Origin of the sequence: Mesorhizobium sp. WSM3873 (assembly GCF_001672445.1) — a bacterium.
In the GTDB taxonomy this organism is placed as follows: Bacteria; Pseudomonadota; Alphaproteobacteria; order Rhizobiales; family Rhizobiaceae; genus Mesorhizobium.
In genome coordinates this window covers 1-41,389 of sequence record NZ_LYTM01000030.1, presented here as the reverse complement: position 1 = coordinate 41,389, position 41,389 = coordinate 1, and the positions used below count along the sequence as shown (strand labels likewise).

50 protein-coding genes and 1 tRNA gene are annotated in these 41,389 nt (G+C 64.0%); 20 read left to right on the top strand and 31 right to left on the bottom strand.

Annotated features, from left to right (window positions below; genetic code table 11):
- Positions 1–136: 136 nt before the first annotated feature.
- Entirely contained in the window at positions 137–1,441 is a 1,305-nt protein-coding gene (gene pncB, locus A9K71_RS19120; protein WP_066999205.1) for a nicotinate phosphoribosyltransferase, read from the bottom strand.
- Between pncB and A9K71_RS31635 the strand changes: the two genes are divergently transcribed.
- A complete protein-coding gene (locus A9K71_RS31635) occupies positions 1,435–1,713 on the top strand; it encodes a hypothetical protein (RefSeq protein ID WP_156752711.1) in 279 nt (92 codons plus the stop codon). The two genes, pncB and A9K71_RS31635, sit on opposite strands and share 7 nt — an antisense overlap.
- Before the next feature lie 25 nt (positions 1,714–1,738).
- Here A9K71_RS31635 and gcvA (A9K71_RS19115) read toward each other — a convergent pair whose 3' ends face one another.
- Positions 1,739–2,722, bottom strand: a complete 984-nt coding sequence (gene gcvA, locus A9K71_RS19115; protein WP_066999203.1) for a transcriptional regulator GcvA — start codon at positions 2,720–2,722, stop codon at positions 1,739–1,741.
- Between the two features lie 216 nt (positions 2,723–2,938).
- Here gcvA (A9K71_RS19115) and speB point away from each other — a divergent pair, with 216 nt between their 5' ends.
- The 4 genes from speB (at position 2,939) to A9K71_RS19095 (ending at position 6,382) form a co-directional block, all read left to right on the top strand.
- Positions 2,939–3,994, top strand: coding sequence for an agmatinase (speB, locus tag A9K71_RS19110; protein ID WP_066999201.1), 1,056 nt, complete (start codon positions 2,939–2,941; stop codon positions 3,992–3,994).
- 189 nt (positions 3,995–4,183) lie between these two features.
- Positions 4,184–4,984 carry a transporter substrate-binding domain-containing protein gene (locus A9K71_RS19105; RefSeq protein ID WP_066999199.1) on the top strand — a complete coding sequence of 267 codons (801 nt, stop codon included), beginning with the start codon at positions 4,184–4,186 and terminating at the stop codon, positions 4,982–4,984.
- A gap of 88 nt (positions 4,985–5,072) precedes the next feature.
- On the top strand, positions 5,073–5,741 hold the full coding sequence (locus A9K71_RS19100; protein ID WP_066999196.1) for an amino acid ABC transporter permease: 669 nt from the start codon (positions 5,073–5,075) through the stop codon (positions 5,739–5,741).
- Positions 5,738–6,382, top strand: a complete 645-nt coding sequence (locus A9K71_RS19095; RefSeq protein ID WP_066999193.1) for an amino acid ABC transporter permease — start codon at positions 5,738–5,740, stop codon at positions 6,380–6,382. The genes A9K71_RS19100 and A9K71_RS19095 overlap by 4 nt, the downstream gene beginning before the upstream one ends.
- A 40-nt stretch (positions 6,383–6,422) precedes the next feature.
- Here A9K71_RS19095 and A9K71_RS19090 read toward each other — a convergent pair whose 3' ends face one another.
- The 10 genes from A9K71_RS19090 to gcvA (A9K71_RS19045) form a co-directional block, all read right to left on the bottom strand.
- Positions 6,423–7,826, bottom strand: a complete 1,404-nt coding sequence (locus A9K71_RS19090; RefSeq protein WP_066999190.1) for an MATE family efflux transporter — start codon at positions 7,824–7,826, stop codon at positions 6,423–6,425.
- Between the two features lie 165 nt (positions 7,827–7,991).
- Positions 7,992–9,578 (bottom strand): FGGY-family carbohydrate kinase, encoded by a 1,587-nt coding sequence (locus A9K71_RS19085; RefSeq protein ID WP_082980595.1) that lies wholly within the window; start codon positions 9,576–9,578, stop codon positions 7,992–7,994.
- Positions 9,572–10,255 carry an HAD family hydrolase gene (locus tag A9K71_RS19080; protein ID WP_066999184.1) on the bottom strand — a complete coding sequence of 228 codons (684 nt, stop codon included), beginning with the start codon at positions 10,253–10,255 and terminating at the stop codon, positions 9,572–9,574. Before A9K71_RS19080 ends, A9K71_RS19085 begins: the two co-directional genes overlap by 7 nt.
- A 21-nt stretch (positions 10,256–10,276) precedes the next feature.
- Positions 10,277–11,755, bottom strand: a complete 1,479-nt coding sequence (locus A9K71_RS19075; RefSeq protein WP_066999181.1) for a mannitol dehydrogenase family protein — start codon at positions 11,753–11,755, stop codon at positions 10,277–10,279.
- A gap of 155 nt (positions 11,756–11,910) precedes the next feature.
- Positions 11,911–12,681: an L-iditol 2-dehydrogenase gene (locus tag A9K71_RS19070; protein WP_066999178.1), complete on the bottom strand. Its 771-nt coding sequence runs from the start codon at positions 12,679–12,681 to the stop codon at positions 11,911–11,913.
- Positions 12,678–13,682, bottom strand: coding sequence for an ABC transporter ATP-binding protein (locus tag A9K71_RS19065; RefSeq protein ID WP_066999175.1), 1,005 nt, complete (start codon positions 13,680–13,682; stop codon positions 12,678–12,680). Before A9K71_RS19065 ends, A9K71_RS19070 begins: the two co-directional genes overlap by 4 nt.
- A gap of 34 nt (positions 13,683–13,716) precedes the next feature.
- Complete coding sequence (locus tag A9K71_RS19060; RefSeq protein WP_066999172.1) at positions 13,717–14,541, bottom strand: carbohydrate ABC transporter permease; 825 nt, start codon at positions 14,539–14,541, stop codon at positions 13,717–13,719.
- Positions 14,542–14,552: 11 nt separating this feature from the next.
- Positions 14,553–15,425 carry a sugar ABC transporter permease gene (locus tag A9K71_RS19055; RefSeq protein ID WP_066999170.1) on the bottom strand — a complete coding sequence of 291 codons (873 nt, stop codon included), beginning with the start codon at positions 15,423–15,425 and terminating at the stop codon, positions 14,553–14,555.
- A 136-nt stretch (positions 15,426–15,561) separates the two neighbouring features.
- Entirely contained in the window at positions 15,562–16,872 is a 1,311-nt protein-coding gene (locus tag A9K71_RS19050) for a sugar ABC transporter substrate-binding protein (RefSeq protein WP_066999167.1), read from the bottom strand.
- A gap of 162 nt (positions 16,873–17,034) precedes the next feature.
- Positions 17,035–17,943 carry a transcriptional regulator GcvA gene (gcvA, locus tag A9K71_RS19045; RefSeq protein ID WP_066999164.1) on the bottom strand — a complete coding sequence of 303 codons (909 nt, stop codon included), beginning with the start codon at positions 17,941–17,943 and terminating at the stop codon, positions 17,035–17,037.
- A gap of 109 nt (positions 17,944–18,052) precedes the next feature.
- Here gcvA (A9K71_RS19045) and A9K71_RS19040 point away from each other — a divergent pair, with 109 nt between their 5' ends.
- Positions 18,053–18,238 carry a hypothetical protein gene (locus A9K71_RS19040; protein ID WP_066999161.1) on the top strand — a complete coding sequence of 62 codons (186 nt, stop codon included), beginning with the start codon at positions 18,053–18,055 and terminating at the stop codon, positions 18,236–18,238.
- Between the two features lie 63 nt (positions 18,239–18,301).
- Here the strand turns inward: A9K71_RS19040 and A9K71_RS19035 are convergent, their stop codons facing one another.
- Positions 18,302–19,261: a sugar-binding transcriptional regulator gene (locus A9K71_RS19035; protein ID WP_066999158.1), complete on the bottom strand. Its 960-nt coding sequence runs from the start codon at positions 19,259–19,261 to the stop codon at positions 18,302–18,304.
- 201 nt (positions 19,262–19,462) lie between these two features.
- Here A9K71_RS19035 and A9K71_RS19030 point away from each other — a divergent pair, with 201 nt between their 5' ends.
- A complete protein-coding gene (locus tag A9K71_RS19030; protein ID WP_066999155.1) occupies positions 19,463–20,095 on the top strand; it encodes an HAD family phosphatase in 633 nt (210 codons plus the stop codon).
- Between the two features lie 201 nt (positions 20,096–20,296).
- Here A9K71_RS19030 and A9K71_RS19025 read toward each other — a convergent pair whose 3' ends face one another.
- From A9K71_RS19025 to ureC, 7 genes are all read right to left on the bottom strand, one after another.
- On the bottom strand, positions 20,297–21,064 hold the full coding sequence (locus A9K71_RS19025) for a class II aldolase and adducin N-terminal domain-containing protein (protein WP_066999213.1): 768 nt from the start codon (positions 21,062–21,064) through the stop codon (positions 20,297–20,299).
- Between the two features lie 66 nt (positions 21,065–21,130).
- Complete coding sequence (ureG, locus tag A9K71_RS19020; RefSeq protein ID WP_066999151.1) at positions 21,131–21,763, bottom strand: urease accessory protein UreG; 633 nt, start codon at positions 21,761–21,763, stop codon at positions 21,131–21,133.
- Positions 21,760–22,200, bottom strand: a complete 441-nt coding sequence (locus A9K71_RS19015) for a DUF3995 domain-containing protein (RefSeq protein WP_066999149.1) — start codon at positions 22,198–22,200, stop codon at positions 21,760–21,762. The genes ureG and A9K71_RS19015 overlap by 4 nt, the downstream gene beginning before the upstream one ends.
- On the bottom strand, positions 22,197–22,868 hold the full coding sequence (locus A9K71_RS19010; protein WP_066999211.1) for an urease accessory protein UreF: 672 nt from the start codon (positions 22,866–22,868) through the stop codon (positions 22,197–22,199). Before A9K71_RS19010 ends, A9K71_RS19015 begins: the two co-directional genes overlap by 4 nt.
- Positions 22,861–23,439, bottom strand: coding sequence for an urease accessory protein UreE (locus A9K71_RS19005; protein ID WP_066999146.1), 579 nt, complete (start codon positions 23,437–23,439; stop codon positions 22,861–22,863). Before A9K71_RS19005 ends, A9K71_RS19010 begins: the two co-directional genes overlap by 8 nt.
- Entirely contained in the window at positions 23,436–24,041 is a 606-nt protein-coding gene (locus A9K71_RS19000; RefSeq protein WP_066999144.1) for a glutathione S-transferase family protein, read from the bottom strand. The genes A9K71_RS19005 and A9K71_RS19000 overlap by 4 nt, the downstream gene beginning before the upstream one ends.
- A 107-nt stretch (positions 24,042–24,148) precedes the next feature.
- Entirely contained in the window at positions 24,149–25,864 is a 1,716-nt protein-coding gene (gene ureC / locus A9K71_RS18995; protein WP_197504252.1) for an urease subunit alpha, read from the bottom strand.
- A gap of 164 nt (positions 25,865–26,028) precedes the next feature.
- Between ureC and A9K71_RS18990 the strand changes: the two genes are divergently transcribed.
- Both A9K71_RS18990 and A9K71_RS18985 read left to right on the top strand, forming a co-directional pair.
- A complete protein-coding gene (locus A9K71_RS18990; RefSeq protein ID WP_066999139.1) occupies positions 26,029–26,400 on the top strand; it encodes a hypothetical protein in 372 nt (123 codons plus the stop codon).
- A 117-nt stretch (positions 26,401–26,517) separates the two neighbouring features.
- Complete coding sequence (locus A9K71_RS18985; RefSeq protein WP_245299678.1) at positions 26,518–27,036, top strand: hypothetical protein; 519 nt, start codon at positions 26,518–26,520, stop codon at positions 27,034–27,036.
- A gap of 20 nt (positions 27,037–27,056) precedes the next feature.
- On the opposite strand, the gene A9K71_RS18980 is transcribed toward A9K71_RS18985, so the two are convergent.
- The 5 genes from A9K71_RS18980 to A9K71_RS18960 are packed head-to-tail and all read right to left on the bottom strand — an operon-like array spanning position 27,057 to position 29,437.
- Positions 27,057–27,362 (bottom strand): urease subunit beta, encoded by a 306-nt coding sequence (locus tag A9K71_RS18980; protein WP_066999133.1) that lies wholly within the window; start codon positions 27,360–27,362, stop codon positions 27,057–27,059.
- Between the two features lie 7 nt (positions 27,363–27,369).
- The gene (locus A9K71_RS18975) at positions 27,370–27,963 is read right to left on the bottom strand and encodes a HupE/UreJ family protein (RefSeq protein ID WP_066999130.1); all 594 of its coding nucleotides are present in this window, start codon (positions 27,961–27,963) and stop codon (positions 27,370–27,372) included.
- 26 nt (positions 27,964–27,989) lie between these two features.
- On the bottom strand, positions 27,990–28,244 hold the full coding sequence (locus A9K71_RS18970) for a DUF1272 domain-containing protein (RefSeq protein ID WP_066999128.1): 255 nt from the start codon (positions 28,242–28,244) through the stop codon (positions 27,990–27,992).
- A gap of 10 nt (positions 28,245–28,254) precedes the next feature.
- Positions 28,255–28,557 (bottom strand): urease subunit gamma, encoded by a 303-nt coding sequence (locus tag A9K71_RS18965; protein WP_066999125.1) that lies wholly within the window; start codon positions 28,555–28,557, stop codon positions 28,255–28,257.
- A gap of 37 nt (positions 28,558–28,594) precedes the next feature.
- Entirely contained in the window at positions 28,595–29,437 is an 843-nt protein-coding gene (locus A9K71_RS18960) for an urease accessory protein UreD (protein WP_066999209.1), read from the bottom strand.
- A 197-nt stretch (positions 29,438–29,634) separates the two neighbouring features.
- Here A9K71_RS18960 and A9K71_RS18955 point away from each other — a divergent pair, with 197 nt between their 5' ends.
- From A9K71_RS18955 to A9K71_RS18945, 3 genes are all read left to right on the top strand, one after another.
- Positions 29,635–29,889: an acyl carrier protein gene (locus A9K71_RS18955; protein WP_040975089.1), complete on the top strand. Its 255-nt coding sequence runs from the start codon at positions 29,635–29,637 to the stop codon at positions 29,887–29,889.
- A 4-nt stretch (positions 29,890–29,893) separates the two neighbouring features.
- Positions 29,894–31,102, top strand: coding sequence for a beta-ketoacyl-[acyl-carrier-protein] synthase family protein (locus A9K71_RS18950; RefSeq protein ID WP_066999123.1), 1,209 nt, complete (start codon positions 29,894–29,896; stop codon positions 31,100–31,102).
- Positions 31,103–31,300: 198 nt separating this feature from the next.
- A complete protein-coding gene (locus tag A9K71_RS18945) occupies positions 31,301–32,005 on the top strand; it encodes a glutathione S-transferase N-terminal domain-containing protein (RefSeq protein WP_066999120.1) in 705 nt (234 codons plus the stop codon).
- Between the two features lie 6 nt (positions 32,006–32,011).
- Here A9K71_RS18945 and A9K71_RS18940 read toward each other — a convergent pair whose 3' ends face one another.
- From A9K71_RS18940 to A9K71_RS18930, 3 genes are all read right to left on the bottom strand, one after another.
- The gene (locus A9K71_RS18940) at positions 32,012–32,320 is read right to left on the bottom strand and encodes a hypothetical protein (RefSeq protein ID WP_066999117.1); all 309 of its coding nucleotides are present in this window, start codon (positions 32,318–32,320) and stop codon (positions 32,012–32,014) included.
- 146 nt (positions 32,321–32,466) lie between these two features.
- The gene (locus A9K71_RS18935; protein WP_066999115.1) at positions 32,467–33,078 is read right to left on the bottom strand and encodes a nucleoside triphosphate hydrolase; all 612 of its coding nucleotides are present in this window, start codon (positions 33,076–33,078) and stop codon (positions 32,467–32,469) included.
- A gap of 123 nt (positions 33,079–33,201) precedes the next feature.
- Complete coding sequence (locus A9K71_RS18930) at positions 33,202–34,308, bottom strand: hypothetical protein (protein ID WP_066999112.1); 1,107 nt, start codon at positions 34,306–34,308, stop codon at positions 33,202–33,204.
- Between the two features lie 459 nt (positions 34,309–34,767).
- Here A9K71_RS18930 and A9K71_RS18925 point away from each other — a divergent pair, with 459 nt between their 5' ends.
- From A9K71_RS18925 to A9K71_RS18900, 7 genes are all read left to right on the top strand, one after another.
- Positions 34,768–35,691 (top strand): D-alanyl-D-alanine carboxypeptidase family protein, encoded by a 924-nt coding sequence (locus A9K71_RS18925; RefSeq protein ID WP_066999110.1) that lies wholly within the window; start codon positions 34,768–34,770, stop codon positions 35,689–35,691.
- Positions 35,692–36,213: 522 nt separating this feature from the next.
- Positions 36,214–37,140 carry a DUF1003 domain-containing protein gene (locus A9K71_RS18920; protein ID WP_066999107.1) on the top strand — a complete coding sequence of 309 codons (927 nt, stop codon included), beginning with the start codon at positions 36,214–36,216 and terminating at the stop codon, positions 37,138–37,140.
- A 256-nt stretch (positions 37,141–37,396) separates the two neighbouring features.
- A tRNA-Arg gene (locus tag A9K71_RS18915) sits at positions 37,397–37,473 on the top strand.
- Entirely contained in the window at positions 37,466–37,834 is a 369-nt protein-coding gene (locus A9K71_RS32915) for a DUF1488 domain-containing protein (protein WP_197504251.1), read from the top strand. Before A9K71_RS18915 ends, A9K71_RS32915 begins: the two co-directional genes overlap by 8 nt.
- Positions 37,835–37,916: 82 nt before the next feature.
- Complete coding sequence (locus A9K71_RS18905) at positions 37,917–38,120, top strand: DUF982 domain-containing protein (RefSeq protein WP_066999101.1); 204 nt, start codon at positions 37,917–37,919, stop codon at positions 38,118–38,120.
- Positions 38,121–38,176: 56 nt separating this feature from the next.
- Complete coding sequence (locus tag A9K71_RS32120) at positions 38,177–38,332, top strand: hypothetical protein (RefSeq protein WP_197504250.1); 156 nt, start codon at positions 38,177–38,179, stop codon at positions 38,330–38,332.
- Positions 38,333–38,528: 196 nt separating this feature from the next.
- Positions 38,529–39,281 carry an NYN domain-containing protein gene (locus tag A9K71_RS18900; RefSeq protein ID WP_066999207.1) on the top strand — a complete coding sequence of 251 codons (753 nt, stop codon included), beginning with the start codon at positions 38,529–38,531 and terminating at the stop codon, positions 39,279–39,281.
- A gap of 41 nt (positions 39,282–39,322) precedes the next feature.
- Here the strand turns inward: A9K71_RS18900 and A9K71_RS18895 are convergent, their stop codons facing one another.
- The 3 genes from A9K71_RS18895 to A9K71_RS31630 all read right to left on the bottom strand — a co-directional run bounded on the left by A9K71_RS18895 (position 39,323) and on the right by A9K71_RS31630 (position 40,290).
- Positions 39,323–39,580 carry a hypothetical protein gene (locus A9K71_RS18895; protein WP_066999098.1) on the bottom strand — a complete coding sequence of 86 codons (258 nt, stop codon included), beginning with the start codon at positions 39,578–39,580 and terminating at the stop codon, positions 39,323–39,325.
- A 127-nt stretch (positions 39,581–39,707) separates the two neighbouring features.
- Positions 39,708–39,956 carry a DUF982 domain-containing protein gene (locus A9K71_RS18890; protein WP_066999095.1) on the bottom strand — a complete coding sequence of 83 codons (249 nt, stop codon included), beginning with the start codon at positions 39,954–39,956 and terminating at the stop codon, positions 39,708–39,710.
- Positions 39,883–40,290, bottom strand: coding sequence for a hypothetical protein (locus A9K71_RS31630; protein ID WP_245299679.1), 408 nt, complete (start codon positions 40,288–40,290; stop codon positions 39,883–39,885). Before A9K71_RS31630 ends, A9K71_RS18890 begins: the two co-directional genes overlap by 74 nt.
- Before the next feature lie 433 nt (positions 40,291–40,723).
- Between A9K71_RS31630 and A9K71_RS18885 the strand changes: the two genes are divergently transcribed.
- Positions 40,724–40,933 carry a cold-shock protein gene (locus A9K71_RS18885; RefSeq protein ID WP_066999092.1) on the top strand — a complete coding sequence of 70 codons (210 nt, stop codon included), beginning with the start codon at positions 40,724–40,726 and terminating at the stop codon, positions 40,931–40,933.
- Positions 40,934–41,389: the final 456 nt, after the last annotated feature.

Sequence of the window (41,389 nt, the reverse complement as noted above, 5' to 3'; positions counted from 1 at the left end):
GGGGAGGAGGGCAAGGGCGGTGGCTAAGCAAGCCAAATCCGAAGGCTTACACCCTACGGCGAAGGAACTCGGCCGATCGAGGCTCGCTGTCTCGAGTGACAAAGCCGGATCAGCACTGGTCACTGATGGCGACCCCTCACACCTTGACCAGCTGCTCCACCCGCCCCTTCTCGCCGAAGATCCGCAAATAGCGCTTGATCTCCTTCTCATCGCCGGTCGACTTGGCGGGGTTGTCGGAGAGCTTGACCGCCGGCCGGCCATTGGCTTCGCTGACCTTGCAGACCAGCGAGATGGCGTCGAGGCTGCTGGTCTCGGTCGGCGCGCAGCCTTCGAAATCATTGGTGAGGTTGGTGCCCCAGCCGAAGGACATGCGCACCTTGCCGCGGAAATGCTTGTAGGTCTCCTCGATGGTCTCGACCTCGAGCCCGTCGGAGAAGATGAGCAGCTTCTGTTTCGGATCCTTGCCCTTCTCGCGCCACCAGGAGAGGATCTTCTCGCCGCCTTCGATCGGCGGCGCGCTGTCGGGGCGGAAGCCGGTCCAGTCGGCAATCCAGTCCGGCGCGTCGCGCAGGAAAGCGGCGGTGCCGAACGTATCGGGCAGCACGATCAGCAGATTGCCGCCATAATAGCGCTGCCAGTCCTGCAGCACCTTGTAGGGCGCCTGCCTCAGCTCCTCAACGGAATTGGCAAGTGCCGCAAACACCATAGGCAGCTCGTGCGCATTGGTGCCGAGCGCCTCGAGGTCGTTGTCCATGGCCAGAAGCACGTTCGACGTGCCGGTGAAAGCCTCGCCGATGCCTTCCTTCAGCGCCTCGACGCACCAGCGCTGCCACAGGAAGGAGTGGCGCCGGCGGGTGCCGAAATCGGAAATGCGGATGCCGGGCAGTGCCTTCAGCCGCTCGGTCTTGGCCCACATCTTGGCCTTGGCGCGGGCGTAGAGCACGTCGAGCGCAAACTGACCGAAGGAGCGCATGGCGGCGCGCGAGCGCAGCTCGTTGATGATGGCGAGCGCCGGTATCTCCCACAGCGTGGTGTACATCCAAGGACCGGGAAAGGACAGTTCGTACTGACCGTCGCGTTTGGAGAGTTCATAGTCGGGAAGGCGGAAATCCTCCAGCCAGGCGAGGAATTCCGGCTCGAAGATCTGCTTACGGCCATAGAAGGTGTTGCCGCCGAGCCAGATCATCTCCTTCTTGGTGAAGCGCAAGGTGCGAGCGTGGTCGAGCTGCTCGCGCAGTTCGCCTTCGTCGATCTCGTCGGCGAGCCGCACCGAGGTCGTGCGGTTGATCAGCGTGAAGGTGGCGTCGACCTTGGGGTACATGCCCCAGATCATCTGCAGCATCAGCAGCTTGTAGAAATCGGTGTCCAGCAGGCTGCGGACGATGGGGTCCAGCTTCCAGGTGTGGTTGTAGACGCGCCGCGCTATATCGGTCCGTGCCATATCTGCTCACCCAAAAAGCGCGTCTCGCCTGCGTGATTCCAAGCGCGGCGCCTCAAGTCCCTGTTATGAAGCACTCCGGACGGAAAACCGCCGCGCAGCTCCCAGAATTGTTAACCAGCTGCGGTCTTAGCATTGTATTTTTGAAAGCGCTTCCTGCTTTGCAAGCTGGCCCGACAAAAACCAGCTATGCAAGTCCAGCGATCATGACGCTGCGCCAGAGCATTCCAGCGTTTCACGGCAACCGCGAAATGCTCTTGGCTTTTTTGTTTTGAGGCGAATTTCCGGACGGAAAACCGCTCACACTTTTCCTGGAATTGCTCTAGCCCCGATCACCTTGAGTGCCGGGCGCTTCCTGCGGCTCGGCACACGGCCGGCGACCGGCGCATCGGCGCGGCCCTCGTCCTGCTCCTTTTCGGCAAAGAGCCAGTCGATGAAAAGCTGGACGATCGGCGCCGAGCGCATCTCGTTGCGGCAGACGACATAGAAGTCATCGACCGCCGGCACCGACAAAGCGAAGGGCGCGACGAGCATGCCCCTGGCGAGCAGGGCGCGCGCGGTCACGGAATCGCCGAGCGCCACGCCGTGGCCGTGGACGGCGGCCTCCACCGCTATGCGTGCGTCGCCGAGGTGATGGCGGCGGCCGCGCTCCAGATCGAGCGCGTCGGCGGCGGCCAGCCAGGTGCGCCACTCGCGGCCGTCGTCGCCATGCAGGAAAACGTGGTCGGCAAGGTCGCGCACGCTGCGGATCGGGCGGTTGTTGATCAGCGTCGGGCTGACGACCGGAAACAGCTCAAGGCCCGACCATTTGCGTATCCAGCAGTCGCTCCAGCTGCCATCGCCATAGTGCACGCAGACGTCGATGTGCGGCGCGCGGATGTCCCTGGCGTCGTTGGAGGGGATCAGCGTCAGCTGGATGTCGGGATATTGCGCGGTGAAGGAGCCGAGCCGCGGCGTCATCCACAACAAGAGCAGCGCCGGCACGCAGGACACCGACAGCACACCGGTGCTTGCGGGGCGTGTCATGCGCTGCGTGGCGGCGGCGATGCCGTCGAAGGCCGCCGAAACCGCCGGCAGGAACTCAGCGCCGTGCGGCGAAAGCTTCACGCGCTGACCCGCGCGCTGGAAAAGCTTTACGCCGAGCGATTGCTCGAGCGCCTTGATCTGATGGCTGACCGCGCCATGCGTGACGTTGAGCTCGCCTGCCGCCTTGGTCAGCGAGGCATGTCGCGCCGTCGCCTCGAAAGCGCGCAGCGGGTTCAACGGCGGCAAGCGCTTGGCCAAGGACAGCTCCCGACTTTGTGAGATTTTCTCACAGCAAAGACCCTAACAATATCAATTGATTTTTCAACAGAGCTGCCCGACACTTTTGCCCGGAACAGCTCAAGAGACATGGAACTCGCAGGCGCCGGCGGGCAACGATCCAGCCGGCATGTCGGCTGGCTTGGCAGCCGTCGGTGCAGCCGCCGCCATGCAAGCAGTCACGGAGGAGGACCGGACATGGGTTACGATCGCGGCAAGCTCGAAGCGTTGCGCCGCAAATATGGCGAGAGCCATGGCGGCGAGATGTTCGACCCGAAATTCCGCAAGGTCGCCGACAAGATCTTCAGCAAAAGCGGCACCCGGCTGGCGCCCTATTCCGGCATCCCGACCTTCCTTGCCGCGCCTTACCGGCAGGTGGCGGCCGACAATCCGGATTTCGGCGACTTGCAAGTGGCGATGATCGGCGTGCCGATGGACCTTGGCGTCACCAACCGGCCGGGCTCACGCTTCGGGCCGCGGGCGCTGCGCGCCATCGAGCGCATCGGCCCCTACAATCATGTGCTGGAATGCGCGCCGACGCATGAGCTGCGCGTCGCCGACATCGGCGACACGCCGTTCCGCAGCCGTTACCGGCTGGAGATCAGCCACGAGGACATCGAAAAGCGCACCAACCAGATCGTCGACGCCGGTGTGCTGCCGCTTTCGGTCGGCGGCGACCACTCGATCAGCCATCCGATCCTGAAGGCGGTCGGTAAGCAGGCTCCGGTCGGCATGATCCATATCGACGCCCATTGCGACACCAGCGGGCTGTTCGACATGACCAAGTTCCACCACGGCGGACCGTTCCGCAACGCGGTCCTGGACGGCGTGCTCGATCCCACCCGCACGATCCAGATCGGCATTCGCGGCTCGGCCGAGTATCTGTGGGAGTTCACCTATGAATCCGGCATGACGGTGGTCCACGCCGAGGAGGTGACCGGCCTCGGCATCCCCGCCATCGTCGAGAAGGCGCGGAAGATCGTCGGCGACGGCCCGACCTACATCTCCTTCGACGTTGACAGCATCGATCCGGCCTTCGCGCCGGGCACCGGCACGCCTGAGGTCGGCGGACTGACGACGCGGGAGGTGCTCGAGCTGCTGCGCGGCCTGAAGGGCCTCAACATCGTCGGCGGCGACGTCGTCGAGGTGGCGCCGCAATATGACGCGACCACCAATACCGCCCATGTCGGCGCGCAGGTCCTGTTCGAGATCCTGAGCCTCATGGTGTTCAGCCCGGCAATCAAGAAGGGCTGACGCGAGAGCGTTTCACCGCTTCATGGAAACGGCGAACCGCTTTGTTTTTACGCAATTCCGGACGGAAGCTATGGCGAAGTCGCCAAGCGTAGACCGCTTCCCGCTTTTCCTGGAATTGCTAACCAGTACGGCCGTCGCGCTGGAGCCGGCGGCCGGTTTCAACAACAAGCTTCCAGCAGGGGAACTAAAATGACTCTTCGCAACACACTGAAATCCGCACTTGCGGCACTCATCATGCTCGGCGCCGCCGGTCTTGCCTTGCAGGCCAAGGCCGACGCCATCGACGACATCACCAAGGCCGGGGCCATCAATGTCGGCATCTTCTCCGACTTCCCGCCTTTTTCCTCGGCCAGCGCCGACATGAGCATCAAGGGCTATGACATCGACGTCGCGCAGGCGATCGCCGATTCCTTGAAGGTGAAGCTGAACCTCGTCAGCGTCACCGGCCAGAATCGCATCCCGTATCTCACCGACAAGCGCGTCGATATCTTGATGAGCGTCGGCTATTCGAAGGAGCGCGAGCAGGTGATCGATTTCGCCGCCGCCTACGCGCCCTATTACATCGCCGTCATCGGCCCGGCCGAGCTTGCCGTCAAAGGCAAGGACGACCTTGCCGACAAGTCGATCGCCGTCAATCGCGGCACGCTGGAGGATACCTCGCTCACCCAGGCGGCGCCCGCCTCGGCCGACATCCGCCGTTTCGACAACTACAATTCCGTCATCCAGGCCTTCATCTCCGGACAGACGCAGCTGATGGTGGTCGGCAACGATGTCGGCGCGCAGGTGCTGGCCAAGCAGGTTGCATTGAAGCCCGAGCAGAAGTTCCAGCTGCTGACCTCGCCCTCGCATATCGGCCTCAACAAGAACGAGGACAGGCTGAAGAAGGCGGTGAACGATGCGGTCGCCAAGATGCTGGCGGACGGCAAGCTGGACGAGAGCTCGAAGGCCTGGCTGAAGACGCCGCTCAATCCCGACAACCTCAAGGATTGATCCCCGGAGCGGTTCAGCGCGCCTGAAGCGCTGAACCGCTCCCGTACTTGCTTCTTGCGCTACACGCTTTCCAACAGGGCCAATCGCGATGGGCTACAGCCTCGACTTCGGCTGGCTTGCGGGTGCAGCGGGCGCGATCGCGCGCGGCGCGGCGATGACGCTGCTTCTGATCGTCGTCACCACGCTGGCCGGCACTTTCCTCAGCATCTTGGGCGCCGCCGGCCGCCGGAACGGCCCGAGGCCGCTCAAGCTGGCGATCGGCTGGTATGTCGAGGTGATGCGCAACACGCCGTTCCTGGTGCAGTTGTTCTTCATCTTCTTCGGCCTGCCCAGCCTCGGCATCCGACTCGATCCGATCCTGGCCGCCATGCTGGCGATGACCCTCAACATGGCGGCCTACACGATCGAGATCGTCGGCGCAGGTCTGGACGCGGTGCCGCGCGGGCAGACGGAGGCGGCACTTGCGCTCGGCCTCAGGCCCAGACAGGTGTTCATCAAGATCGTGCTGCCGCAGGCGCTGAAAGTGATCTATCCGGCGCTGACTAGCCAGATCGTCATCATGATGCTGGAATCGGCCGTGGTGTCGCAGATCGCGGTGCGCGAACTGACCTACGAAGCCGACATGCTGCAGGCGCGCACCTTCCGGGCCTTCGAAACCTATCTGGTGGTGACCATGGTCTATCTCGGCCTGTCGATGGGGCTGCGCCGGCTGCTGGTCAGCGGCGGACGCCGCGCACTCGGAGCCGGCGTGTCATGATCGAATTCACCCTCTGGGACATATTGCGCAACCTTCTGCTCGCCGCGCGCTGGACGGTGCTGTTGTCGCTTGCGGCCTTCGTCGGCGGCGCGCTGGTCGGGCTGGTCGTGCTGTTCTTCCGCATAGCCAAGAACAAATGGATCAAGCGGATCGCTTCCGGCTATATCGCGCTGTTCCAGGGCACGCCGCTCCTCATGCAGCTTTTCCTGATGTTCTTCGGCCTGCCGATGTTGGGGCTGCGCATCGAGCCATGGACCGCCGCGGCGCTCGGCCTCACCTTCTTTGCCAGCGCCTATCTCGCCGAGATCTGGCGCAGCGGTGTCGATGCGCTGCCGCGCGGCCAGTGGGACGCCGGCGCCAGCCTCGGACTGCATTATCTGCAGGAACTCAGGCTGATCATCCTGCCGCAGGCCTTCGCCATCACGCGCGCCCCGACCGTCGGCTTCCTGGTGCAGCTGATCAAATCGACGGCCCTGACCTCGATCATCGGTTTCGAGGAGTTGGTCAGGACCTCCAACGCGATCAACAACGCGACCTTCGAGCCGTTCACCGTCTACGGCCTGGTGGCGCTGATCTTCTTCGTGATGTGCTTCCCGCTGACGCAATATGCGCGGCGGCTTGAGCGTGTCGCCGCACACTGAAGGTCGACGAGGGCCGCCGCCTGACCGGCGGCCGCTCTTCTCAATGGCTGAACGACAGCGCCGGCGCGATGCGATCGCGCCGCAGCCAACGGACGAGCAGGAGCACCGCCACCACCGCCAGGCCTGACGAAAGGCCGATCCAGATGCCGACGCCGTTGAAGCCGAAATGGAAGGCGAGCAGCACGCCGAGCGGAAGGCCGACCCCCCAATAGCCGATCGCGGCATAGATCATCGGCACCTTGGTATCGTGCAGGCCGCGCAGCATGCCGGCGGCCACCGCCTGCGCGCCGTCGAAGATCTGGAACAGCGCGGCAAACACCAGGAAGGACACAGCAAGCGTGATCACCCTGGCATTGGCCGGATCGGCGAGATCGATGAAGGCGCTGATCAAAAGATGCGGCCATAGGATCATCACCAGCCCCATCAGCGCCATGAAGGAGACGCCGATGACAAAGCTGGTCCAGCCGGCGCGCGAGACGCCCTCGGGATTGCCGGCGCCATGTGCCAGGCCGACGCGCACGGTGACCGCCTGGTTGAGGCCGAGCGGCACCATGAAGGAGATCGAGGCGATCTGGATGGCAATCGCGTGGGCTGCCAGCGAATCCGCGTCGATCAGACCCATCAGCAGGGCTGCCGCATTGAAGATCGTCACCTCGAAGGCGAGGATGCCGGCGATCGGCAGGCCGAGCCTCAGCAGGCCGCGGAAACGCGGCCAGTCGGAGCGCCAGAAGCGGCCGAAGAGGTGATAGCGACGGAATTTTTTCTCCAGCACCACCACGGCCGCCAAGCCGACGAACATCAGCATGCTGGAAAGCGAGGTGGCGAGGCCCGAGCCGGCGATGCCCATCGGGCGGACGCCAAGATTGCCGAACATGAACACCCAGTTGAAGAAGGCGTTGCAGGCGACGGCGACGAAAACGATGATCAGCGCCCAGCCGGGCCGCTCCAGCGCCGAGATGAAGGAGCGCAGCACGATATAGCCGTAAAAAGGCAGCACCGCCCATTGCAGCCAGTGCAGGTAGATGCCTGCCTGGTGCGCGAGGTCCGGCTTCTGCCCCATGGCCAAAAGCACTTCTTCGCCATGCCAGAGGAACAGCCAGATCGGGATCGAGACGAGGACCGCCAGCCAGAGTCCCTGGCGCACGGTGCGGCGCAGGTCGCGCACCGAATGGCGGCGGCGGCCGAGCTCGGTCGCCATCATCGGCGAGGTGGCGAGCATCAGGCCAAGCCCGAAGATCAGCGGCATGAAATAGAGGTTGGAGCCGAGCGCGCCGGCGGCCAGCGTGTCGGGTCCCAAACGGCCCATCATCATGACGTCGGTCGCGGTCATGGCGGTCTGGCCGAGATTGGTGAGCACCATCGGCCAGGCAAGCGACAATGTTGCCCTGATTTCCTGACGCCAAAAATTTTCCGGCGCGCGAGCGCCGGCTTCGATCGCAGACATTTTTCGCTCTTCAGACCACGGCGCGTCGGGACAACGCCCGGAAGCCGCACGCAAACGGCGCAAAATGGCGCCGTTTGCGCCGTCTTGTGAACGAAATGCGACATATTGGCAAGGAGGAGGAGCGGCGACCTATTGAGCCAGCGGGAAGCACAAGAGCCGGGCCTTCTATTGGATGGCGTCGAGCGCCTGCCGCTGGCGGTGCATTTCGAGGAAGATGCGATAGTCGCGGTCGAAGCGAGCGCCGGCGGCCGGATTCGGGGGCCGCGTCCTGCCGCCCTGCTGCATGGCCACGCAAGCGGCGTTCAGGTCGGCGTAAAGCCCAGCGGCGGTCGCCGCGACCATGGCGGTGCCGAGCAGCACTGCCTCGTCGGCCAGCGGCTCGATGACGGTGCAGCCGGTGGCATCGGCATAGAGTTCCATCAAGAGCGGGTTCTTGGTGTGGCCGCCGGTGACGTGCAGCGTGTCGATCAAATAGCCGTTCTCGTTCAGCGCCTCCAGCACATGGCGCACGCCGAGCGCGATGCCGACGGCGGTGCGCCAGTAGAGCTTGCACAGGCTGTCGAAGGAGGAATCGAGTGTCAGCCCGCTGACGACGCCAACCGCGTGCGGGTCGGCGAGCGGCGAGCGATTGCCGTGGAAATCCGGCAGCACATGCAGCCGCGCCGCCAGGGCATCGCCCTCGGCGGCGCGCAGTTCGGCGACGCGCTTGGCGATCCTGGCATGCATTGCCGCATCCGGCTCGCCGCCGGCGCCGTGCCAGCGGATGATGTGGTCGAGCAGAGCGCCGGTCGCCGACTGACCGCCTTCCGACAGCCAGAGCTTTGGCAACGCCGCGCCATAATACGGTCCCCAGACGCCGGCGAAAGGCTGCGGATCCTGCGACATCGCCATGACGCAGGACGAGGTGCCGGCAATCAGCGCCAGGTGCCGGCTGATGTCCTTCTCGTCGCCGGCGAAGCCGCCGAGCACACCGAGCGCGCCGGCATAGGCGTCGATCACCCCGGCGCCGACCCGGCATTTCTCCGTCAGGCCGAGATCTGCCGCCGCATCGGCCGTGAGTTGCCCGATATCGGTGCCGACGGGGCTCGCCTTGTCCGGAAGATTGCCATGCTCGAAGAGATCGCCGATGCCGACGAGCTTGAAGAAATCGCGCCGCCAGCCCCTCTCCTCATGCGCGAGATAGGTCCATTTGGCCGTCAGCGTGCATTGCGAGCGGGCGAGCGATCCGGTCGCTTTCCAGGTCAGGAAATCGGCGAGATCGAACAGATAGCCGGCCTCATTCCAGGTGGCGGGCAGGTTGCGCTTCAGCCACATCAGCTTCGGCGTTTCCATTTCCGGCGACATCACCCCGCCGATATAGTCGAGCACCGCATGGCCGCTTCTGGTGCATTCGTCGGCTTCGGCGATGGCGCGATGGTCGAGCCAGACAATGGTATCCCAGCGCTTCTCGCCGGTGACCGAGACGCTCAGCTGATCGCCCCGCCTGCCGCGCACCACCAGCGAGCAGGTGGCGTCAAAGGAGATGCCGACAATATCCGATGCGGCGACGTTCGTCTTCTCGCGCGCGGCCCGCACGGCGGCGCAGACTGCCGACCAGATATTTTCCGAATCGTGCTCCGCGTGATCGGGCTTAGGCTGGTGCATGGCGATCGGCCGCTCGGCGCGGCCGAGCAGATTGCCTTCAGAGTCGAGAATGCCCGCGCGAGCGCTCCCGGTGCCGACATCGACCGCGCAAACAAAACTCGTCAAGATGCTTTTACTCTCGCTCCCAGGTCTGCAATCAGGTCGGGCAATTGCAGCATGTCAGCGAATATAAAGTCCGGTTCGGTCGACGCAAGCCGCACCTTGAGCGCAGGGTTGTTTGCATGCGATCCGCCGGTGAAGGCAAAGACACGCATCCCCGCCGCCCGCGCCGCGGCGATGCCGGCCGGGCTGTCCTCGATGACAAGGCATTTGCCAGGATCAGCGCACATCGCGGCGGCGGCATGGAGGAACAGGTCCGGCGCCGGCTTGCCGCGCTTAACCATGGCGGCGCTGAAGAGGTGCGGCTCCAGCAGGCCGAGCAGGCCGGTGACCTCGAGCGCGTAGCGGATGCGCTCCAGCGTGCCGGAAGAGGCGACGCAATAGGGCAGGCCAAGCTTCGGCAGGATCTCCTTGATGCCGGGGATCGGCTTCAGCTCCTCGCGGAACTTGCGCATCAGCTCGACGCGCATGGCGGTGAGATGCTGGTCGCTGATCTCAAGGCCGAAATCGCTGCCGAGGATCTCGCGCACGCTCTTCATGCTCTTGCCGAGGAAATGCTCGTAGGCGGCGTCCTCCGAGACAGTGCCGCCGGCGAGCTCGATCATGCCCAGCAACGCGGAAACCGAAAGCGCCTCGCTGTCGACCAGCACGCCGTCACAGTCGAAGATGACGAGCTCGGGCGTCATTGCGGCTGCGTCCAAAGAGCTTCAGAGCTTGCCGGCGAGATAGCGCGTCAAGGTTTCGCGCGCGCCGTTCGCCCACAATTCGTTCAGCGCATGGGCGAAGGCTTCGGCAAAGACGGCGGAGCGGCCGACATCGCCATAGATGTCGTCCATCGCCAGCCAGGCCTCGGGCGAATTCTTCGCGGCTTTGGCGGTCGCCTGCATCCGGTCCCAGTTCGGATCGTTCGGCTCGATGACGGCGCCGCTGTCGGTGGTGCCGAAGCAGTAGCGGCACCAGAGCGCGGACTCCAGAGCCAGGCCGGCAACACCTTTCCCCGCCTTCAGCCGGTCCGCGGCGGTCGGAATTATGAATTTCGGCTGGCGGTTGGAACCGTCGAGGCAAAGCCTTCGGATGGTGTCGCCGATCTTGGGATTGGAGAAGCGGCGCTCGATGAGCTGGTAGTATTCCTCGAGCACCGTGTCCGGCACCGGCGGCACGGTTGGGATGATCTCGTCCCGCTCCAGCTTGGCGAGGAAGCCGCGCACCAGTGGCTCCTGCATCGCCTCATGCACGAAATGGATGTCCATCAGACCCGCCGGATAGGCGATGGCTGCGTGGCCGCCGTTCAAGATGCGGATCTTCATCAGCTCGTAAGGCGAGACATCCTTGACGAACTGGACGCCGGCCTGTTCCAGCGGCGGCCGGCCGGCGGTGAAACGATCTTCCAGCACCCATTGTTTGAACGGTTCGCAGAAGACCGGCCAGTTGTCCTCCAGCCCGAAATCATTGGCCAGAATGCTGCGCTCGCGATTGGTGGTGGCCGGCGTGATGCGGTCGACCATGCCGTTCGGGAAAGCGACGTTGTCCCTCACCCAGTTGGCCAGAGCCTCGTCGATCAGCCGGGCAAGGCCGATGACGCCGTCGGAGGTGACGTGGCCATTGTGGGGGATGTTGTCGCAGGACATGACCGTGAACGGCACGATGCCGTCGGCGCGCCGGCGCACCAGTCCGGCAAGAATGATGCCGAAGACCGTCTTCGGTGCCGCACCGGGCTGGGCATCGGCGACAATGTCGGGATGGGCCGGATTGAACTTTCCGGAGGCCGGATCGATGAAATAGCCGCCTTCGGTGATGGTCAGCGACACAATCTTGATCGCGGGGTCGGCGAGCTGCTCGACGATCGCCTCAGCATCGCCCGGCATCAGGAAATCGACCATGGCGCCGGTGACGCGGGCGCTCATATGGCCCTGGTCCTGCTCGACCACGGTGGTCAGCCAGTCCTGCTCCTGCAGCCTGGCGCGGCCGGCCTTCTCGCCCTCGAACACGCCGGCGCCGATCAGCGCCCAGTCATGGCCGAGGCCGGAATTGAACAGGTCGTCGAGATAGACAGCCTGGTGCGAGCGGTGGAAGTTGCCGACGCCGAAATGCACGATGCCGGCCTTCAGCGCGGCGCGATCGTATTTCGGACCGGAAACCTTCGACGGAAGCTTTGCGAGGTTCGAGAAAGAGAGTTTCACGGTCATCTTACTTACCCTTTGGCCGATATGCAGCCCGACAATCCAACCCCCAATTCACCCGCTTGGGGCGAGCGGTGAGGGGCAGCATCCGTTTGCCGGTATGCGCCCCTCACCTGCCCCGCGACGCGTCCTCCCCGGAGGAAGGGAGGCGCGCTTCCCCCTCAACTCATCCATTGACCGCCATCGACGTTGTAGGTCTGGGCGACAATGTATTCGGCTTCTTCACTGGCGAGGAAAACCGCCATGCCAGTCAGATCTTCGGCTCGACCCATGCGGCCATAGGGCACGCTTTCGCCGACGAGCCTCTTCTTCTCGCCCTTCGGCCGGTTCTCATATTTGGCGAACAGCGAATCGACGTGATCCCAATGCTCGCCGTCGACGACGCCCGGTGCGATGGCGTTGACGTTGATGCGGTGCTTGATCAGGTCGAGTCCGGCCGACTGGGTAAGCGAGATGACGGCGGCCTTGGTGGCGCAATAGACCGCGACCAGCGGCTCGCCGCGGCGTCCGGCTTGGCTCGCCATGTTGATGATCCTGCCGCCCCGGCCGGCAGCGATCATCGAGCGGGCCGCGGCCTGCAGCATGAACAGCGTGCCGGCGACATTGACGGAGCAGAGCTTGTCGTAGCTCGCGCGGCTGATCTCGACGATGGGCGCAAGGTCGAACAAGGCGGCATTGTTGATCAGGATGTCGAGGCCGCCCGCCTTCGCTTCGACGGCTTTCACGCTGGCCTCGATCGAGGACTGGTCGGTGACGTCGAGCCGGATCGCGTAAGCGGCAGAGCCGATATCCTTCGCCGTCGCTTCCGCCGCTTCGAGATTGATGTCGGCAATCGCCACCGTGGCGCCTTCGCGAACATAGGCTTCGGCGAAGGCCCTGCCGATGCCCCGCGCCGATCCGGTGATCAGCGCCGATTTGCCTTTGAGCCTCACTGCGCCAGCGCCTTGCCGTCGGCGCCGAAGCGATGGAGCTTGGCCTTGTCGGGCGTCAGGTAGACGGTGTCGCCGTGCTTGACGGCAACCTCGCCGTCGGCGCGCACATTGATCGTGCCGATGCCGTCGGTCTGGACATGCAGGAAGGTGTCGGAGCCGAGATGCTCGGCAACGCCGACCGTCGCCTTCCAGTCGCCCGCCGTGGTCGAGATGTTGATGTGCTCCGGCCGGATGCCGATGGTCTTGGCGCCATATTTGTCGGCCGGCGCGCCTTCGATCAAGTTCATCTTCGGCGAGCCGATGAAGCCGGCGACGAACAGGTTCTTCGGCGTCTTGTAGAGTTCCATCGGCGAGCCGACCTGCTCGATGTTGCCGGCATTTAGCACGACGATCTTGTCGGCCATGGTCATGGCCTCGACCTGGTCGTGGGTGACATAGATCATCGTCGTCTTCAGCTGATGATGCAGTTCGCTGATCTCCAGCCGCATGGTGCCGCGCAGCGCGGCGTCGAGGTTGGACAGCGGCTCGTCGAACAGGAAGGCCGATGGCTGGCGCACGATGGCGCGGCCGATGGCGACGCGCTGGCGCTGGCCGCCGGAGAGCTGGCCCGGGCGCCGCTCGAGATAGTTGGTGAGGTTCAAGACGCGCGCCGCGTCCTTGACCTTCTTGTCGATGGTCGCCTGGTCCTCCCCGGCCATCTTCAGCGGGAAGGCGATGTTCTTGGCGACCGTCATATGCGGATAGAGCGCGTAGGACTGGAAGACCATGGCAAGCTTGCGCTTGGCCGGCGCCTCGCGGGTGACGTCGCGGCCATCGATGCTGATGGTGCCGCCGCTGGTGTCCTCCAGCCCGGCGATCAGCCTGAGCAGCGTGGACTTGCCGCAACCCGAGGGGCCGACGAACACGACGAACTCGCCGTCCTCGATGGCGAGATCGATGTTCGGAATGATCGTCGTCGACCCGAAGGACTTGGAGACGTTCTTGAGCGTGATGTTTCCCATGGTTTCCTCCCGGATTTCGTCCGCCGCTTACGGCTTACTTCACGGCGCCAAAGGTCAGGCCGCGCACCAGCTGCTTCTGGCTGAACCAGCCCATGATCAGGATCGGCGCGATCGCCAATGTCGAGGCGGCCGAGAGCTTGGCCCAGAACAGGCCCTGCGGACTGGAGAAGGAGCTGATGAAGGCGGTGAGCGGTGCGGCCTCGGTGGTGGTCAGGCGGATCGTCCAGAACGCCTCGTTCCAAGCCAGGATGATGTTCAAGAGCATGGTCGAGGCAATGCCGGGAACGGCCATGGGCGTCAGCACATAGATGATCTCGTTCCACAGCGAGGCGCCGTCCATGCGCGCCGCTTCGAGGATCTCGCCCGGGATCTCGCGGAAATAGGTGTAGAGCATCCAGACCACGATCGGCAGGTTGATCAGCATCAGCATGACGGTGAGGCCGATGCGGCTGTCGAGCAGACCGGTGTCGCGGAAGATCAGATAGATCGGGAACAGCACGGCGACGGCCGGCATCATCTTGGTGGAGAGCATCCACATCAGGATGTCCTTGGTCCGCTTGGTCGGCGAAAAGGCCATCGACCAGGCCGCCGGCACGGCGACGATGAGCGCAAGGACGGTCGAGCCGACCGACAGGATCACCGAATTGAGGAAGAACTTGAAATAGCCGCTCTGCGCCTGCACTTCCGAATAGCTTTCGGTGGTGCCCGACGGGATCAGGGCGAAGCCCTGGATCGCCTCCTGCTCCGACTTGAAGGATGTGATGATCGTATAAAGGATCGGGAAGAAGATCAGCAGGGCGACGACCCAGGCCGCGACTGTTGCGATCGTCTTGTGCTGGGTGGTGACTGCGCGTGCCATTCTATCCTCCCTTACTTGTCTAGGTTCCTGCCGACTGCGCGCATGACGAAGAAGGCGACGATGTTGGCGAGAATGACCGCGATGACGCCGCCTGCCGACGCCTGGCCGATTTTGAATTCCAAGAGCGCCTTCTGGTAGACGAGGAACGGCAGGTTGGTGGAGGCGTAGCCGGGACCGCCATTGGTGGTGACCAGGATCTCGGCATAGACCGAGAGCAGGAAGATCGTCTGGATCAGGATGACGACGGTGATGGCGCGCGACATGTGCGGCAGCGTCAGATACCAGAAGCGGCTGAGAAAGCCGGCGCCATCCATCTCGGCCGCCTCCTTCTGCTCACCGTCAAGCGATTGGAGCGAGGTGAGCAAGATCAGCGTCGCGAAGGGCAGCCATTGCCAGGCGACGATCAGGATGACCGCGGTCAGCGGGTGCTGACCGAACCAGTCGATCGGGTTGGCGCCGAAGAAGCGGGCAATATCGGCAAAGACGCCGTATTGCGGGTGCATGATCATGTTCTTCCAGACAAGCGCCGCCACCGGCGGCATGACGAAGAACGGCGAGATGACCAGGATGCGCACGAAGCCCTGACCCCAGATCGGCTGGTCGAGCAGCAGCGCCAAAAGGATGCCGCCGATCACGGTGATGGCCAGGACACTGACGACGATGGTCAATGTGTTGAGGATCGACTGCAGGAAGGCGGGGTTGGAATAGAAGAGCTTGTAATTGGCGAACCAGACGAACCCATCGCGGATCGGATTGAGCGGGTTGTACTGGAGGAACGAGAACCACAGCGTAAAGACCAGTGGCACGATCATCCAGACGAACAGCAGGATCACCGACGGCGCCATCATGAAACGGGCAAGCGAACGGGTTTGCTGAGTAGCCATGACGGTCACCCTCCCAAGGTCAGCCGGATTTAGACTTGTGCCAGAATTCCTGATTGCAAGGTGGCCGCCCGAACTGGGTTTCGGGCGGCCTATGCCGGTCATGATCCGCTACCGGCGTTCGGCACCGGGAGGAGCCTTACTTGAGGTAGCCGCCTTCGGTCATCGCGGCGGTCGCCGCGTCCTGGGCCTGCTTCAGCGCATCATCGACGCTCGACTGGCCGGCAAGGGCGGCGGAGAAGAGCTGACCGACGGTGGTGCCGAGGCCCTGGAATTCCGGGATGGCCACGAACTGCACGCCGACATAGGGCACCGGCTTGACGGTCGGATGCGTCGGGTCGGCGGCATTGATGGAGTCCAGCGTCATCTTCGCGAACGGCGCTGCCTTCTGGTACTCCGGATTGTTGTAGAGCGAGGTCCGGGTTCCGGGCGGAACGTTGGCCCAGCCTTCCTTCGAAGCCACCAGTTCGAGGTAGTGTTTCGAGGTCGCCCAGGAGACGAACTTCTCGGCGGCGTCCGCCTTCTTGGTGCCGGCGGGGATGGCGAGAGACCATGCCCACAGCCAGTTGCCGCGCTTGCCGAGACCCTTGTCGGGCGCCAGCGCATAGCCGACCTTGTCGGCGACCTGCGAGGCCTTCGGGTCGGAGACGAAGGACGCGGCGACGGTGGCATCGATCCACATGCCGCACTTGCCCTGCTGGAAGAGCGCAAGATTCTCGTTGAAGCCGTTGGAGGACGCGCCCTCAGGACCGTCTGCCTTCATCAGGTCGACATAGAACTGCAGCGTGTTCTTCCATTCCGGCTGGTCGAATTGCGGCTTCCAGTTCTCATCGAACCAGCGGGCGCCGAAGGAGTTCGACATGGCGGTCAGGAAGGCCATGTTCTCGCCCCAGCCGGCCTTGCCGCGCAGGCAGATGCCGTTCACGCCATTGGCCCGATCGGTCATCTTGTCGGCGGCCTCCTTGATGAAGTCCCAGGTCGGCGCGTCGGGCATTTTGAGCCCCGCCTTCTCCATCAGGTCCTTGCGGTACATGACGAAGGAGCTCTCGCCGTAGAAGGGCGCGGCATAGAGCTTGCCGTCGACCGAAAGGCCGCCGGCAATGGCCGGGATGATGTCCTTGACGTCGTAGTCGTCGCCGAGCTTCTCGAGCGGCAAGAGCCAGCTCTGCTTGGCCCAGATCGGAACCTCGTAAGTGCCGATGGTCAAGACGTCGTACTGGCCACCCTTGGTGGCGATGTCGGTGGTGACGCGCTCGCGCAGCACGTTCTCTTCGAGCGTGACCCAGTTGAGCTGGATGTCGGGATTGGCCTTCGTGAAGTCGTCCGTCAGCTTCTGCATGCGGACCATGTCGCCATTGTTGACGGTGGCGATGGTGATGGATTCGGCATGCGCGGCGAATGCAAGGGCGCTGGCCGACAACAGGCCCAGGGTGAGCGTGCGAAGTTTCATCAATTCCTCCCTAAAACCAAGATGAGCATTTGCCTTGGCTGTGGGCAATTACTCACTAAGTGTGAATTATGTCAAGCCGGAATCGATGCTGCAGCGCAGCACAAATCGATGTCGCGCCCGTCTGGGCGATGCGTAGCGGAGACGGCAGGCTGTGATGTCGGGCTACTGGCAGGCGATCTCGGCGAGAATCCAATCGCGGAAGGCGCGGATCTTCGGTACGTTGCGCCGGGCCGTGGGATAGACGAGCCAGTAAGCGTGGCCGTCGTCTCCTACAAGGTCGAAGGGCTGGATCAGCCTGCCGTCGGCAAGCTCGTTCTTGAACAGGGCGCTGGTGACGATCGCAACACCTTGCCCGGCCATCGCGGCATTGGCCTCATAGGCCTGCGCGCCCATGCTGGTGCCGGGGCGGCTGGCGAGTTCCTCCGCGGGCAGGCCGGCGAGCGCGAACCATTCCTGCCACCAGATGTCGCCGGGATCGAGGATGGGGAGCTTGAGCAGGTCGGCCGGCTCCTTGACGCCGCCGATGCTCGCCGCAAGCCTGGGGCTGAGCACCGGAGTGAAGTCGGCCCTGAACAGCATATGCGTTTCCACGCCCGGCCACTTGCCGCCGCCGGAGCGGATGGCGATGTCGACGTCCTCGCGCGCGAAATCGACGACTCGGTTCGAGGTGTCGACGCGCACGGCAAGCGAGGGGTGCGCGACCTGAAAGGATCCCAGATGCTGCGCCAGCCAGTTCGAGGCGAAGGTGAGCAGGGTGGAAACGCAAAGCACGCCGTCGGCGCCGGCTCGGGCGGCCGCATAGGCGCCGCTCAGCAGCGCGAATGCCTCGCTGACAGCCGGCGCAAGACGCTGGCCGGGTTCGGTCAGCTCGATCTGCCGTGGACGGCGCAGGAACAGCGGCGCGCCGATGCGCTCTTCCAGAAGCTTGATCTGATAGCTCGCGGCGGCCTGGGTCATGCCGAGCTCCTCGGCGGCCTTGGTGAAGGAGAGGTGTCTGGCCACGGCCTCGAACACCCGAATCGCCTGCAGGGGCGGGAGCTGGACATTCTGCCGGGAGCTCAGATCGGGCATAAGGCCTCTTTATGGGTCATGATCGACGTTTGATTGGAAGCACGTGCCGATCAGCCCGATATTTGGGTCGACGATCACTCCAGTTCAAGCATAGCGAAGGCTGACGATCATGACCCCGATACAGGAAAAACTCGATTCGACCCCAATACATGGATGGATTTCGCTGCTGGCGCGGGAATTCTCGTGGTTCGCCAGCCGCAGGCGCGGCTATGTCGATGTCCGAGAACTGTCGGAGCACCTGCAGCGGGACATGGGCTTCCTCGACGGCAACGATCCGCATGGACGCTACAAATAGCCGGGTTTCTTTTTATCGCCAACGGCTCGTCGCGTCAGATTCGGCCCGAACCCAGCATCACGATCACGCGCCGCCGAGCAGGGCGGTGGCTGTCCGTTCATCGGTGATGAGGCCATTGACCAAACGCCGGTTCACGGCGGCGAGGATGCCCGGCAGCTTGCGCTCACCCATGGCAAGCGCGATGACCAAGGACTTCTCGCGTGACGGCAAGGCGGCGGACGAAACGCGGTCGTTGGTGATGCCTTCGATCATGCGGCCTTCGCGGTCGAAAACCCAGCCGACGATCTCGGCGACGCCGCCGGCTTTCTGCAGCGCCTTCAGTTCCCCCTCCGAGATGAAGCCGTCCTCATAGAGGGGCGCCTTCGGGCCGAGATCGCCGATGCCGACGAAGGTGACGTCGGCCTCCGCGGCCAGCGCCAGCGTCGGCTGGATCATCGGCTGGCTGAGCAGCATGTCGCGCTCTTCCGGCGAGGAGGCGATGACCGGCAGCGGCATAGGGAAGGAGCGCGCCTTGACCCGGTCGGCCATGGTGAAGATGACGTTGTAGAAGGCGGCCGAGCCGTCGGGCGAGATGTTGCCGGTCAAGGACACCACCTTGTGCTGCGGGCACTCCATCGGCGGCAACAGCTCGATCGCCGCCTTCAGGGTGCGCCCGGTGCCGATCGCCATGACGATGGGGGCGGCGGAGCGCAGCCGCCGCTCGATCTCGGCAGCCGCCGCCTCGGCGACGCCGATCGTCGTCGAGGACGAGGTCGGATCGCTCGGCACCACCTCGACGAGATCGAGCGCGAAACGCGACTTCAGCCGCGCGGCAAGGTCGAGGCAATTGGCGATCGGATGATCGACGCGGACCTTGATCAGCCCTTCCGACATGGCCAGCGACACGAGCCGCTGCGCCGTCTGCCTGGAAATACCGAGCTTGGCGGCGATCTGATCCTGGGTATTGCCGGCAACATAGTAGAGCCAGCCGGCGCGCGCGGCGTCGTCCAACCTGGTGCTGCCGGTTTCCTGTCGCGCGTTCACATCCTGCCTCCCCAAGCCAGAAATAGCGGGCCCTCTAGATTACAGCGAAAGCGGCCCTGCGCAATTGTCAATTGAAAGAGCAATTGCTTGCGCCCCTGCCGACCAAGGATGGCACCATTCGCGCTCGCCTCAACCATTTGCCGGGAGAGCGGTTTATCTCTGACCGGAAACCCTTTAAGGGATCGGCAAAAGGAGCCTTGCATGACGCCGAAAGCGGTTTTCTGGGACATGGACGGCACGCTGGTCGACAGCGAGCCGCTGCACGAGGCAGCACTTGTGGCGGCTTTGCGCAGCGTCGGCATCACGCCGCCGACCGACCTGCACGAACGGGTGCTGGGCGTCGCGGCATGGCCGGTCTACGAAATGCTGCGCGACCAGTTCGGCCTCGACCTGCACTTCGATGACTGGATCGTGCGCAAATACGACCACTATCTGCCGATGGCCGAGACGCTCAAGCCGCGGCCCGGCGCGATCGAGGTGTTCAACCAATTGCGCGCGCTAGGCGTCGAGCAGGCGGTGGTGTCCAATTCCGACCGGCTGATCGTTGACGCCAATCTCGGCGCGGTCGGTCTCGTCTATCCCGGCATGCACACGGTGAGCCGAAACGACGTACGCCAAGGCAAGCCGCATGCGGAACCCTTCCTGCGCGCGGCCTATCTCGCCGGTGTGGATCCGGCCGACGCGGTCGCGGTCGACGACAGCCGCACCGGCGCGATGGCCGGCCTGGCTGCCGGCATGAAGACGATTTTCTGGCCGGAAGCGCCGATGGAAGGACCGCCCGGCGCAATCGTCATTAACAGCGCCGAGGAACTGCGGGCGCAGTTGGGTCTCTGAATAGACTTTCAGGCGTCGACGCTGCCCCTCGTCCGCCTGCCGGCACCTTCTCCCCGTGACTACTGGGAGAAGGGACACGCTCCGACGCTGGCGATCCCCCTTTCATCGTCCTTCACGGGGAGAGGTAAGGGTGAGCGGCAGCGCCCGGCTTCGAAAATAGGCGAAAGCCAAGCCTCCAGCGTCAACCCACAACCGCGGGGCTCAGTTCCTGTAGACCGGCTCTTCCTCGTCGAGGATTGCCTTCAGCTCGGCAAGGTGGCGCTCGGCTTGGCCGGGATAGTCGTCCATCTCGCTCGCCGTCTTTTCCGCGATCTCGTCGGAGAGCGTGCGCAGCGGCCGGCCGGTCCACAGCGCCTTGATGTAGGTCTCGGCGGCACGCTCGAAATAGAACATGCGATTGAAGGTGTCGGCGACAGAATCCCCGATGACCATCACGCCGTGATTGCCCATGACCATCACCTTGACCCTGGGATCGACGAGCAGTTTCGAGCAGCGCTCGCCCTCCTCTTCGAAGGCCAACCCGCCATAATGAGGGTCCACGACATGGCGGTTGAAGAACATGGCCGAGTTCTGGTCGATCGGCGGCAAGGTGGAGTCGGCCAGCGAGGCAAGCACCGTGGCGTGGATCGAATGCACATGCATGGCGCAGCGCGCATGCGGCACGTTGCGGTGGATGGCGCCGTGCAGGCCCCAAGCCGTCGGGTCGGGCGCGTTGGGGCCGGAGAGCGTTTCGGGATCGTTGGCGTCGATCAAAAGCAGATCGCTCGCCTTGATACGCGAGAAATGCACCTGGTTCGGGTTCATCAGGAACTTCGTGCCGTCCTCGTTGACCGACAGCGAGAAATGATTGGCGACCGCCTCATGCATGTTGAGCCGCGCCGTCCAGCGGAAGGCGGCGGCGAGATCGACCCGCTCCTGGTAATAAGGCAGGTTGGTCAGCATTTCCTTCTGCAGACGGGCAAGGCTCATCGAAAATCCTCCGGTTTGGCCGAGCATGCCGTGCATGGCGGCTGCCAGCAACCGCAAACTGATGGGTCAGGCGGCAGGCCGTGCCGATTGCAGCCCGCCCAGCTCGACGATGAACTCGATCACCTCCTGTAGACCCTTGCCGCGCGACAGATCGGTGAAGCCGAATGGCCGCTTGCCGCGCATGCGGGCGGCGTCCGCCTGCATGACGTCGAGGTTGACGTTCACATAGGGCGCCAGATCGCTCTTGTTGATGACGAGGAAGTCTGAGCGGGTGATGGCCGGGCCGCCCTTGCGCGGTATCTCCTCGCCCTGGCAAACGGAAATGACATAGAGGGTCAGATCGGCAAGGTCCGGCGAGAAGGTGGCGGCGAGATTGTCGCCGCCCGATTCGATGAAGACGATGTCGAGGTCGGGGAATTTGCGGTGCAGCTCGGCGATCGCCCGCAGGTTGATCGAGGCGTCCTCGCGGATGGCCGTATGCGGACAGCCGCCGGTCTCCACGCCGACGATGCGCTCCTCCGGCAGCGCCTGCAGGCGCGCCAGCATCATGGCGTCTTCCTTGGTGTAGATGTCGTTGGTGACGACGGCGATCGAGAACCTGTCGCGCAGCGCCTTGCAGAGCTTTTCGGTGAGCGTCGTCTTGCCGGAACCGACGGGACCGCCGATGCCGATGCGCAGGGGACCATTGGCTTGGCTCATGCCGGAAACTCCGTGATGGCGAGGATTGCGAAGCCCAGCCCGATCAACAGGCAGAGCGGCGAGTAGAGGCGCTGGTCGAGCCGTGCGAAAGGCTGCTCCGGCGTCAGCCCGCGCCACCAGGGCGTGAAGCCGGCGATACCTCGCCCCAAGAAGACGATGCCGAAGAGCAGCGCGGTAGCGGCAAGGCCCTGCCTGGGAAAGGGCGAGGCGAAGACGCCTTCAAGGGCCAGCGGCCATAGCGTCGCGAGCGCCAGGCACGCGGCGACGGCAAAGCTCGCGACGGGCGAGGGCATGTCATCCACGCCGCGAAAGCCGACGACGGCGCGGGCGCAGGATTTCGCGTCCTTTCCCGGCCAGATGCCGCCTATGCCCCAATAGACGTGCAGCGTGGTGATCAGCAGCAGGATGAGGGAGAGGACAAAGGCAAGAATGATCATGAGCGGAACAGACGCGAATATTGGGTTTCGTGCTTCATCGCGGCAATGTCGGATTTCAAGGCCGAGCCGCCGAGATCATCGAGCGTGGAGTTCGCGGCGCGAGCAGCTGTCGCGAGCGCCAACGGTTCGAAGCCGGCTACCAAAGATGTGGCGTCGACCTGTCCTACAACGCCGAGCCGGATAGCGGCCTGCACGAGGTTGGAGAAAAAGGCCTGCAGGAAGGCCGACAGCGCGTCCGCCAAGCCGATGCCATCGCTGCCAGCGATCGCGCCGACAGCGACGCAATAGGGGCAATCCGCAGGCAGCCGCTCCAGCGGATGACAGGGCCAGGCAGAGGCGGCTTTTTGGAAGGCGGCGCCCTGGAGCATGGTTTCCACGTGGCGCTCCTGCGATCCGGCAAGCGCCTCGGCAAGCGCGGCAACTTCGGCGATATCGCCGCCGTCACGCGCGCGCCGCCAGCTTTCGGCAAAGAGCACCGCATCGTTCCAGCCCGAGCCCATCTCGACCAGCGTCTCCAGCCACTCGGCGAGATCCCCGCGATCGGCGACAAGTCCGTCATGCACGGCCCTTTCGAGGCCATGACTGTAGGAGAAGCCGCCGACCGGAAAGGACGGCGACAGCCAGGCCATCAGCCGCAGCAGTGCGGCACCGGACGGTTGGTCAGTCATGGTGATGGTGGTGATCGTGGTCGTGGTCATGATGGCCATGCGCGTGATGATGATCGTGATGGTCGTGGCCGTGATGATCATGCGCATGGCCATGGTCGTGGCCATGTCCGGAATAGGCGCCGCGCACGGGACTGAACGGTTCCAGCACCTCGCTGACCACGGCGCCGAGCCCTTCCAGCATCGCCTTGATGACATGGTCGCGCAGGATGAGGATACGGTCCGCCTCGATTGCCGCCGCGAGGTGGCGGTTGCCGATATGCCAGGCAAGCTCGGTGAGATGCACGGTGTCGCGGGCGCGGATGTCGTAGACCTCTTCGGGCGCGGCGACGATCTTGAGCTGGCGGCCGTCCTCCAGCACCAGCCGGTCGCCATTGCCGAGCGCCACCGGCTCGGGCAGATCGACCAACACTCTGTCGCCGCCGGCGGTTTCGATGGCGCGGCGGCGTAGATGCCGCTCGTCATGCGTCAAGATAGCCTTGTCGAAAGGTGTCGCCGCTCCGCCCTCGCCGGCCGGGAGCACCGAGACGGCGCGCGGAAATTTGGTGAAATCGGTGTTGATGTTGAGCTTCATTTCATGGCTCCGCCATTGGCTTGCGCCCGCGCCCGGGCGGGTCGCGACAGCACGCGATCGAAATAGGCGTTGACGCGATCTGAGTCGACCGGGAACCGGCCGGCGCGCGCCCAACCACCCATATCGCCGAGCAGAACGTCGACGGCGGAAAAGCGGTCGCCGAGCGCGAAGGGCTTGTCGCCGAGCCGGCGGTGCAGCGCCTTCACTTCCGAAGCGAAATCATGGGCGGCGGCAGGGCCGACATCGACGCGCAGCTCCTTGGGCAGGATGAAGCGGTGGCGCAGTTTGTTCCACAGCGGCGCTTCGAACTCGCTCTGAGCAAAATGCATCCAGGAATCCATCTCGGCGCGGCCGGCGAGCCCGGGATTGGCGCCCATTCCCTTATCGGCATGCTTGTGCGCCAGATAGACGCAGATCGCCGCCGAATCGGTGATCGTCAGCTCGCCGTCGATCAGGATCGGCACCTTGCCGGAAGGGTTCAGCGCATAGGCCTCGGGCGAGCGCAGCTTCACCTCTACGAACTCATAGGTTTGCCCGAGCTCCTCGAGCATCCAGAGCACGCGGCTCACCCGCGAACCTCGTGATCCGACGGCTTTGTACATGGTTGGAATCCTGCCTTTTCCTGGAGCCTAGACCATCCAAGCCATCAGCCCAATGGCGATCAGGCGATGAGGTCGAAGAGCCGCAGGACGAATCAAATGCGGTAGCGCTAAAACAGAAAATACCGTTGCGCCATCGGCAGCACGGTCGCCGGCTCGCAGGTCAAGAGCTCGCCGTCGGCGCGCACCTCATAGGTTTCCGGGTCGACCTCGACGTGCGGCGTGGCGTCGTTGAGCACCATCGAATGCTTGCCGATGCCGCCGCGCGTGTTCTCGACCGCGACCATCGCCTTCTCTACGCCAAGCCTGCCCTGCAAGCCGGCATCAAAAGCCGCCTTGGAGACGAAGGTGACCGCGGAGTTGGTCAGCGCCTTGCCGTAGGCGCCGAACATCGGCCGGTAGTGCATCGGCTGCGGCGTCGGGATCGATGCGTTGGGATCGCCCATCGGGGCGGCGGCGATTGTGCCGCCTACCAGCACCATCTCCGGCTTGACGCCGAAGAAGGCCGGGTTCCACAGCACGAGATCAGCGCGTTTCCCGGCCGTCACGGAGCCGATCTCCTTCGACAGGCCATGCGCGATGGCCGGATTGATGGTGTATTTGGCGATATAGCGGCGGACCCGGAAATTGTCGTTGTCGCCCGTCTCCTCAGCCAGCGCACCGCGCTGGCGCTTCATCTTGTCGGCGGTCTGCCAGCAGCGGATGGCCACCTCGCCGACGCGGCCCATGGCCTGGCTGTCGGACGAGATGATCGAGAAGGCGCCGATGTCGTGCAGGATGTCCTCGGCCGCGATCGTCTCCTTGCGGATGCGGCTTTCGGCAAAGGCGATGTCCTCGGGAATCGACGGCGACAAATGATGGCAAACCATCAGCATGTCGAGATGCTCGGCCAGGGTGTTGACCGTGTAAGGCCGCGTCGGGTTGGTCGATGACGGGATCACGTTGGGCAGGCCGCAGACCTTGATGATGTCGGGCGCATGCCCGCCGCCGGCGCCTTCGGTGTGGAAGGCATGGATGGTGCGGCCCTTGATCGCGGCAACCGTGTTCTCGACAAACCCTGACTCGTTCAGCGTGTCGGTGTGGATCATCACCTGCACGTCATAGTCGTCCGCGACCGAAAGGCAGCAGTCGATCGCGGCCGGCGTCGTGCCCCAATCCTCATGCAGCTTCAGCGAGCAGGCGCCGGCGAGCACCATTTCCTCCAGCGCCGCCGGCCGTGACGCATTGCCCTTGCCGGACAGCCCGATATTCATCGGGAAAGCGTCGAAAGCCTGGATCATGCGCGCCATGTGCCAGGGGCCGGGCGTGCAGGTGGTGGCCAAGGTGCCATGCGCCGGACCGGTGCCGCCGCCGAGCATCGTGGTGATGCCGCTCATCAGCGCTTCCTCGATCTGCTGCGGGCAGATGAAGTGGATATGCGCGTCGAAGCCGCCGGCCGTCAGGATTTTGCCCTCGCCGGCGATGATCTCGGTGCCCGGACCGATGATGATGGTGACGCCATCCTGGGTGTCCGGATTGCCTGCCTTGCCGATCGCGGCGATGCGACCGTCCTTCAGGCCGATATCGGCCTTGACGATCCCGGCGAGCGCGTCGACGACCAGGGCGTTGGTGATGACGGTGTCGATGGCACCGCCCGCCCTGGAAACCTGGCTCTGGCCCATGCCGTCGCGGATGACCTTGCCGCCGCCGAATTTCACTTCCTCGCCATGGACGGTGAAATCCTTCTCGACCTCGATAACGAGCTCGGTGTCGGCAAGCCGCACCTTGTCGCCGACCGTGGGGCCGTACATCTGCGCATAGGCGGCACGGGAAATTCTTGCCATCAGCGATTGCTCCCAAAAGCGAGTTTGTGTGGGCGCGGAGCGCACATTGTCGCCATCCAATGGTCATGCAATGACCCGCTCGACGACACCTTCCGATCCCATTTGGCGGTTGAGGTGACCGAGTCAGCCCAAAACGACCGTTTTCCAAACCGAGGGAAGGAATATCCATGCGAAAGACGATACTTTTCGCGGCCGCCGCCAGCTTGATGATGGCGGGTGCGGCCGGCGCGCAGCAGCAGCCCGCGCCGCAGCCGAGCCCGGGGCCTGCGGCACCTGCTGCCGCCGCGCCCAAGGCGCCGACGATCGAGAGCGTCAGCATCGTCGATATTACGGAACTGCCAAAGGACACGCAGACGCAGGTCAATCAGATCGTGGCGCAACGCGGCGACGCCGGCCTGCAGACCTTGCGCAAATCGATCGACGCGACACCCAAGGTGAAGTCCGCGCTCGAAGCCAAGGGGATGAGCTCGGCGCAGGTGATCGCCGCCAGCCTGCAACCCAATGGCGCGCTGACGCTGATCACCAAGAAGGCGAGCTGACGACCAATGCTGGCGGGCCGGTTGCAGGCCCGTCAGCATCATCGCAAACGGAACCTCCCGCCGACAGGACTCGTTTCGCCTTTTTCGCCCCGCCACAAGTTCAACCAGGAGCGAGCGATGGCGAGCGCCCCGTGCCCCGGAACAGGATTTCCAGCCCTTGTCTTTCCAGCCCTTGTGGTGGCCATGCTTCTCGTGGTCGCCGCCCCAGCGTTTCCCGCGCAGCCTGCGGACGGCAAGCCGCCACTGGACAGCACCAAGCCGGGTGCGACGATCGTCGATTCCGACGTGCGGCAGGAGGAGGCGCTGTCGAAGACAGAGGCCGGCAAGGTCATCACCGCCATCGACCGCACGCGCGACAATATCGGCACCGTGCGCAAGACAACCAAGCTGGATACCGTCGATATCGTTTTCCTGACGGATGCCGCGCGCAGCGAAGGCGGGCCGCCGCCTGCGATCGAGAACAAGGTGAAGCAGCATCAGGAAGACGTCGCGGAGCTGCGGCAGGAGATCGAAGCGAACGCCCTGCTCTTCAATGCGATCGATTCGCGACGCGTGCAGGCCGAGGACGTGCTTGCCGTCGAGTTCGACAATCCCGGGAAGGTCGTCATCTACGCGGCCGCCAAGCCGCCGAAGTGATTTGAGCGCGCCGCCACGCCTCACAGCTTGCCCATCACCTTCTGTTGAAATCCATAGACCTCGCGCTTGCCGCCGAGCGGCACCAGCGTGACGTCACGTTCCTGGCCCGGCTCGAAGCGCATGGCCGTGCCGGCGGCGATGTCGAGCCGCATGCCGCGGGCGCGTTCGCGGTCGAATTTCAGGCCCTCATTGGTCTCGAAGAAATGATAGTGGCTGCCGACCTGGATCGGACGGTCGCCGCTGTTGGCGACCTTGAGCGTCACCGTGGGCAGGCCCTTGTTCAACTCGATGTCGCCCTTTGACGTGATGATTTCGCCCGGGATCATCGCGGCCTCACAGAACGCCGAAGGCCAGGCCAGCGCCGACCGTCGCGCAGGCGGCGCCGGCAAGACGCGCCAGGGCGCGGAAGCGGAGCCCAAGACCGAGCGCGGCCGCGATGCCGATGCCATGAAGAAGCGCCGTCGCCACGGCGAAACCCGCCATATATTCGAGGCCGCCGGCATTCTCCGGCACTTCAGTGCCATGCGCATGGCCGTGGAACAGGGCGAACAGGCCGATGATGGCCACACCCGCCGAGACCGGCAGGTCGACCGCCAGCGCTACCAGCAACCCAAGGGCAACGACCGAAGCGAGGATACCCGGCTCGACGAAAGGCACCGGCACCTGCAGCATGCCGAGTGCTGCGCCCGCCATCATCACGCCGACAAAGGCCAGCGGCCATGCCCACACCGCCTTGCTGCCTTTCATCGCCGCCCACAGGCCGACCGCGATCATGACGGTCATATGGTCGAGGCCCGACAGCGGGTGCATGAAGCCCGCCGTGAAGGACGAGGTCGTGCCGACGCCGACATGGGCGTAAGCCGGCATCGCCGCCGCCAGGAAGAGGATCGCGGCAAGCGCGGTGCGTTTCGTCGAAGCGGAAATCATGGGCGGGTCCTTTTCGAATTGCCGACTCAGGCGGCCTTGCGGGGGCCGCAGCCCCCGGCCTTGAGCACGCGTTTGGTCGAGGCCGGGTATTTCTTCAACTTTGCCGCCGGCCGGATCGGCCGCGGCGCGAAATTGCCGCCGCAGTTCGGGCAGACACCGCCCAGAACATCTTGCGCACAATCGGCGCAGAAGGTGCATTCGAAGGTGCAGATCAGCGCATCCGCCGCCTCCGGCGGTAGATCCTTGTCGCAGCATTCGCAATTGGGTCTGAGTTCCAGCATCGGATCCTCCTCACCGGATCGGTTCGTGCACGGTCACCAGCTTGGTGCCGTCGGGAAATGTCGCCTCGACCTGGACGTCGTGGATCATCTCGGCAATGCCGTCCATGACCTGGGCCCGTGTGACGACGTGGGCGCCGGCCTCCATCAGCTCGGCCACCGAGCGGCCGTCGCGGGCGCCCTCGACGACGAAATCGGTGATCAGCGCGATCGCCTCGGGATGGTTGAGCTTGACGCCGCGTTCCATTCGCTTGCGCGCCACGATCGCCGCCATGGCGATCAGCAGCTTGTCCTTTTCACGCGGCGTCAGGTTCATGCGTCTTCTCGGTACTCAAGATCAAAGTAGTCGAAGGTCAAAGTGACCATAATTTGGGCAGGCCAGCCCGTCCGTTGAGCAGCTCGACGAGCGGAACTAGCCGCTTGCGGAGCTGGTAGCCGTCGCCGGCGGTGAGCCTCGCAAGAAGCTTGCCAGATTGCCCGACGCTCCAGAAACTGGCGCCACCCTGATCACCGATAATCGCGCGGGCAGGCTCCAGCATGGTTTCCGCATGCGGGGAGACGAGAAGCATCGTTGCAATTGCAAGCGCGCCACCGGCCACGGCCTGGCGCTGGAGCCCGGCCGCGATATCCGGGCCGATGCGAAAGTCCTCGGCGTGGATGAGCCTGCCACCCTGGCGAACCCGCCAGCGGTCATGAAAATTGCCCAGGACCGTCCGTTCGCCCATCGCAAGCCGGCCGAACAGCGTTGCCTCCAGGAGCAGCGCCTCGGCCCCGACCGCCAGCTCGATATCCAGCGCGCGGGCGAAGGCCGCGTGGTTGAAAACGATGGTTTCCTGCGGCAGCCAGGCAATGCGGCCGCCGGCGCCAACCGTGAGGCTGACCTTCGTCTCGGCCCGGTCGGATGCGGCGCGATAGATCTTCTCGCAGGCCTGGGTGGTGATCGATGCCGAGGCGCCCTCGCCGACCTCGATCTCCCAGCCCAGCCGGTCGCCGCCCGTCAGCCCACCGGCCGTGTTGATCAGCACGGCCTCGAGCGGGTCGCCTTGCACCGCCGGCATGCGAATCTTCGCCGATCCGTCCTGATAGAGACGTTGAAGGCGGGTCCTGCCGCGGCTCTTGCCGCAGAAAAGCCTGCCTCGCCCGGCAACACGTTGCGCGGCAGGCAGCGAAATCAGGATATCCTCGATCATGTCCACGGCGCCAACGTTAAGCACTCCACCGGCTTTGTCGATATATAGCTTGTTGCTTGACATCGTTTCGGTTTCTATAGAGGGAGCCACCTTGGAGCGGTCACACGGATTCCTGGCGAGGTAAGGGGCGACGACGTTTATGAATCCGGGGACACAGGGGCGCTGATCAGTTGGCGTCGGAAAACGACAGGGGAAGGAACCGAATGGCTGACCAGCTGACGACCGAAATCATCGAAAAGATCAAGGCGCATGCCGAACCTGGCGGCGAAGAAATCACGCCGAGCACGGATCTCAACACGCTGGGGATCCATTCGCTGGAATTGACCGAGATCATCTTCGATCTCGAGGAGAAGTACGGCATCGAGATCGAGATGAACACGGTCGACGCCTGGAGCAACCTCAAGAACGTCGGCGACATGGTCGAGGCGGTTCGCGAACTGATCGCGAAAAAAGCCTGACTGCATGCTCAAGCGCGTCGTCATCACCGGCATTGGCGGAATATGCGGGCTCGGCACCGATGTGCCGGCGATCTGGGACGCCATGCGCGCCGGCCGCTCGGCAATCGGCCCGATCGACAATCCTTCGCTGCATGACCTGAAGGTCAAAGTCGGCTCCGAAATCAAGGCGTTGCCCGATCACGGCATCGACCGCAAGCAGGTGGTGTCGATGGACCGCTTCAGCCTGCTGGCGGTGATCGCGGCGCGCGAAGCGATGCGGCAGTCCGGACTGGTCGCGCATACCGACAACACCTATCGGATGGGTGCCGTTGTCGGCGTCGGCGTCGCCGGCTTCGAGACGATCGAGGAAAATTACCGCGCGATCCTGATCGAGGGGCGCAACCGCGCTGCTATCTTCACCGTGCCGAAGGTTATGCCTGGCGCGGCCGCCGGCCAGGTCAGCATGAGTCTCGGCCTGCGCGGACCTGTGTTCGGCGTCACTTCGGCCTGCGCGTCGGCCAATCATGCCATCGCCTCGGCCGTCGACCAGATCCGGCTCGGGCGCGCCGACGTCATGGTCGCCGGCGGCACCGAGGCGCCGCTGGTCTGGGGCGTGCTCAAGGGCTGGGAGGCGCTGCGCGTGCTCTCGCCCGACACCTGCCGGCCGTTCTCGGCCGATCGCCAGGGCCTGTCGCTCGGCGAAGGCGCCGGCATGGCGGTGCTGGAAAGCTACGACCACGCGATGGCGCGCGGCGCCACCATCCTTGCCGAGATCGCCGGCGCGGGCCTCTCGGCCGACGCTTCCGACATCGTCGCGCCGACCGTCGAGGGACCGGAAGCGGCGATGCGCTTCTGCCTGGTGGATGCAGGGCTCAATCCCGAGGACGTCGACTATCTCAATGCGCATGGCACCGGCACCAAGGCCAACGACCAGATCGAGACCGCGGCGATCAAGCGCGTCTTCGGCGAGCATGTGAGCGCGCTCTCGGTCTCCTCGACCAAGTCGATGCATGCGCATTGCCTTGGCGCCTCGGGCGGGCTGGAGATGATCGCCTGCGTCATGGCGATCCGCGACGGCATCGTGCCGCCGACTGCCAATTTCCGCGAGCCCGACCCCGAATGCGATCTCGACGTGACGCCGAATGTGGCGCGCGAGCGCAAGGTGCGCGCGGCACTGAGCAACAGTTTTGCCTTCGGCGGCACCAATGCCGTGCTGGCCTTCAAGGCGATCTGAGACGGGCGATCTGAGATGGGCGACCCGACACGGGCGCTCGCCGGCGCCGGACGCGTTCCCATCCTTGCGGGTGCTTTGGCTGACTGACCGTCCATGGGGGGTCGATTGCCGGCCATATTGATCCCGAGGGGTCGGGATCCTAATTCTTGCCCACCCGCCACGCGGGCCGCCACGCGCCCATCCGCATCCGGAGCCCCGATGACCGACCTGTCCGCCTTTCCGATCGCCAAGCGCTGGCCGGCCAAGCATCCCGATCGCCTGCAGCTCTATTCGTGGCCGACGCCCAACGGCGTGAAGATTTCGATCGCACTGGAGGAGATCGGCCTGCCTTATGAGCCGCATCCGGTCGACATCGGCAAGAACGAGAGCTGGACGCCGGAGTTCCTGTCGCTCAACCCGAACGGCAAGATACCGGCAATCATCGATCCGAACGGGCCCGGCGGTAAGCCGATCGGGCTGTTCGAATCCGGCGCCATCCTGCTCTATCTCAGCGACAAGACCGGCAAGCTGATCCCGGCCGATCCCATCCGGCGCTACGAGACGATCCAGTGGGTGTTCTTCCAGATGGCCGCGATCGGCCCAATCTTCGGACAGGTCGGCTTCTTCAACAAATTCGCCGGGCGCGAGATCGCCGACAAGCGCCCGCTGGAGCGGTATCGCGACGAGTCGAGGCGCCTCATCGGCGTCCTGGAAACGCGGCTCAAGGGCAGGCAATGGATCATGGAAGACGAGTTCACCATCGCCGACGTCGCGACGCTCGGCTGGGTGCGCAACCTGATCGGCTTCTACGAGGCGCGCGATTTGGTCGGCTTCGACGATTTCCCCGGTGTCGCGGCATGGCTGGAGCGCGGCCTCGCACGGCCCGCCGTGCAGAGGGGCCTGACTATCCCGGCCAGGAGCTAAGTCGCTCTATTTGGGCTTGGCCTTGGCGCCGCCTCGGCCGAGCACGGATGCGGCAAGCCGCGCGGTGGCCACCACCGCGCCGGTCGCCACGCTTGCCACAGTGCGGATCGGCCCCGAGCTTGCCGCCGGCTTATGCGGCTTCGCGGCCTTCGCGGGGGCCTTGTGCGCGGTGCCGGGCACGACTTTCTTGGGCGCGGCCTTGCCGAAGCTCGGCTTGGCGTCCTTGGAGCGCTCGGCCGTTGCGGTAGCTGCACCAGCTCTGGATTGATTGGCTCTGCTTCTTGCAGGCGCGGGTTTTCTGGTCTTGGTTGCCATAAGACGGTTCCTGTTATCGCGCAATTCCGGAAGCCGTTACACGCTTTCTTTCCTGGAATCGCGTCAGTGCCGGACAATTCGGGTCATGGAGATAACGACCTGTAAATCTTAAGGTTCCCGCCCGAAAATGGTGAAAATTGAGCAGGTTAACCAATCACCAGGTCGGCCTCCCGGCGACGCGCCAGCACCCGCTCGATATTGGGCATGTCGTTGGAGGCGATCCAGGCGCGGGCGTCCTCGTCGGACTTGCCATGGCCGCGCCAGCGCTCCATCAGCCGGCGCTCGAGCTCGTCGCGCGGGACATCGACGAAAATGGTGAAATCGAACAGCTCTGCCAGCCGCGACCACGGCTCCTCGTCGAGCAGCAGATAGTTGCCCTCGACCAGGATGAACTTGGTGTCGGCGGAAATGATCTCGGCGGCGGCGCGCGAGAGTTCGATGCTGCGGTCGAAGACCGGAATGGCAATGTCCGGCTCGCCGGAGCGGATCCGCCTCAAAAGCGTCTCGAAGCCGGCAAAATCGAAGGTTTCCGGCGCCCCTTTTCGCGCGCGCAGGCCGCGCCGGTTGAGCACGATGTCGTCATAGTGGAAGCCGTCCATCGGCACGACTTCGGACGTGCCCTCCGGCAGCAATTCATGCAGCCTGCCCGATATGGTCGACTTGCCGGCTCCCGGCGGGCCGGCAATGGCAACGACGAAACGCTTGGCCTTGCCGGCGCGCTTGAAGATGGCGGCGGTGATATGGGCTAAGTCGGACATCAGCGCCTCTTCGCTAGCGACTCCGGCCGCATCTTGGCGGTACCGGGGAGAAATTTCAAACGGTTATAAGGCTCTGCCGCACGCCTTTGAGATCGGTCGGCATCCTATGGCGGAGCAAGGGCCTCAGGCGGGCACGGAACGGCCGATGCGCAGGAATTCGCCGTCGAACGGTATCTCCTTCGCTGAGCCATTCGGGGCAAGGACGCGCAGTCGATCGGTCGCTTGTTCCAGGCCGCTTGGCGGTTCGACGTCGGCTGCCGGAACCGCGCCGATGACATGGCGGAAGGAGACGCTGCGCCCTTCGGCAAGCGCGAAGGCCGTCGCCACGCCCTCATGCTTCAGCCAGTTGTCGCCGAGCGAGGCGGCGTGGCCGACCGCGGCGCGGCCGTCCTCGATGCCGAGCACGCCGACATGGCGGCCGCTCCAGGGCGCATAGTCGCGCCCGGCATTGCTGAACCACAGCATGGTGACCGGCAGCTCGGCCGGGTTCTTCAGCACCAGCACCAGATCCTGCTCGGCGCGGCGGGCGAGCGCCGTCCAGCCCGGCCCGCCATGATCGGCCTCGACCAGGGTGATGAAATCCTCGCGCCGGTCTTCCATGCGGTAGTCGGCGAGATCGGCGGTGCCGCCGGCCGCGAGCGGGAAACGGGTCAGGTCGGTGGCGCGGGCGGGATAGGCCAGGCGAAACCGGCCGCGCGCCGGATCGGGCTCCAGCGGGGTCGCCGGCGTGACCGCCAGACGTTTCGGCGAGAAGGCGAGCCGGCCGCCGTCCTGCATCGCCGTCATCGGATGGTGGGCGACGGAAATGGCGCCGGAACCGCCGGAGAAGATGTGTTCCTGGTAGAGGAAGGGATGGTTGTCGCGCAGCGTGAAGAGCTTGTCGATGGAAGCTCCCATCACCTTGCGCCGCAAGCGGAAAACGGCGCGCCAGCCGCCGGCGATGGCACTGCTTTCGACGACATCCCACTCGCTGTTGGCCGTCCAGCCGTGGAGGGGTGCTTCCTCGACATCGCTGGTGGAGAACGGCGCGCAGAGGAAGTCGCCGGACAGGCGCACCGTGCCTTCGGGGAGGTTTTGCGGCAAGGTCGCGCGCGGCGAGCCGACCCAGGGCGCGCGGTGCAGCGGTTTTAGGCGGCGGCCATCGGCCTCGATTTCCAGGGCGGCGATGTGGCCGACGGCGAGATCGAGGGAGACCGAGATGCCTTTTGCGTTGATGCTGAGGGTGTCCATTGCCAAAGCTCGAATCTTCGGTGACAACAAAGCCTGACCGGCGGCAGCGGCGCAAGCAGGGCGATAGGCATTTTGCATCAGGCGAATGCCACCAATTGTCGAACTCGGCGCTGCCCCTCACCTGCCTGCCGGCATCCTCTCCCCGTATAGTGACGGGGAGAGGGACGCTGTCGCCGTCGATTTCGCCAATCGCCAGTGTTGCAGGAAAAAGCGCCGAGGTTGCGGCTGGCCCCCTTCTCCCCGTTACTATACGGGGAGAAGGTGCCGGCAGGCGGATGAGGGGCGGCGCCAACTTCCAAGGCAATGCAACCTAGTGCGACCCGCCAAAAGCTGGGCAAATGCCTCATTCCCGCCGTTAACCAGTTGGACGGGGCGGATGCGGTACGCTAGCTTCGCCGCATCTCCGCAACCGTTTTTGAAACAATCTTGTCCACTCCGCTTTCGCTCCTCCAGAAATTGATGACCGCGCTGGTCCTGCTGCTCCTCATTGCCGGCTGCACCACCGCCGCGCCGCCGGAAACCGTGCTGGCCGTGCCGGCGCAGCCGCAGAAATATGCGGCGATCGTGGTCGACGCTTCGACCGGCAAGACGCTGTTCGAGGTCAATTCGACGGCGCAGCGCTATCCCGCGTCGCTGACCAAGATGATGACGCTCTACATGCTGTTTGAGGCGCTGGAGAGCGGCCGGGTGAGCAAGGAGACGCAGATCCCGGTATCCAACCACGCCGCCGCGCAGCCGCCGACGAAGCTGCGCTTCAGGCGCGGCGAGACGATCGACGTCGATTCCGCCATCCGCGCCATGGTGGTGAAGTCGGCTAACGACGTGGCGGTGGCGGTGGGCGAATATCTCGGCGGCGGCAGCGAGGAGCAGTTCGCCGCCATGATGACCGCCAAGGCGCGCCAGCTCGGCATGACCAGCACCCACTTCCGCAACGCCTGCGGCCTGCCCGACGACGGCCAGGTGACGACGGCGCGCGACATGGCGGTGCTGGGCATCGCGCTCCAGCGCCGCTTCCCGCAGCATTTCCACTATTTCTCCGAAAGCGACTTCATGTTCCGCGGCCGGCTGGTGCGCGGCCATAACGACATGCTGGGACGGGTGCGCGGCGTCGACGGCATCAAGACCGGCTATATCCGCGCCTCCGGCTACAACATCGTCACCTCCTACAATGCCGACGGCAGGCATTTAATCGTGGTGGTGATGGGCGCCCAAAGCGCGCGCCAGCGCAACGACCATGTCGAGGCGCTGATCCAGCGCAGCTTGGCGCCGATGAGCGCCGATGCGCAGACGCGGCTGATGTATGCCGGGCAGCAGCCGGCCGGTTCTGCGCTTCCGGGTGTGCCGGCGCCGAGTTCGTCGCTGCCCGGTCTGCCGGCGCAGTAGCGAAGTGCGGGTGGCGGCGGCAGCCTGCTCAAGCGACCGGCTTGACCTTTTGATGTAATTTACTGGCCAGGACCCCCACAGGGCCAGGACAGGCCAGGCGGTGGCGACCATGGCGCCAGCGAGGCAGGACCAATGCTTTCGACCGGTGGCGCTGCTCCTCACCTGCCTGCCGGCATCCTCTCCCCGTAAGTGACGGGGAGAGGGGCGCTCTCATCGCCGGTTTCGCCACTCGGCAGCGGTGCAGCGGAAGGCGCCGAGCCTGCGCCCAGCCTCCTTCTCCCCGTCTATACGGGGAGAAGGTGCCGGCAGGCGGATGAGGGGCGGCGCTGCCCCCAGAGATTTGCTGTTGCTCAGCAAGCCCTTTCAGCCAAATCTCCCAGAATTGGATCTATGTCTTTGCGCGCCGAAAGCACATCCATCCATCACAACAACTTGTTCGGTCACACCAGCTTCACAGTCGCGGTGGATATGCCGCGCCGGCTCGGCGTATCGTAACGAAGCCCGAGAAGAGGAGCACTGAGCATGGCCGGCGACCCGAAGGCATCCGCGCAGACAATGGCCGACACCGAAAACGACTCGGGCGGCGAATATCTTGAGGCGGCCACCGTGCCGGAAGATCAGCATGAGGCGGCGGACGAGATCCTCGAAGCGCCGGAGGTGCCGGATTCGGAGCCGCACCTGCCTGGCGCGGCGCGCGCAAAGCCCAAGAAAAAACCGTCGGCGATCAGCGGCCGGAAGTTCCGCAAGCGCGACCTGGTGCGCGTCGACGACCTCAGGCCGAGCCTCGCCGACCGCATCCGCTCCGACCATCCCGACCTGCCGCGCGGCGCCCGCATCAGCCGCGAGGAGCTTGCCCGCTACCGCATGCGCTACATGGAGGAATTGCTGCAGCAGGAGCATGGCGAGTTCTCCGAGCTCGACCGCCAAGTGGTGGAATCGATCGCCAGACAGGACACGATCTCGGAAAACTCGGAAGAAGAGTTCGAGGAGCGCCGCTCCTTCGCCGACCGCGTCTCCGACGACATGGCGGCCTTCGGCGGCAGCTGGTGGTTCCTGATCTCGTTCGCGGCGGTGCTTCTGATCTGGATCGGCCTCAACCTCGTCGAGGGCGCGGCCGCCGCCTTCGATCCCTACCCGTTCATCCTGCTCAACCTCTTGCTCTCCTGCATCGCCGCCATCCAGGCGCCGATCATCATGATGAGCCAGAAGCGGCAGGAGGCGAAGGACCGGCTGCGCTCCTTCAACGACTACCGGGTGAACCTCAAGGCCGAGCTCGAAGTGCGGCACCTGCACGAAAAGCTCGACTACCTGATCTCGCGCCAATGGCAGCGCCTGGCCGAGATGCAGCAGATGCAGCTCGACGCCATGCACGAGCTGACCGCCAAGAAGCAGAAGCGGGCGACGCGCGGGGTGCAGCGGAGGGTGGCGGAGAGCGACGCGGAGGGGTGAAAGGGCTGGCGAGAGCTTGCGCCTGAACAACGCTCGGAAATCTCGATGCATTGCCGAAGCGGGCCACCGGCCTCCGATCCCCACATCAGTTGGGACCGCTCGCTCTCGACTCCGGCACCTCCACCGGACGAATACCAGCCTGCCCGCTATTGCGAATATTCCGCCAGGCCAATTGCCCGTTGAAGCCGGCACGCGCTTCCGCTAAGAAGCCGTGGCTGGCCGGCTCACCGGCCGGTTCGTTTTCCGGTTCCGGGAAGCACCCGTAGCTCAGCTGGATAGAGCGCTGCCCTCCGAAGGCAGAGGTCACAAGTTCGAATCTTGTCGGGTGCGCCAAGAAAATCAACGGGTTAAAAGCCAACAGCCGGACATTTGCCGACCGTCCCACATTGTGTTCCCACACAACGCCTTGCCAAGTATCTCTTTACCAGGGTCATGGGAGCCGAGCCGTAGCTTCGATGAGGTACGCAATGCCGTCTGCTTCATTGGCCATGACGGCATGTTTCAAATCCGTTTCTTCATCGAGGCAGAGGCGCTGGCCAAATCCGGTGTTGCCCTGGGCGGAAACGGAAGCGCCGAGACGGCTTGTCTTTCGGCATTTGACAACTTACGAACCTCTATCCAGGACGTGGCCGGCAAGGTTTATGCCCGCAACCGCCGCGAGTCGTATACTTTGACAGCCGCCGATTTCCGGTAGCGCGTCCGGGTGCGATTCAAGCGGGTAACAATACGCCCCCTGCCACGCTCGTCTTTGCATGCAATCGGGCGTAGGATGCACGATGGCAGCCAAAATTCCGGTTCCCGTGGCTGTCTATATCGCCGGTCCGATCGGCTTCACTGTCATTGAGTCTGTCGCACAGGCATCCGATTTCCTGTTCAACCATTGGCCTGGAAACGACAGCCTAGCTTGGACGGACGCGATGAAGTGCTGCGCCGGAGATGCTGCTGCCGAGGACGCGATTGTCATTTCTCACCGCGCTTGAGGCTGCGGGCCATTTTTGCCTAGGGAGACTACCATACCTGCATACGGAGAGTTCGAATGGCGCTGAAGCCCAACTATCGATACGAGCGGAGTCAACGAGACAAGGCCAAGGCGGCCAAGAAAGAAGCTAAGCTTGCGGGGAAAGCTGCGAAGGAGAAACCTTCATCCATAGAGCAGAAAGAAGCGCGAGAGCCGGCTGCTGAGGAAAGCTGAGGCATGGCGATGACAGAGCGCGAGACGGACACCTTCGAAATCGACGTGGAATGTCCCCGTTGCCATCATCAGGCAAAGACCCTCGTCGGCTGGATTCGTACTCACACCCAGATGGAATGCTCCAACTGCGGCGACATCATTGACATTGAGAGCAAAAACTTCAGGTCGCACGAACAGCGCTAGGGGAAGCTCTATGATACCGTCCGAGCTGCGGTCGCCGCGCCTAGCCGTTCTGATCGATGCCGACAATGCCTCGGCCAAGATCGCCGACGGGCTGTTCGAGGAGATCGCCAAGATTGGCGAGGCCAGCGTGCGTCGCATCTACGGCGATTTTTCAAGCTCGCGCTCGAAAGCGTGGGCCGACGTTCTTTCGAAGCACGCAATCATACCCCAGCAGCAATTCGCCTACACGACAGGCAAGAACGCCTCCGACATCACGCTCGTCATCGACGCGATGGACCTCCTCCATAGCGGTCGGTTCGACGGTTTCTGCCTGGTTTCCTCCGACAGTGATTTTACCCGGCTGGCCGCCCGCATCCGCGAGCAGGGCATCGACGTGTTCGGCTTCGGCGAACAGAAGACGCCCGAGAGTTTCCGACAGGCATGCCGGCGATTTGTCTACACCGAGAATCTGCTTCCGTCTGCGCCGGGCAACGAACCTGAGGCGGTATCGAGCGTGAAGCCATTGCAACCGCCCTCAGCGGCCGTGCCGATCATTCGGAAGATCATCGCGCAGATGGAAAGCGAGGATGGCTGGGTTCCGCTCGGTGCGGTCGGCACGCAGCTTGCCAATCTGGCCTCCGACTTCGATCCCCGCACCTTTGGTTTTCGCAAGCTAAGCGATCTCGTCCGCAAGACGAACGCGTTCGAAATCGACCGCCCGGAGGGCGGAACGTTGCGCATCAGAATCAAACCGCAGGCAGCGCGAAGGGGAGGGCGGAAGACGTGACCGGTACGGCGCAGCTATCCGAGTCCTTGCAGGTTGGCTATTTATCGACCGCCTGGCTTTTCCATGCTCGCCCGGTCCTGTTCTGTGCGCAGCTGGTCGAGCAGATCGATCAAGGCTTCGCCTTCGGGCGAGCCAGGCCCGCGGGCCATGAACGTCTCGATGTCAACCTCGGAGGGTTGACCGCCCGAAGCCCGGTTTGGCTCATGCCTCACGAAAATCTCATCGCGCTCGCCGACCTTAACGACCAGCCAGCGGTCGCCGTTGGAACTTGTGTAGAATGCCCGTGACGGGTTTGACATGGCGGACCTCCTTTGACCTGTCTGCAAACGGCATCACGCTGGTCATCTATTCATGTCGGTTGGCCAGGTAACTACCCTCGGCGTGCGGATAGATATATCCCGCGTGTCCCTCGGCAAGCCCGCTCCGTTATTGCCCCACCAGGATACCAGCCTCGCGCGCAGCCAAAGCGAACGCCCGCCGAACGCTCGATATGGGCTTTTTGTCCGCGCTGGCATCGTGGCAAGCCTGGAGCGCGGCGCGATGTGACGGTCCACGCTTGCCCGGCCACTTCCGAAGCAGAAATGACGAGCATTCGTAAACGTTAGTGATGATCGTCTCGGCGCCTTGAGCACCGGCGCGAACAGTCACCGGCTGAGTGAATTTGGGATTTTGCATCGCTGTCCTTAGGGCATCGACGCCTGGATAGCGAGGCAATTCCACGTTCCGCCCCAATTCGCGCGGGGACCTCCCAGTTCGCGGTCAAGCCGTTTTGTTGACGCGAGGTGTTTCTCCTGGTCGAGGATCTGCTGAGCAGCTTATGCGTTGATCGTGCTCGAGCTCCTGCGCCCATTCCCCAAAGAGGCGGCCGGGCAATGTGATGGGTGCTCAACCGCGTGGCAGGCCGCCAGCAAACCGGCCTTGAGAGGATCGGGCCGCCGACTTCCAAGCGAGGCCCTTCGATAACGTCGTATTTCTCGCCGGAAGTCTTCTTGCCGGTCGACTTGAACACCTGTTCGATTTTCGTGAGCTGACCCTTCGTTTCCTTAAAGTGGTCCTCCGCGGGGGAATTGGCATGGAGAAAGAGCGGACGCAACGAATGGTTCTGTGTCACCACCCGGCCTGGCGATTTTCCGCCACTCGCGGTGATCGTCCCGCCATCCAGGTCGGATGGTGGATTACGCAATCAGCTGCCGAGTGCCATTCTAGAACCGACTCGCCAGTTGGAAGGCCGTCGGTCTTGAAAGGCGAGAATTAGTGCCGGCCGCGCCTTGTTTAGAACACTGAACTGGTCTATGTTGCAAATATCGATCTTGTCTGTCGAACTTTGTTTCTGACGCGAAACGCGTCTTCGGCGATCTTCTCCTCTCAAAATCGATCTGAACCGTTTGCCGTGTGTCTTGCACGGCAAGCAATTTTCTATGGATGATTGAAAGGAAATCGCCATGAATACGGGAACCGTAAAGTTCTTCAATTCGACCAAAGGCTTCGGCTTCATCGAGCAGGGTGGCGGCCAGCCGGACGTGTTCGTCCACATCTCCGCTGTCGAGCGGGCCGGTCTGCGCTCACTGGTCGAGGGCCAGAAACTCAGCTTCGAACTCGTGAAGGACAACCGTAACGGCAAATTCGCGGCCGAGAACCTGCAAGCCGCATAAATTATTGCGCTGGCCGTTGACCACGGATGTACTGGCACAGGCCACAGAGCGCAGATCAGAGAGGTCGGGCAAGCCCGGCCTTTTTTGTTTTCCGATTTCGAGAGCGCATCATGCGACACCCGATATACCGCCCGACCGCGATCGAAACAAAGCAGGACGCCACAGCCAGGGCCGCCCGCCAAAATTATCGACGCTGAAGACGCCGCGCGAGAACAGAAGACCGAGCGGTTAAGGCTGGCGAGGCTTGCCAGGGAGGCAACAAATACGTACACGCCGACGGCGAAGAAGCCAACGAACGGGCGTAGGCACGGCTAGCTGTATCAGCGATACGATCACAACAACGGGCAGGAAGCTGCGACGGGTTTGTCAGCCATGCCTCAAGTTCTGATGTCAGTTGCCGGAAGGTGGCGCACAATACCAGCTTGCCCCCTGCCCAAACCCGGCAAGCTGGTATTG

What these genes read in the sequence shown, in the direction of transcription:
- gcvA (WP_066999164.1), bottom strand. Translation starts at nt 17,943, where the DNA reads ATGCCCGATCTGAGCTCCCGGCAGAATGTCCAGCTCCCGCCCCTGCAG.
- A9K71_RS18885 (WP_066999092.1), top strand. Translation starts at nt 40,724, where the DNA reads ATGAATACGGGAACCGTAAAGTTCTTCAATTCGACCAAAGGCTTCGGC.
- A9K71_RS18950 (WP_066999123.1), top strand. Translation starts at nt 29,894, where the DNA reads ATGCTCAAGCGCGTCGTCATCACCGGCATTGGCGGAATATGCGGGCTC.
- A9K71_RS19005 (WP_066999146.1), bottom strand. Translation starts at nt 23,439, where the DNA reads ATGAAGCTCAACATCAACACCGATTTCACCAAATTTCCGCGCGCCGTC.
- A9K71_RS19040 (WP_066999161.1), top strand. Translation starts at nt 18,053, where the DNA reads ATGACCCCGATACAGGAAAAACTCGATTCGACCCCAATACATGGATGG.
- A9K71_RS18975 (WP_066999130.1), bottom strand. Translation starts at nt 27,963, where the DNA reads ATGATTTCCGCTTCGACGAAACGCACCGCGCTTGCCGCGATCCTCTTC.
- A9K71_RS18890 (WP_066999095.1), bottom strand. Translation starts at nt 39,956, where the DNA reads ATGCAAAATCCCAAATTCACTCAGCCGGTGACTGTTCGCGCCGGTGCT.
- A9K71_RS19055 (WP_066999170.1), bottom strand. Translation starts at nt 15,425, where the DNA reads ATGGCTACTCAGCAAACCCGTTCGCTTGCCCGTTTCATGATGGCGCCG.
- A9K71_RS18905 (WP_066999101.1), top strand. Translation starts at nt 37,917, where the DNA reads ATGGCAGCCAAAATTCCGGTTCCCGTGGCTGTCTATATCGCCGGTCCG.
- A9K71_RS18930 (WP_066999112.1), bottom strand. Translation starts at nt 34,308, where the DNA reads ATGGACACCCTCAGCATCAACGCAAAAGGCATCTCGGTCTCCCTCGAT.
- A9K71_RS19000 (WP_066999144.1), bottom strand. Translation starts at nt 24,041, where the DNA reads ATGTACAAAGCCGTCGGATCACGAGGTTCGCGGGTGAGCCGCGTGCTC.
- A9K71_RS19075 (WP_066999181.1), bottom strand. Translation starts at nt 11,755, where the DNA reads ATGACCGTGAAACTCTCTTTCTCGAACCTCGCAAAGCTTCCGTCGAAG.
- A9K71_RS19050 (WP_066999167.1), bottom strand. Translation starts at nt 16,872, where the DNA reads ATGAAACTTCGCACGCTCACCCTGGGCCTGTTGTCGGCCAGCGCCCTT.
- A9K71_RS19090 (WP_066999190.1), bottom strand. Translation starts at nt 7,826, where the DNA reads ATGTCTGCGATCGAAGCCGGCGCTCGCGCGCCGGAAAATTTTTGGCGT.
- A9K71_RS18990 (WP_066999139.1), top strand. Translation starts at nt 26,029, where the DNA reads ATGCGAAAGACGATACTTTTCGCGGCCGCCGCCAGCTTGATGATGGCG.
- A9K71_RS19080 (WP_066999184.1), bottom strand. Translation starts at nt 10,255, where the DNA reads ATGACGCCCGAGCTCGTCATCTTCGACTGTGACGGCGTGCTGGTCGAC.
- speB (WP_066999201.1), top strand. Translation starts at nt 2,939, where the DNA reads ATGGGTTACGATCGCGGCAAGCTCGAAGCGTTGCGCCGCAAATATGGC.
- A9K71_RS32120 (WP_197504250.1), top strand. Translation starts at nt 38,177, where the DNA reads ATGGCGCTGAAGCCCAACTATCGATACGAGCGGAGTCAACGAGACAAG.
- A9K71_RS19030 (WP_066999155.1), top strand. Translation starts at nt 19,463, where the DNA reads ATGACGCCGAAAGCGGTTTTCTGGGACATGGACGGCACGCTGGTCGAC.
- A9K71_RS19010 (WP_066999211.1), bottom strand. Translation starts at nt 22,868, where the DNA reads ATGACTGACCAACCGTCCGGTGCCGCACTGCTGCGGCTGATGGCCTGG.
- A9K71_RS19060 (WP_066999172.1), bottom strand. Translation starts at nt 14,541, where the DNA reads ATGGCACGCGCAGTCACCACCCAGCACAAGACGATCGCAACAGTCGCG.
- A9K71_RS18965 (WP_066999125.1), bottom strand. Translation starts at nt 28,557, where the DNA reads ATGAACCTGACGCCGCGTGAAAAGGACAAGCTGCTGATCGCCATGGCG.
- A9K71_RS18945 (WP_066999120.1), top strand. Translation starts at nt 31,301, where the DNA reads ATGACCGACCTGTCCGCCTTTCCGATCGCCAAGCGCTGGCCGGCCAAG.
- A9K71_RS19100 (WP_066999196.1), top strand. Translation starts at nt 5,073, where the DNA reads ATGGGCTACAGCCTCGACTTCGGCTGGCTTGCGGGTGCAGCGGGCGCG.
- A9K71_RS18895 (WP_066999098.1), bottom strand. Translation starts at nt 39,580, where the DNA reads ATGTCAAACCCGTCACGGGCATTCTACACAAGTTCCAACGGCGACCGC.
- A9K71_RS18980 (WP_066999133.1), bottom strand. Translation starts at nt 27,362, where the DNA reads ATGATCCCGGGCGAAATCATCACGTCAAAGGGCGACATCGAGTTGAAC.
- A9K71_RS18970 (WP_066999128.1), bottom strand. Translation starts at nt 28,244, where the DNA reads ATGCTGGAACTCAGACCCAATTGCGAATGCTGCGACAAGGATCTACCG.
- A9K71_RS19015 (WP_066999149.1), bottom strand. Translation starts at nt 22,200, where the DNA reads ATGATCATTCTTGCCTTTGTCCTCTCCCTCATCCTGCTGCTGATCACC.
- A9K71_RS18935 (WP_066999115.1), bottom strand. Translation starts at nt 33,078, where the DNA reads ATGTCCGACTTAGCCCATATCACCGCCGCCATCTTCAAGCGCGCCGGC.
- A9K71_RS18940 (WP_066999117.1), bottom strand. Translation starts at nt 32,320, where the DNA reads ATGGCAACCAAGACCAGAAAACCCGCGCCTGCAAGAAGCAGAGCCAAT.
- A9K71_RS19025 (WP_066999213.1), bottom strand. Translation starts at nt 21,064, where the DNA reads ATGAGCCTTGCCCGTCTGCAGAAGGAAATGCTGACCAACCTGCCTTAT.
- pncB (WP_066999205.1), bottom strand. Translation starts at nt 1,441, where the DNA reads ATGGCACGGACCGATATAGCGCGGCGCGTCTACAACCACACCTGGAAG.
- A9K71_RS19095 (WP_066999193.1), top strand. Translation starts at nt 5,738, where the DNA reads ATGATCGAATTCACCCTCTGGGACATATTGCGCAACCTTCTGCTCGCC.
- A9K71_RS18925 (WP_066999110.1), top strand. Translation starts at nt 34,768, where the DNA reads ATGACCGCGCTGGTCCTGCTGCTCCTCATTGCCGGCTGCACCACCGCC.
- A9K71_RS19105 (WP_066999199.1), top strand. Translation starts at nt 4,184, where the DNA reads ATGACTCTTCGCAACACACTGAAATCCGCACTTGCGGCACTCATCATG.
- ureG (WP_066999151.1), bottom strand. Translation starts at nt 21,763, where the DNA reads ATGAGCCAAGCCAATGGTCCCCTGCGCATCGGCATCGGCGGTCCCGTC.
- A9K71_RS18920 (WP_066999107.1), top strand. Translation starts at nt 36,214, where the DNA reads ATGGCCGGCGACCCGAAGGCATCCGCGCAGACAATGGCCGACACCGAA.
- A9K71_RS19065 (WP_066999175.1), bottom strand. Translation starts at nt 13,682, where the DNA reads ATGGGAAACATCACGCTCAAGAACGTCTCCAAGTCCTTCGGGTCGACG.
- A9K71_RS18985 (WP_245299678.1), top strand. Translation starts at nt 26,518, where the DNA reads ATGGCGAGCGCCCCGTGCCCCGGAACAGGATTTCCAGCCCTTGTCTTT.
- A9K71_RS18955 (WP_040975089.1), top strand. Translation starts at nt 29,635, where the DNA reads ATGGCTGACCAGCTGACGACCGAAATCATCGAAAAGATCAAGGCGCAT.